This window comes from Bacillus sp. MN7755, assembly GCF_054771475.1.
Map to the genome: position 1 here is coordinate 286,430 of NZ_BTRL01000001.1, position 57,671 is coordinate 344,100.

Genomic DNA, 57,671 nt, shown 5'->3' on the forward strand with positions numbered 1-57,671 from the left:
CATCGTCAAGTTTAACAAGTCCGTTCGTTAACTTCCCAGCACCATGATTCAGCTCTATTCCGCCACTCGCAAGGTGATTTACACCTTCTTGTAATGATGTAAATCCATTTCCCCATTTCGTAAATCCATCAGCTACATTCGAAGCACCATCTGCTATCTTTTTCGTTCCAGCAGTAGCTTCATTTAACTTAACTCCGAATGTATTCATACCTTCTTCAATCTTATGCTGACCATTCGCAAGCTTCTTCGCACCTTGTGTCAATTGTTGTTGGCCACCATTTAAAGCGTTTGTTGCTTTAGCTAATCCATTAGAAGTAGCAACGAGTTTTTGAAAAGCAGGATCTTGCTGCACTTCCGGATGACTTTTCACGTACGCTTCTAATTGTTGTTTTACACTATTAGCTGCATCATCCGCTTTTACTTGCCCTTCAGCAAGCTTCTCACTTCCATTCACCCATTCATTTGTACCAGCACTTAATTCACTAACTCCTGATTGTAATGTTTTTTCACCTTGCGCTAATAACTCCATACCACTATGAAGTGATGTCGCTCCTTTACTCAGCTCGTTTGCTCCCCCAGTTAAAGCTGATTGGCTAGACGCAAGCTTGTCACTTCCTTCTTTCACTTTTGATGTCCCGTCACTTAAACGATGAATACCATCTGCAAGCTCATTTGCTCCATTTCTTGCATCTGTCGTTCCTTCGTGTAACTTCTCAGCACCATTACTTGCATCATTCAATCCTTGTGCTAAGTCTTGAAACTTTGAAAAGACACCTTCTGTATAAGATTTCGTAATACTATTTGAGATTTTTGTTTTCATATTTTCGACAGCTGTCGTTCCAATTTGCGCTGCTACAAAGTTTTTACCTGGATTTACTTTGTACTGAAGCTGCGCTGGCTCTGGTTTCTCATCCATCAGCGTACTTACCTTTTTAGAGAAATCCTCTGGAATCGTAACAACCATATAATACTTATCTTCTTTTAGCCCTTCATCAGCATTTTTTTCTGATACGAAATGAAAAGCTAGTTCCTTATTCTCTTTTAAATTTTTTACAAAATCGTCTCCTGCATGAATTGTTTTATCATCCATCGCAGCACCCTTATCTAAATTTACAATCGCAACAGGTAATTTATCTAATCGTCCGTATGGATCCCAATATCCAGCTAAGAAGAATCCTGAATAAATTAAAGGAACGATTAATAAAAAAATTAAAGCGATACGTCCATGTTTATGGTGCCACATCGCTTTCCAATCTTTAAATATAAGTTGAATTCCCTTCATGAAACATACTCCTTCTCCTAATTTAACACCATTAGAATGGTTTAACAGATTTACTATACACGTCCATTTTCATACTGTATAATACATCTTTAATTATCAATTCATTCCTTTTGGTCTATAGAAAGGAGAGTCAAAATGGAACTTCTTCAACTAAAATACTTTCAGACAGTCGCACGATTAGAGCATATGACAAAAGCTGCTGAAGAATTGCATATTGCGCAACCTTCACTCAGCAAAACAATTGCTAGATTAGAAAAGGACTTAGGCGTCCCGTTATTTGACCGCCAAGGTCGACAGATTACGTTAAACTCTTTTGGGAAAGTATTTTTAAAACGAGTAGAGCGTATTTTTCATGAATTAAGTGAAGGCGAAAGAGAAATTAAAGATTTAGCTGAATTACAACAAAGCTCTATTACACTGGCAGTTTCTATTCCGAGAATATTACCAGAACTACTCGGTTCTTTTTTACTAGAACATCCTAACGTTCGATTCCAGCAATTTCTCGCATCTACTCCTTCTATGAAACGACAACTAGATAATATAGAAATCGACTTTTGCATTTCTTCTGTGCCAATTGAAGGCGAGGAAATTATTTGGGAACCACTTATTACGGAAGAAATTTTCTTAGTCGTCCCTTCAGGTCATCGTTTATCAGGACGCGAAAGTATCCATCTACATGAAGTAAAAGACGAACCATTTATTAGTATGAACACTGGTTACGGTTTTCGGCACTTAACGGATGAATTTTGTAAAGAAGCTGGTTTCACGCCACATATCGCTTTTGAAGTAGATGAACCAACCGTGATTAGCGACCTTATTAAGCAAGGTCTCGGCATCGCCTTTGTCCCAAGTTTAACTTTATTAAAAAACTCTACTTTAGCATTAAATAAGTTACGTATTATTGAACCAAATTGTAAGCGAACCATCGGCTTAAGTTGGTCGAAGAAACGTTATTTATCGAAAACTGCTCAGCAATTTCGTAAATTTGTGATTGAATACTTCTCCAATATTAGGACGTAAATTATATCAATAAATAAAAGGTGCCATTCCCATAGGGTGGCACCTTCTATTTATTACTCTTCTCTAATTCCATTTCAGCTAAAAGTGGTAGTACGTTATCAAAAATATGCGTATTATTATTTTCGCCTGTTACATATCCACCGTAATATCTACTAAATACGTTGTCATTTCGGAATGTGGCCATATGATCATACAATTCCTTCGCAAACTTTATATCACCTGTTTGTAGTACGTACAAAATCGTTAATCCGTAAGCGGCTGGCGATTCATACTTCACAGTTTGTTTTCCCGTTTCTAAATTGTAACGACCGTATAGCTTTCCATCCTCCTGGAATTTTTTCTTTATAAATGCCAAGTAAGCATCTGATGAAAGACCACCTAAACTACGATGATATGCAACGTATGATTGGTCAATAAGATTCACTTCTTTATCGTACGTAAAAGTACCATCTTCTTTATACTCTTTCGGGAATGCCCAGCCACGCCTTGGGTAATCCGCTAAAAATTGAACCACGTCCTGATATTGCTGATCAGAAACTTTCCCGTACTTTTTCATATACGAGAATGCGTGCGGATTTATGTATGATGTAGTTGCAAAATTATTTTGTTTCCCTGCATCTGCATCATAATAATCAACGTAATAATTATCTTTCTTATTATAACGAATTACAGCGTCACTCAATTGATCTGCCAAGTTTTTATAACGCTCTTCCTTGTATATTTCATAAGCGCGATATAATTGTTCTATAATACGAAGATCATCTATAAGTGCATTTGTAGCTGACTGCATTTCTCCCTTTTCAGAGATTTTCCATAAAACAATTTGGTCCTTATGTACAAAGTTATTTTGAATAACCTTAACTTGTTCATCGAATAACGCTTGATCGTCTTTATCCAATGTATATTGTAGCCACAGTCCTGCCGATTCTGATAAAGCTTCACGGCCCTTCGCTTCACCCGTACCTGCCTTTGTATCCCCTAAACGATAAGTAGCAAGCGTCCCATTTTCATTTACCATATGTCTTAAGATAAAATGTTCCGTACGGTTTCCTTGCAAAGCTGCCCAAAATACAATTCCACCTAAAGCGATTAAGAGAATAACTCCAATCCCTATATATACACGTTTCCGCAATCTTTTCACCTCCCTAATAAGGCTAGCCTTAATTTTACCAGAACATACGTAAAATTAAAAAAGACAATCTATTAGATTGTCTCCCGTACCTCTATCCCTCACAAGCCTCTTTAGAAGGTCTATATAGCGATTCCACGAGGCGATCATACTCACGACGCGTAATCTCTTTATTATACAGCTTCAATAATAAATCTCTATGCTCTTTTGAAAATGCCATCTTTTTAATGACTTCAGGATACATAAAACATCCTCTCCATTTCACATAAACTTCTTCATCCCGAAAACAGAACTTATGTTCGCATAAAAGATTATAAAATATTCTTTACTAAAAAACAAACAAAATATTATTAAACATTAATTTCTTCCTGTTTAGAATATTCAAACATTATATTACCATATCCACTTTTTAAATACATATATATTTTTGGTAGTTTTTTTGAATAAATCTTCCAATTCAATCAGAAAATAATGGCAAAAAGAAGAGGAGTTTACATATGGATACGGTAACATTAGCAAGAGCATTTTTTGGTTCTTCACTAGCATTCCACATTATCTTTGCAACACTTGGTGTCGGGCTTTCATTGATGATTTTTATAAGTGAAATACTCTTTCACTGGAAGAAAGATTCCGACTACGCCATTATGGCGAAAAGATGGACAAAAGCATTTGCCATCCTTCTTGGTGTAGCAATTCCAACTGGAACAATTGTTGGTGTGCAAATCTCACTTCTTTGGCCTGGTTTTGCCAAAATTGTTGGGCAGGTTATTTCTGTTCCTTTTCAAATTGAGATTTTCGCCTTCTTTTTAGAGGCTTTGTTCATGTCCATTTATGTATATGCAGCTGACAAACTACCTCCATTCATGAGATTAATCTCGCTATTCTTCGTCATGATTGGTGCCACGGCATCCGCCGTGCTTATTACATCAGCAAATACATGGATGAATACACCCGCGGGCTTTTCAATGGGACCAGATGGATCAGTTTTTAACGTTGATCCGTGGAAAGCTTTCTTTAATCCGAGTTTTGGCACAAGCGCATTTCATGTTGTTATTACTGCCTATGCAACTGGAGCTGCCGTCATTGCCTCTATCGCTGGATTTAAATTATTAAAGAAGAATTTAAGTAAACGCGAAATTGCTTATCATAAAAAGGGGCTACTGTTAGGACTCGTCGTGACATTTATTACAGGCGCTACGATGTGGCTTTCGGGACACGAATCGGCAATTGCCTTACATAAGCATTCCCCTGAAAAACTTGCATCTGCTGAAGCTTTATTTGAAACGACATCGCATGCACCGTTATCAATTGGCGGAGTTGTAGATCCTAACACACTTGAACTAAACTATGCACTAGAAATTCCGAACATGCTCAGCCTACTAGTGGGACTAGACCCTAGCACTGTCGTAAAAGGTCTAAAAGAATTCCCACAAGAAACATGGCCACCATTTTACACACATACACTATTTAACTTAATGGTCGGCACCGCTGCCTTTACCTTTGCAGTTGCAGCAATCGCCCTCTTATATTGGTACTTTGTTTACCGAAAAAAAGGAGCAGAATTACCGAAGTGGCTTCTTTGGGGAGCTGCCGCATGTGGACCGGTTATGTTGCTCGGTATTGAATTCGGGTGGATTTTCAGCTGTAGCGGTCGTCAACCGTGGACCATTTATGGTATGCAACGTACAGTTGACGCTTCTACACGCGCCGATTTCGTCGGTCCTTTATTTATTCTATTCATCATTTTATATATTGGACTCGGTATTTTAACAGTTTTTGTGCTACGGACATTCTTTAAGAAACATCCGCTTACAAATGATTTACATCACGAAGGAGGCGATTCTCGTGCATGAGGAAAGTATTGCAATCATCATCTTATGGGCTCTTATTTTCGTATACAGTATATTAGGGTCCATCGATTTTGGAGCAGGTTTTTGGGGCATGGTATACGCAAAACATCCAACGCTCGCTGCCAAACTTGCCAATCGATACTTATCACCCACTTGGGAAGTAACAAATACGTTTCTCGTCTTTGTCGTTGTCGCATTTCTTGGCTTCTTTCCTAAAGCAGCCTTTACCCTTGCGACAGTAATGTTCGTACCCGTTATGTTAATTTTAGTACTCGTGGCAATTCGCAGTACATTTATGGTATTTGCTTATTCTCTGCCGAAGTACCAACACCTTCTTCGTATTATTTCAGGTATTACAGGGCTCTTAATTCCAGCTCTATTAATTACTGTTTTACCCGTTACAGAAGGTGCCTATATTACAATGTCTGAAGGAAAAGAAGTACTCCTTTACGGAAAACTTCTTTCTAGTCCTGTTATTTATTGTTATATGCTCTTCGGACTAACCTCGGAACTATTTCTATCCTCTCTCTTTCTTGCTGATTTTGCGAGAGAACAAGGTTCAGAAGATGCATATAAAATTTATAGAAGAAACGCTATCATCCTTGGCCCTGCAACACTCGTTACGGCGATTATCGCACTCGTTGTAATGGATCCGGAAACACACTGGCTTATGCAAGGGCTAATAAAGCAATTCCCATGGTTTACAGTTTCTATCGTTTTATTCGTTATCGGGTACTCTTCTCTTTGGTGGACAAACAAGAAGTACGATACACTAGGATACCCTCGCATTGCTGTCTTAGCAATCGTCGCTCAATATGCATTTGCAAGTTACGCTTACGGTGTCGCGCATTTACCATATATTATTTATCCTGATGTAACTGTATTTACAAGCTTTACAACGACAGAAACATTCTATGCATTGCTTATTCTATACGCAATTGGAATTGCAATTTTGTTACCAGGATTTATTTTCTTCTGGAATTTATTCTTGAAGGATCGAACTTTTTTGAAGGAAAAATAATGGGGAGTCTGTTCCAAAAGATATTTTGGGATGGACTCCTTTTGTCATGTTTTGTCGGTAAATCGATATATTTTAAAAATCGCTGATATATTTTGAGTTGCGCCGATATATCTCAATAATCGCTGATATATTTTGAGTTGCGCCGATATATCTCAATAATCACCCATATAAATTTCATTTACTATCTTACTGCCCAACTAATTTATAGACTCCTCTCACAATAGTTATTTCACTAGTAGTGACACTTGTCCTTTAGCTTGAAAAACACATATTCACTTCATTCCATTATATGCCTAGTTCTTCTTATTTTTTGCTGAATATACTACCAATACAGACCTTGAGACAAGCTACATTGGTTTAAGGAAAAGTAGAAAGGTAGGTAAAATATGAGCATTGAAATATGGATTACTATTATTGTATTCTTCTTAACAATGATTGTTGTCTTTTGGCGACCCCGTGGTTTAAATGAGGCGTGGCCGGCAGCAATTGGTGCTGGCATTATCCTGATTACTGGACTTGTATCAAAACCAGACGTCATGGACATTATCAGTAAAATTGGCGGTGCCTCCATAACAATATTAGCGACCATCGTTATGGCGGTTATATTAGAAAGCTTCGGCTTCTTCCATTGGTCCGCAGCGAAACTTGCAAATTTAGCAAAAGGCTCCGGTCGCCGTTTATACTGGTATATTCAATTATTATGTTTTCTTATGACTCTTTTATTTAATAACGACGGTAGTATTTTAATTACAACTCCAATTTTAATTCTTCTCCTAAAAAATCTTCAATTAAAACCTCATCAACAAATCCCTTATTTATTAAGCGGTGCTTTAATCGCTACTGCATCTAGTGCACCAATTGGTGTAAGTAATATCGTAAACTTAATCGCATTAAATATCGTAAATATGACTCTTTATATGCATACTGCTATGATGTTTGTACCTGCAACATTAGGACTATTGTTTATGTCATGGCTTATGTACACAGTTTTAAAGAAAAAACTACCAGAAAGATTACCTGTTTCTTCATATGATATCGAAGAAATGTTCTTCACAAAAAACTTCCATCCATTAAAAGGAAAAAATTCTGTTGATACGAAACAAAAACGGACAAGATTTATGTTGAAAGTATTAGGCTTCGTCTTCCTTATGCGCTGTCTTCTATTCGTCGCATCCTTCTTATCTATCCCAATTGAAATTGTTGCCGTACTCGGCTCACTCGTTCTTCTCATCTGGAGATGGTACTACTTACGAACAAATCCTGTCGACATTTTGAAAAAGACACCGTGGCACATTTTAATTTTCGCCTTCTCTATGTACGTCATTATTTACGGACTTCACAACGCAGGATTAACAACAGCACTTGTAAATTGGCTCGAACCAGTTGTAAGTCAGCATCTACTCTATGCTAGCTTTGCAATGGGCGGACTTGTTTCCCTCCTCTCTAACATCTTCAATAATCACCCTGCACTTATGATTGGTACGATTACGTTAACAGAAATGGGACTAGACCCAGTCACATTAAAAACTATCTACCTCGCAAATATTATTGGTAGTGACATCGGTTCACTATTATTACCAATCGGTACGCTAGCTTCCCTCATTTGGATGTATATACTGAAACAAAACAAAATTAAAGTAAAATGGAAAGACTATTTAAGTGTATCCCTTATCGTTATTCCTCTCACAACAGTCGTCACATTATTCCTCTTATACTACTGGGTACACCTCTTCTTCGCCTTATAAACGACAGAAGCCCCTTTTGCTACCGTCTTAGCAAAGGGGGCTTCTTCTATATTTAAGTTAGGTACTACAGTGTGATCAATCAAGTAAAGAGGTGTAACGTGTTATTGGTATAAATGACTACCAGTGTCTTTAAATTCTTTCGCTTTCTCTTTCATCCCTTTTTCAATTGCTTCTGTCGTTTCTAAATCATTTTCTTTCGCGTATTCACGAATATCATGTGAGATTCTCATACTACAAAACTTCGGTCCACACATGGAACAGAAATGAGCCGTTTTCGCGCCTTCTGCTGGCAATGTTTCATCATGGTACTCCATCGCGCGCTCAGGATCTAAAGATAAATTAAATTGATCGCGCCAACGGAACTCGAAGCGTGCTTTTGAAAGTGCATCATCACGCTGATGAGCCGTTTTGTGCCCTTTCGCAAGATCAGCCGCATGCGCAGCGATTTTGTACGTAATAACCCCCGTGCGAACATCATCTTTATTCGGTAAGCCTAAATGTTCTTTCGGCGTTACATAACAAAGCATCGCCGTTCCAAACCAACCAATCATCGCAGCTCCAATTGCCGATGTAATATGGTCATAACCTGGTGCAATATCTGTCGTTAACGGCCCAAGTGTATAGAACGGCGCGCCCTGACAAATATCAAGCTCTTTCTCCATATTCTCTTTAATTAAATGCATCGGTACATGTCCAGGCCCTTCAATCATCACTTGCACATCATGTTTCCAAGCAATTTTCGTTAATTCACCAAGTGTTTCAAGCTCAGAGAATTGTGCCTCGTCATTTGCATCTGCAATCGAACCTGGACGTAATCCATCTCCGAGAGAGAACGAAACATCATACCGCTTCATAATTTCACAAATCTCTTCAAAATGAGTGTATAGGAAGTTTTCTTTATGGTGGAATAAACACCACTGCGCCATAATTGAACCACCGCGGGAAACAATACCTGTCGTACGTTTTGCCGTAATTGGAATGTAACGAAGTAATACTCCGGCATGAATCGTAAAGTAATCCACGCCTTGCTCCGCTTGCTCAATTAACGTATCACGATACACTTCCCACGTTAAATCTTCTGCAATTCCGTTTACTTTTTCCAGCGCTTGATAGATTGGTACAGTTCCAACTGGTACAGGCGCGTTACGAATAATCCACTCACGCGTCGTATGAATATTTTTACCTGTAGATAAATCCATAATCGTATCTGCACCCCAGCGCGTTGCCCACGTCATCTTCTCTACTTCTTCTGCAATAGAAGAAGATACAGCAGAGTTTCCGATATTTGCATTGACCTTCACGTGGAAATTACGTCCAATAATCATCGGTTCTGCTTCCGGATGATTAATATTCGCTGGTAAAATGGCACGACCTTCTGCAATTTCCTTACGAACAAACTCAGGCTCTACGCCTTCACGAATCGCAACATATTCCATCTCAAACGTAATAATGCCATTACGCGCATAATGCATTTGCGTAACATTTGCACCTTGCTTCGCTCTAAGCGGCTGGCGATCCATTTGCGGGAAAATAGGTGTATGTTTCGAAGCCACTTTCACACCGTCATCCTCTGGTTTCACCTCGCGCCCTCCATATGCCTCTACATCCCCGCGCTCTAGAATCCAAGAGTGGCGCGGCGTTGGAATCCCCTTTTCCAGCTCTACTTTATACGCCGGATCCGTATAAGGACCGCTCGTATCATACACACGGATTGGCGGATTTGAGACGCCGTTCGTTTCGCTTTGTTCAATCTCACGCATCGGCACTTTCATACCTGCGCGTGGTCCATCTACATATACTTTCTTACTCCCTGGTAAACTCGATTTCAATTCAATTTGCTCAGCTGAAACAGATTGTTTCATAACCTTTGTTGCCTCCCCTGTTCGTGACAAGGACGAGATATGGCCAGCGTATGCCAAAATAAAAAGAGCCAGGTCCATAAAAAAATAAGGACCTGGCTCATAAAAGACATCATTATGTAAAGCCGTTAACTTCCCTACGCTGGTACGAGCCAGATCAGGTCCAAAGGGTTAAGAAGATCACGCGCTTCTCTCTCAGCCTACGCATACGTTAGGCACCCCTAGTTTATCACTGATTTAATTTTCAATACTTTCCCATCATACACGATAATCTGAAAAATGCAAAGTTTATTTCTTTTGTTACTTATGGAATCATCCACGTTAAATAATATGCCTGTACATACGTCATAATACCAACAATAATTACAAAGAATAAACTATGCTTCACTGTGAAGCGGAATAAATCTGATTCTTTTCCAGCAAGTCCAACTGCCGCACAAGCAATTGCAATTGATTGCGGAGAAATCATTTTTCCTGTTACACCACCCGTTGTATTTGCTGCAACGAGAAGTACTTCAGATACACCAACTTGTTGTGCTGTAATTGCTTGTAGATTTGAGAATAATGCATTCGCTGACGTATCGGAACCTGTTAAGAATACGCCAATCCAGCCTAGGAATGGTGAGAAGAACGGGAATAGTCCGCCAGTTCCTGCTAGTGCTAATGCTAGTGTAGAAGATAGACCAGAATAGTTTGCGATAAATGCAAATCCTAATACGAATCCGATAGATAGAATTGGCATTTTCAATTCGCTTAACGTTTCTTTAAATGTTACTACTGCATCTTTTACACTCATTTTCAAAATAAACATGGAAATGAGACAAGCAATTAAAATCGCTGTTCCAGTTGCTGATAATACATCGAACTTCAAGATTGCCTCGTAAGGCGTCGCTTTATTTACAATAGGCTCTGCCTTCATTACCAAATTATGCAAGCCTGTAATTTCAAACTTAAATACAAGGCTTTCTAACACGCCTCTTGGAGCAAATAATGCTTTAAAGAAACTTTGACTCCAAATGACTACCATAACCGTTAATACGATAAATGGAGACCATGCCTTTACAACTTTTCCTAACGTTAATTTCGGCATCGATGCCGCCGTTGTTGTTGCAGCTACTTCACTATTTGCTTGCCCGGATTGATAGATTTCTTTCGGTTGCCATACTTTTAAGAACAACGATAAACTAACTAAACTTACAAGTGCTGACGTAATATCCGGAAGTTCTGGTCCTAAGAATGTCGCTGTAATGAACTGCGTAATTGCAAACGAACTACCCGCTACAAGTAAAGCAGGCCAAGTCTGTCTTACCCCTTTCAATCCATCCATTAAAAATACGATAAAGAACGGAACAAATAATGATAGAAACGGTAATTGATGTCCAGCCATTTGTCCGATTTTATGTGGATCAATACCTGTTACTTGTCCAGCAACTGTAATCGGAATTCCCATCGCTCCGAACGCTACTGGTGCCGTATTTGCAATTAAACAAAGACCCGCTGCATATAAAGGATTTAACCCAAGGCCTGCAAGAAGTGCTGCCGTAATCGCTACTGGTGCACCAAATCCTGCTGCCCCTTCTAAAAATGCTCCGAATGAAAAACCGATTAAAATAACGAGTAAACGATGGTCATTCGTAATGGATAATACAGATGCACGAATCACATCGAATTGACCTGTTTTCACAGAAATTTTATATAAAAATACCGACATAATGATAATCCAAGCAATTGGCCATAATCCGTATAAAAAACCATATCCGGTCGCTGCCATCGCCATCGTGAACGGCATCTTATAAGCGAATAACGCCACTAAAATTGTAAGTACAACCGTAATAAATCCTGCCACATACCCCTTCATGCGGAAAACTGCTAAAGCTAAGAAAAAAAAGATAATCGGAATAAGTGCGACCGCTGCCGAAATCCAAATGTTTCCGAACGGATCATAAACTTGTGTCCATGTGTTCATTGTTCTCTCCCCCTAAAGAATCCCCTTTTAAATAGAATAACCTCATCAGTAGACTATCAGGTCATCATACCTTTAAGCCTAAAAATAAAAAAACGTTTAAGAAAACGTTTTCAATAACTTTCATTTATACTGTACCATAACAATTTCCATTAAAAAAGATTTTTTTGAAAATTTTATTATTTCATCAGAAAATCTTACAAAATCGTCACGTTCTTGTAATGTTCATCGATAGTAAGCTTGCCAAAACTATTGCATAATAATAGTATAACAACGGACATTATTTATGAGGTGATATATATGAACGGAAACAAAATATTAGCAGCTTTATCTTACTTTAGTGTATTATTTGCCCCTATCTTATTCCCTATTATTGTGTGGATTGTAGGCGATGCTGAAACAAAACCACATGCAAAACGTGCTCTATGGACACACATTATTCCAAGTATCGCTACATTCATTGGCGTAACTATTTTAGGATTTATGGGTCTTGGATCTGATCAACCAGACGTAACACTTGGAATCGGTACAATGATTGTCTTATGTATTTGCGGAATCATTAGCTTATACTACTTCATTTGGAACATCGTAAAAGGCATTAAAGTACTGAAAGCTTAATTTCTTTTTTAAACAAACGTTTGATTAATAAGAAAAAACCATCCCAAAATACCTTTTGGGATGGTTTTTTTATCTTCTGCGTTTCTTCTTTTTTCTCATCATCTTCTTGCGGCGCGTATTCACTTTATCCGCTATAATGTGAAGCGTACTTGCCACAACAATTCCCATTACGAACGTTACAATTTCAACCTCATGTTTCTTCGCAATTTCTATTAAATTCCCGTCAAGTGCGATTACATTTAATAGGAATAAAAACGGAGAAAACACAATTAACATGTATGCAATACGAATTACATCACCAAGTATAATTGTATGTGTAAAGAAGGAGCGATGCGGCATGACCTTCTTATACGGATACCAAAATATACGCAGGAATCCCCATTTATTATACGCATTACTATACGTATCTAAATCCGGCGTTAAAAATGAAGTCCCTACTAAAAAGCCAATTGCAAAAGTTAATAAAAAATCAAAATTTGTTAATCCATACGAAAAGAGCAGAAACAAAACAACCGGAAGGGATATTAAGTTTATTTTCGTATGCGTTCTTCCTGATGGCATAATGCACTTCCTCGCTTACGTTCGCCCTGTCACCATATGACAGTTCTCACCTATTGATCTAATTTCTGATCGATAAAGGATGTGTCTATATCCGAACCAAACCATTCTGCCAACTTCACTCGTGCCTTATCTTTCACATCTTCATTGACGTATAACGACGCCTGTAATAGTGCAGCCATTAACGCCCCTAAATCATCCGTATAACCAATTCCAGCAACAAAATCTGGAATCGCATCAATCGGTGCAATAAAATAAGCAAGCGCTCCAATTACAATAATTTTCACTCGTTTTGGAACATCCGGTTTCTGCAAAACGTAAAACAATAATAAACTTGCATAAATGACCGACTGCCCTGCTTGCTTTGCAACATGTTTTACTTTCTTCCAAAACGCTTCAACTGAAAATTTTTGTTCCATGTAAAAGCCTCCCTATTTTTTAAAAGAAATAAGCTACAATATGTTATCAGTAAAAGTTCATCAAAATTACACATAATCTATCAATGAACTTTCATTGTAACAAACAAACCAAAAAAGAACAAGTGTTCGTTAATTTTTGCATACTTCCCTTCATATAATAGGTTTCTAGATAACCACTTACCCATTGTCATTTCTTATTTCTCAACAAAGAAAATTTTCACTTTCACTTAACATTCTGCTCTACCTTTGTTATATTTTCTAGTTGACGGACATATAAACGAATGTTAAAGTTTTCTCTGGTAGTGACAAATCTCATACAAAAAATGTAAAATGTTATAGTGTTTCTCAGAAATGAATTTTGTTGTATAATACAGAAATGACGTTATGCTTATGAGCAACACAAGAAACCAAAAGGGTATGCATAGTTATAGTCGTATATGGGTGAATATAGAACCTCTAATTATGGCCAAGAAAACTATGTATTTTTTATTTTAGCATTTTTCGCTCCAAAATCGACCAAGCCTGATAGAGAAAGGGTGGAAATGAATGAAAGAAACCTTGAAATCACAATTTCAAAATGTGCGTTTCACTGTATTCGTAGCTTTAGCCTTATGGTTGAAGACATACCTTATTACACGCACAAGCTTTGATTTAAAACTTGAATCTTTCATGCAAGAATTCATTTTATTCCTTAGCCCATTAGCAGCATCATTACTGCTTGTTGGTCTTGCATTATTTGCAAAAGGGAAAAAACGTAACTATATAGCACTTGGAATTAATTTTGTTTTAACAATCGTTCTTGTTGGTAACGTAATGTTCTACGGATTCTATAATGACTTCGTTACTTTACCAGTACTAGGACAAACATCTAACTTCGGAAGTTTAGGTTCTAGTGTAAAAGAATTGTTTAACTACAAAATTATCCTTGCATTTGCTGATATTATCGTATTCTTCATTTTATTGAAGAAGATGAAGAATTTTGCACCGACAGAACGTGTAGCACGCCCAATGCGTTCCCTATACTTCGTGTCAACAATTGCTATTTTCTTCGCAAACTTAGGACTGGCAGAAGCTGAACGTCCAGAACTATTAACACGTTCATTCGACCGCGTTATGCTTGTTAAAAACTTAGGTTTATATGTACACCAAGTATATGATCTTGGCTTACAAGCAAAATCAAGTTCACAAAAAGCATTTGCTGACGGTAGTAAATTACAGGAAACAGAGAACTACGTAAAAACAACGCAAAGCAAACCAGATCCAAATATGTTTGGTACTGCAAAAGGGAAAAACGTAATTGTCGTATCTCTTGAGTCATTACAAACATTCTTAATTGGTGCAACAGTTAACGGACAAGAAGTTACACCATTCTTAAACCAATTTACGAAAGAAAGTTATTACTTTGATAACTTCTTCCATCAAACTGGTCAAGGAAAAACATCTGACGCTGAATTCTTAGTAGATACTTCAATGTATCCACTAGACCGTGGTGCTGTATTCTTCACACATGGTAATAACGAATATACAGCAACTCCAGAAATTTTACGTGAGCAAGGATATCACACATCGGTATTCCACGCGAACAACGCAACGTTCTGGAACCGTAACATTATGTATCCGGCACTTGGTTATGATCGTTACTACAACGAACTTGACTACAAGATTACACCAGAAACAAAATTAAATTGGGGATTAAAAGATATCGAATACTTCGATCAATCTATCGATATGTTAAAAGAAGTGAAGCAACCGTTCTATACTCGCTTCCTTACTTTAACAAACCATTACCCATTCACTTATGATGAAAGTACGAAATTAATCGATGAATACAATTCTGGTGATGGCGTATTTGACCGTTACATGGTAACTGCTCGCTATTTAGACGAAGCAATGAAACACTTTATTGAGCGTCTAAAAGCAGAAGGTATTTACGACAACTCAGTTATCGTATTCTACGGTGATCACTATGGTATTTCTGAAAACCATAACCGTGCAATGGCACAGTTCTTAGGAAAAGAAGAAATTACTGCATTTGACCATATGAACTTACAAAAAACACCGATGTTTATTCACGTTCCTGGTCAAAAAGAAGGTAAAACAATTTCAAAACCAACTGGTGAAATTGATATTAAACCAACAATTCTAAACTTACTTGGTGTAGATTCTACGAATCAAATTCAATTTGGTCATGATGTATTCTCACCAGAAAATAAAGGATTTGTTGTTCTTCGTGACGGTAGCTTCGTTACAGATAAGTACATGTACACGAACAGTACATTCTACGATCGTAATACTGGAGAAGTTGTACAATTACCAAAAGAAGAATCTCAACCACTCATTGATCGTGCCCAAAATGAATTAAACATGTCTGACAAAATCATTGAAGGTGACTTACTTCGCTTCTCTGAAAGCAACAAGACCAAAACTGGTGAAGTAAAGACAGCTATTAAAGAAGAAAAGAAGAGCGCTGAGTAATCTCAGCCTCTTTTTTTTATATTTCTCCATACAATCACTTATATTCATTAACTTTAACATTACATAACCTTTACCAAATATTCACATAGAGTTAACGAAACATCTCTATAATAAAATATGTAAACGAGGTTCTATATATTTCTTATCTCTCATCTGTAATAAGATCCCTTAAAGAAATATATGAATCGTTTTATTTCTACTTTCTTATAATTGTCTTTCAATATGTTTTGTTTCCATACACAAAACATTCAATAAGACGATGTCCCTATGAAAGATAGCTACCCTCCTTGTGCAGCATTCCATAAGAATGTTGCTTTTTTTTATTTAAAAGCAGGATTCTTATTTCTTATTTTCGAATTTGTATATACAAAATGCTATAAATCACCACTACTTCTCTACCATTTACAAATACATATACGTCATATGTAAAGAGTTACCCACATAAAAATTACTATAGGGATTTTTATGAATTAAAGTTTCACTTTACTTATGCACTTACGAAAGGATGGGACGAAAATTGGCATATGAAAGATTTGTACTTTGGAATGATGCAGTTATTGATACAATGAAACAAAAAACGTACATAGAACTTGAAGAAAGAGGCTTGCAGTTTGGGGATGGTGTCTACGAGGTTATTCGCCTATATAAAGGAAACTTTCACTTATTAGATCCGCATATCACAAGATTATATCGCTCCATGGAAGAAATAGAATTAACACTCCCTTTCTCAAAAGCAGAACTTATTACCCTACTTTATAAACTAATTGAAAATAATAATTTCCACGAAGATGGCACTATTTATTTACAAGTATCTCGTGGTGTACAAGCTCGTACCCATACATTCTCATATGACGTCCCTCCGACAATCTATGCCTATATTACAAAGAAAGAAAGACCAGCATTATGGATTGAATATGGTGTACGCGCTATATCAGAACCAGATACGCGCTGGCTACGCTGTGATATCAAATCATTAAATTTATTACCAAATATATTAGCTGCTACGAAAGCCGAGCGCAAAGGTTGTAAGGAAGCACTTTTCGTACGAAATGGTACTGTAACTGAGGGAAGCTGTTCTAACTTCTTTCTAATCAAAAACGGAACGCTTTACACACACCCAGCCAATCACCTTATTTTAAATGGCATTATTCGTCAATATGTCCTTTCTTTAGCGAAAACCCTTCGCATTCCTGTACAAGAAGAACTTTTCAGCGTTCGTGATGTTTATCAAGCCGATGAATGTTTCTTTACAGGAACGACGATTGAAATTTTGCCAATGACTCATCTTGATGGAACCGCAATCCAAGATGGTCAAGTTGGCCCTATCACTAAAATGCTACAAAGATCCTTTTCTCAAAGTTTGTTACAATCCAATATGTCATCTTCTTAAACACGAATAATTTCTATTCTTTCTACATTCAATATATGTATTTAAATGGAAATCAAGGTATAGATTTATGCCTTGATTTTTTTTGTAATCTTTTTGTCATATTCAGATTCCCGCATAAGTCTTGACAGTAATCGACATGCTCTTTAGAATTTTTAACAGTTGGTAAATATTTCTTCACTACATTACAGACAGAAAGGAATCGACAAATTATGAAAAAATACCTTGCCGGTCTTGCGGCAGTGTCTGTAGCAGGAGGAGCAGCACCTACACTTGATAGTGTTCAAGCTGCCCCAGAACAAAATACACAAAAAGCTGCTACAACTGTCCAAGCTTCTGCATCAAACAGCTCATCTTATACGGTAAACGCTAGCGTATTACATGTTCGTGCAGGATCAAGTACTTCTCACGACATCATCTCACGCGTTTATAACGGTCAATCCTTAAACGTGATTGGCCAAGAAAATGGTTGGTTCAAAATTAACATTAATGGACAAACCGGTTTTGTTAGCGGCGAATTTGTATCAAAAAATGGAGCAAGCAATTCTAATGTAAGTAATACAGGTGGAAACAATAAAGTTACTGCTGATGTATTACGTGTTCGTACAGCTCCTAACACTTCTAGTTCTGTTTCAGGACGTGTATATGAAGGACAAGCTTTAAACGTAATCGGTCAAGAAAATGGTTGGGTAAAAATCAACCATAATGGACAAGTTGGCTATGTAAGTGGCGAATTCGTATCTGGTGTTTCTTCTAATGCAGGTTCTTCAAACAACAATACGAATAATAACAACCAAGAATCTGTAAAACCAGCAAGCGGAAACTATACAGTAAATGTATCTTCCCTTCGTGTTCGTACAGGTCCTAGCACTTCTCACACAACTGTAGGTTCTGTTACAAAAGGACAAGTAGTACAAGTTGTTGGCGAAGTGCAAGATTGGTTCAAAATCAATTATGCAGGCCAAACAGCTTACGTAAGCAAAGACTACGTAACAAAAGGCGGTTCTAGCGATAACGCTACACAAGGAAACAACCAAAATAATAATCAAAACAATAATGTAACTGTTCAAACTGGTGGTACTTACGTTGTTAACGCAACATCTCTACGCGTTCGCACAGGCCCTGCTACTTACCATAGTGTAATTGGTGGCGTATTAAATGGTACGACATTAAACGTAATTGGCTCTGAAGGTAGCTGGTTTAAAGTTAACTACCAAGGAAAAACAGGCTACGTTAGTAGCGAATTTATGAAATTCGTTAAAGGTGGCACTACTACTCCTGAGCAACCAAAACAACCTGAACAACCTAATCAAGGTGCAATTGGTGACTACTACATTAATGCTTCTGCATTAAACGTACGTAGCGGCGAAGGTACAAATTATAGAATCATAGGCGCACTTCCACAGGGACAGAAGGTTCAAGTAATCTCTGAAAACTCTGGATGGAGTAAAATTAACTACAACGGCCAAACTGGTTATATCGGAACACGTTACCTTTCTAAAACACCAGTTGGAGGCGCAGTAGATAATAAGCCTAACAACAACCAAAATAACAATCAAAACAATAACAACAATAATACAGGTAATAATAGCGGCAACAGTTCTTCCATACTTGCATATGCAAAAGGAATGCAAGGCGTACCATACGTTTGGGGCGGAACTTCTGCTACTGGTGTTGACTGCAGTGGTTACATCTACCACGTATTTAAGAAATTTGGTCATAACATTAGCCGACAAAGTGTTGCGGGATATTGGGGTAGCCTACCACAAACTTCAAATCCACAACCAGGCGACTTAATTTATTTCCAAAACACTTATAAATCGGGTCCTTCCCACATGGGTATTTACCTTGGGGGCGGATCATTTATCCAAGCCGGAGATAAAGGTGTAGCAATCGCTTCATTAAGTAACTCTTATTGGAAGAGCCATTTCTTAGGATACACAAAAGCACCTTAAGTTATATTTTTTGAGCCTTCTAGATTACTAGAAGGCTCTTTTTAATATGTTTCACCTATATCCACGAACAAATAATGTATCTATTTCCCTATTTCATACACCATATTCTACAAAAACAATCCATAACGTTATCATAATGTATATATTTACATAAAAAACATAACCTATTTCATGTGTATTTATTTTATATGTGTTTTTTCAAAGAATTTTCTTTTTATTTAAACTTTTCGTTAGACGTTTGACCTCCGATGTCCATTATGATAAGTTACTTAAGATGTTATATTCGTAAACGTATAGACAACTGGTTTATACACTTTTTTTACTATGAGGAAGGAGCATACACTGCATGAATCTTTTATGGGGAATTGGCGGCGTGATTGGAGTATTAGCAATCGCTTTCTTACTATCTTCCAACCGCAAAGCTATTAATTGGCGCACGATTTTAATCGCGCTAGCATTACAAATGTCATTTTCATTTATCGTATTACGATGGGATGCCGGAAAAGCAGGTTTAAAATACGCTGCAGATGGCGTTCAAGGATTAATTAATTTTTCTTACGAGGGAATTAAGTTCGTTGCTGGGGATTTAGTCAACGCAAAAGGCCCTTGGGGATTTGTATTCTTTATTCAAGCACTACTTCCAATTGTATTTATTAGTTCATTAGTAGCAATCTTATATCATTTCGGTATTATGCAAAGATTTGTTAGTGTCGTTGGTGGCGCATTAAGCAAACTTCTTGGAACTTCTAAAGCAGAAAGTTTAAACTCAGTAACAACTGTATTTTTAGGACAAACTGAAGCTCCAATCTTAATCAAACCTTACTTAGCACGTTTAACAAATAGTGAATTCTTCACTATTATGGTAAGCGGTATGACAGCTGTTGCCGGATCAGTTCTTGTCGGCTATGCAGCAATGGGTATTCCGTTAGAACACTTATTAGCAGCAGCAATTATGGCAGCTCCATCAAGTTTATTAATTGCGAAACTAATTATGCCAGAAACAGAAAAAGTAGATAATAACGTTGAGCTTTCTACAGAACGTGAAGATGCAAACGTTATTGATGCAGCGGCACGTGGTGCATCTGAAGGTATGCAACTTGTTATTAACGTAGCAGCAATGTTAATGGCTTTCATCGCATTAATCGCTTTATTAAACGGTTTATTAGGATGGGTTGGTTCTTGGTTCGATATTAAACTTAGCCTTGATTTAATCTTCGGTTACTTACTATCACCATTTGCAATCTTAATCGGGGTTTCTCCTGGTGAAGCGATACAAGCAGCAAGCTTTATCGGTCAAAAACTTGCAATCAACGAATTCGTTGCATACGCAAACTTAGGACCGCACATGGCTGAGTTCTCTGACAAAACAAATCTAATTTTAACATTCGCAATCTGTGGATTCGCAAACTTCTCTTCTATCGCAATTCAATTAGGTGTAACAGGAACGCTAGCTCCTACTCGCCGTAAACAAATTGCACAATTAGGGATTAAAGCAGTTATCGCTGGTACACTAGCTAACTTCTTAAATGCCGCAGTTGCAGGTATGATGTTCCTATAAAATAAATCAAAGCCCCCTCTTTCTAAAGAAGGGGCTTTTTATTATGCTCCTTATTTTTTCGGTATATATTAAATACTTTATGTCGAAATATAAAAACATTATGATACAATAATTAGTAAGTCTGTTTATTTTTTCTTGCAAAAGAGGGATACTACTTGTTGTTGCTCTCTCCAAAAGAATCTAGTCATCTGGTCTATTTCTTAATAATTGCGCATACTACAAATATCCTTGCATGAATTATCTTTAAGGAGGAAAGTTTTGTGAAAGATAACTTCTATAAAGTCCTCTCTATGTGGATTTTACAAATCTTATTTTATTTTACAACTGTACATGTAACACAATATGAGCATGCTCTCATTTTTACAATTATATATGTAACTGTTAATGTACTATTTCTATTTTTGGCTGATAAAACTGCATTTGTTTTCTTCATATTAGGAACCATTATTTCGGTGTTCTACCTATTCTACCAAGCATGGCTTTACTTATGGAGTACATCAGAACAATGGGAATACATTATTACACACTTCCTAATGGCAGCAAACTTCTTCATTGTATATATATCAACTCATTTATTAAAGAAGGTTATTCATGAAAATAAAGAATTAACCGACCGTGTGAGAACGTTAGAACAGTACATTGGAGAATCAAAATTATTAACGAGACAAGAGTTCGAAAGAAGACAAGCATTATTAATCACTGCAATGAATCGTCGCAATGAAACAGGTGTTATTATTTCCTTCGACTTCACTTCCTTTAGTAAATATACGAAGGAAAGTGTTATGGATCGTGTAGCTTCATTATTAGTTGAAACGGTAAGAGCTGACTTTGACCTTGCTGCTGAATATGATAACAACACATTAGTCATTTTATTACAAAATACAAATGAAGCTGGTGCCGACATTGTAATGAACCGTCTACAGCCCAAAATGGAAAAATGGCTTGCAGTTGAGGCAATTCAAGACATTAAGATTAAACGAGAACAAATCGCTACAAAAGGACCGACAGTATTATGATGACACTCGTTATACTCCTTTTATTCCTCTTGTTTTGCGTACTTGTTTTTTGGATTAGCATCACCTTTTCAATTAAATATGTACTTATTTTTACAGCCTTTCTGTTCTCTGGCTTACTCGTTTACTATTCTTTCTTAACACTTGCGGGCTTAGTTCACCGAAATAGGAAACGAAAAGATCGTACGTTAGAACATTATCCAAGTGTCGACATTTTAATACCTGCCCACAATGAAGGCGTAGTTATTAAAGATACTTTAGAGGCGATGGCGAAGATTGAATATCCAGGCAAACTAACTGTTTATTTATTAAATGATAACTCTCAAGATGAAACACCTGAAATCGGTGACGATTTTGACAAAGCTTATGCTCACATTCGTCACATTCGTGTTCCGGCGGGTGAACCAAAAGGGAAATCGCGTGTACTAAACTATGGTCTGAGTATCTCAGATGGTGAATATTTCTGTGTTTATGATGCAGATAACCAGCCTGAACCAGATGCATTGCGAATGCTTGTAGAACACGCTGAAACAACTGAGGATGCCGTTGGAGCTGTTGGTCATGTTCGTACTGTAAATGAAAAAAGAAACTGGCTAACACGAATGATTTCGTTAGAATTTCAAATCTTCCAGCTCCTTATGCAATCCGGACGCTGGTTACTATTCCAAACGGGTTCACTGACAGGAACAAACATGCTTCTTCGTCGCTCTGCATTAGAAGAGCTTGGCGGCTATGACCCTTATGCAATTGCAGAAGATGCTGAATTAACATTACGAATTACACAAAAAGGCTATCTCTTACCAATCGTTCCAGAATCGGTTACATGGGAACAAGAACCTGAGCATTTAAAAATCCTTATTAAGCAACGTACACGTTGGCTTCAAGGGAACTTGTACATTTTAGAAAAAATGTTTTCTTCATTAAGTTTCTTTAAAGGAAAACTTCTCGTCCATTCCTTACAACAAGTTTTAGTATATGTTGTATTTTGGCTATTCTTAATCATTTCGAACGTTTGGTTCGTAATTGGGTTACTCGGTATATTCCAAATTCAATATAGCATTCCACTACTATTTATGTGGTATGTCGCATATATTACATATGTTTCTCAATTATTTAGTGCCCAGAGTGTAGAGCGAACCTTTACACCAACTAATATTTTTATTAGTGTTATCATGTACTTTACGTACGCACAGCTCTTTACGTACTTATTCATTCGTAGCTTAATTTTATACTTACGTGCAAAGAGCAAGAAACAAGTCATTGGCTGGGATAAAACAGTTCGATTCAAAAAAGATAAATAAAAATAAGCACAGAGCGCCGTATGCTCTGTGCTTATTTATTGCCGTATAAATTATATATATCAGACAATACCCCTTAGCTGAAAGTAATTTCACGTCCATCCCCCAACGAACGATCGACCTTCATTTATATACGAAAAAGTGATTGCTATTTTTGTAGAACCAATTGCTTCTCTTGCTGTTCTTTGCGCGTTTCAGTCTTAGGTTCCGTGCTTTCTTGGACACTACGATGTGCCACACGTTTCAAACAAATATGCTTCCACTTTCTTTCGTAACGTTTCATTATTCTAGATGTCCCCCTTGAATGCGCTTTAAAACTATTTGAAATCGCTTACAGGAAATAATATAGCACATATACATAAACGTGACAACACATTTCCGACAATTTTTTGTCAAAAATATGAATAGAGTTTGTAAAATATCGAACATTGTCGAAATTTCTCGTTTTTTCTTCGTATAAAAGGCATACTACTTATAAAGTAAAGTATTTTATTTCCCTTACTCGCAGTTCAAATCCCTTCTATATAAAAAAGAGCTGATGTATAATCAGCTCTTTTTCCTTCTATTATTTATGACGCTTCATACGTCCTTCTTTTTGTAACTCTTTAAATAACGCTGCCATCATAAAGAAAATAACGAAGACGAATGGGAATGCCGCAATGATAGCTGCCGTTTGCAAGGCTTCTAATCCGCCGATATATAATAAGGTAGAAGCTATAGCGGCTAGAACGATACCCCAAATCATTTTAATACGGTTTGGTGGATTTAAACTACCATGTGTCGTTAACATCCCTAAAACAAATGTTGCAGAATCTGCAGATGTAATAAAGAATGTTGCAATAAGTAAAATACCTAAAACCGATAAAGCTGATCCAAAGCTGCCCATCTGATCAAACATAGCGAATAATCCTACTTCTGTTCCCATTTCTTTCACTTTTTCAAAGATATGTGCATCACCAAACAGCTCCATATGAATACCAGTTCCGCCGAAAACGGAGAACCAAAGTGCACCAATTACGGTTGGTACGAGTAACACACCAATAACAAACTCACGAATGGTACGCCCTCGTGAAACACGCGCAATAAATGTACCTACGAATGGTGACCATGCAATCCACCATGCCCAATAGAAAATTGTCCATGACTGAATCCATTGATTTCCGCCTTCATCTAATGGACTTAAACGGAAGCTCATACTTGGCAATTCCTGAATATAAGAACCAATCGTTGAAGTGAAGTAATTCATAATAAAGTTTGTTGGACCTGCAAATAATACAATTATCATAAGTGCAAATGCCAAAATAATGTTCGTATTACTTAAATATTTTATTCCTTTATCAAGACCTGTCTGCGCAGATAACATGAAAAGAACGGTTACGATTGCAATAATAACTAACTGTGTCGTTAATGAATTCGGGATAGATGTTAAATAACTAACACCACCTGCAATTTGTTTCGCACCAAGACCTAATGATGTCGCAACACCAAACACCGTCGCGAAAACAGCTAACACATCAAATGAATGAGCAATACGCCCATGTTCCCCGCCCTTAAATAACGGACCTACTGTTGCACTAATCGTACTTGCTTTTCCTTTTCTAAAAGTAAAGTAAGCAATACACAACGCTACAAACGCATATAGTCCCCAAGGATGTAATCCCCAATGGAAAAATGAAAAGCGTAGTGCAAGACGCGCACTTTCCTCAGTTGCCCCTTCTCCAAACGGAGGTGCGTATAAATGGTTTAATGGTTCGGCAACGCCCCAGAAAACTAAGCCAATCCCCATACCAGCGCTAAATAGCATAGCAAACCATGTCATATAACTATAATCAGGTTCGTCATCATCTTTACCTAAACGAATAGAACCGTATTTCGAAACAATTAAAAAGATAGACACACCTAAAATAATAGAAACAGAAATAATATAAAACCATCCAAACTTACTAACTAATGCAGTTTGAATTGCGGTTGTTACATTTCCTAGGCTACCTTTTCCAATAATAGATTCGGGAATAATCCCCCAAAGTGTAAATGCAATACATAATGTTAATGAAACGATGAATGTTTTTGTCAGTTTCCTCATCAAATCCCCCTTCGTAGGTTTCACTTTTGTAAATAACATAAATTCCGATATGTAAAATCGGATAGAAAACTATAATTTTTGTGGTGATTTTCTTACCTTCACCTTCACCAATTCGAATTCTTATGGACAGCCTTACCTTCCGTATAACCTTTTCACTCTGCAAGAGCTACGAGATAGGAATACTGCTGTCAAAATGTGCGAGAAAAATGCGGATGGGAATGTGTTTTCCCAAAAAAGGATGTGTTACAGATGTAAAAAAGGGCATTTTTCTTCCTTGCAACCCTTTCTTTTTGTAACAATTATGCGGTTTTTTTGCTAGTATATAGCACGTGTTTATAGTTTCACAAACGAATTGTTTATGTTTATATAACTATATTACCCATAAAACGGTAAAATACTCAAGGAATGTAATCGTTTAGTTAACGTTTTGTAACACTCCTGCAATATTTTTATTTACGTCGAAAAAAATATGTTGCATTAAATATTTTGAATATAATTAGAAACCTACTAGTCATATAGAATGAAAAACGCTTTCCTATATTTTTGGTTATATTACAGGATGTTAACGACTTATTACGAATGGTTTGTAATTGTGTGTTTTCCCCAAATCCGAAAAAATCTGTTGCTATAATGAGGACACGAAAACAAACGCAATGGAGGCTATCATGAAAAAATTAATTGGAATAGCAACAGCAGCAGTTTTTGGTCTTGGGATTTTCACCGCATCTGCTAATGCAGAAACTGTTGTAACAACAGACGTACTAAATGTACGCGAAAACCCTACTACGGAATCAAAAGTTGTCGGTAAATTACTAAACGGTAATAAAATAGATGTACAAAATACAGAGAACGGATGGTCAAAAATCACTTTAAATGGTAAAGAATCATTCGTAAGTGCAGAGTTCACAAAAAGCATCTACTACGTAACAGCTAACGTATTAAACGTACGTGCTGAAGCGAACACAAACTCAGAAATTCTTGGGACGCTTAAGAAAGACGATATGATCGAAACAACGAACCAAGTACAAAATGAGTGGTTACAATTCGAATATAACGGGAAAACAGCTTATGTTCACGTTCCTCTCTTAACAGGTACAGCACCTGTTATCGAGAAACAAGAACAACCTGCTCCTGCTAAAACTGTAGCACCAGCTAAAGCACCTGTAGCACAAGCAAAACCAGCTGCTAAGCCTGCTGTGAAAGCTGCTGAAACTAGCACACCTTCTGGTGGTCGTGAGTTAACAGTTGTAGCTACAGCATATACAGCTCATCCGAGCGAAAACGGTGGCACATACGGTGGCCGTGTATTAACTGCAATGGGTCATGACTTAACAGCGAACCCGAACATGAAAATGATCGCTGTTGACCCGAAAGTAATCCCATTAGGATCTAAAGTATGGGTAGAAGGTTACGGAGAAGCTATCGCTGGAGATACTGGCGGTGCAATTAAAGGTAACCGTATCGATATCCTACTTGGATCAGATAGCGCTGCTCAAAAATGGGGACGCAAAACTGTTAAAGTGAAAATTTTAAAATAACCAATGACTGCTAAAGCCAGTTCTCTTTGTTGAGAGCTGGCTTTTATTTTTTTATAATAGCTATAAGGAGGTTATATTCATGAATGTACAAGCAAAAGTAGACTGGATCGGTACACCAAAACCGTATATATATAAAGATGAAGTAACATACGACGCTACTTCCATTGACTTTTCACTCGCGGGCGATGACAATCGCTATAAATTAATTGTGCTCAAGTCTGAAGAAAATACACATTACAAACTTGTCCAATATGGAATCAAACCCGGCTCACAAAAGCCATTCCCTATCGACATTCCATTCGAACAAAACATGTTACCAATTATAGAGCAAATACTACATGATCCATATGTACAAGCGATATTAAAGGAAACGCGCTTCTAATCGTAAAAAGGCTATCTCTATAATTGAGATAGCCTTTTTATATTAACGAGTCGGACCAGATACTTCCTCTGACTTAAGCGTATTATTCGCTCCAAGAGAATGGTACAATATCTTTCCATTTCCATTCACAGTAACAATATGGTCATTATTAAAGCTTTTAAACTTCACAGAGCCATCACCGTAACGAATATGATACTCTTCATATGTCGTTACTTTATATTTCGTTTCACTTTGACGCTCTACATTGCGAATTTCCATTGTTAATAAATCTTCTGTAATTCCTTTTTTGTGTAAATATTGTATATAATCACGGTCTTCCTTGTACGATTTCCCGCTCTTATCATAATTATTTTCAATTAGACTAAAATCATTTAATGAAATCGCACGCACATTATCATAAAGATGCTTTCGTACAAAGTCACCAACAGCCGAACTTGAAGTTTCTTTCGGGAATTTTAAATAATACGTGCTTTGGTCTCCAATTTTAATACTTTCAGATTTAATAACACCCAAATCAGTGTTTTTCTCTAAATGTACTTCTACCGTTTCATCTGTCGGTACAGGACCAAGTTTATAACTTCCATGACTCAATTTCCCGCGCTTCTTACCATTGACAAATACAGTTGCATCATTTTCATCTGAAGAAATGGTTACATAATTTCCTTCTAATGATAATTTAACATCCACTTTCGCCTCTTTTTCATCTGCTAAGTCCACTTCTTTTTCTGTTTCTAATTCAGTTAGTTCTGTCTTCGCTTTTGCCTTTACAACGTAAGAACCTGGGAAGTACGGACCAACTTCTTTTGAAGTTTTATCATTTGATAACTCTGTCTCTTTCTTATCATTCACATATACTTCAGCACTTTTCGCAGTTGTGCTTACATTCATATAATAAGATTTCATATTAAGTTTATACTTCGGATATAAGAACCATTCTTTTCCGTCTTCTATAATTTGACCATCTTTAAATGATGCTTTATCACTTGCTAGTTTTTGATCCACTGTCTCTCTTTGTAAATAAGATAGTAGTTCTTTATTATAAGAAGGGTTTTCTTTTAAATAACGGATGTACCCCTTAATATCTTCAGCTTTCATTTTCAAACTCGGATCATCTACTTTTACAAACTCATCAATTGCATTCGCATCTTTCTTTTGGAATGCTTCAATCATAGCATTGACCTGCTTTTCTTTTGAAAACTTGCTTGCCCCAAATTTATACGCACCAAACAATATAGCAAAGATAACAACAAAGCATATAAGTAACATTATATTTTTCTTACTTTTCACTGGCTTTATTTCTCGTTGTACTTCTGAACGAGAAGAAGCTGTTTGATCAGCAATTACTTCTACCTTACTTCCACACTCAGAACAAAAGTTCAAATGATCCGCAACTTGTTTATTACATTTCCCACAAAACTTCAAATGACTCTCCTCCTTATTTTTTTACTAACTTCATACCAGCAAATGTTAATGCGTACGAAAGAAGAAAACTACCTACTATTAAATACAGCGTGCTACTTTGAATAGAGAACAATGGTCCGGAAATCCCAGCAAACTCCTTCATAACTTCCTTACTCCCTGAAGCCTCAATATGAATTTTGGCCAATCCATTTACACAAAGCATCATCACAGTATACACCGCACTAAACACAGCAATAGTTACGTACATATTTTTCATCGGATATTGAGCCAATTTCATCCCAGCTCTAAATAGTAAAATGCATGGTAATAAAATTAATAACCCCCACCAGTGCATATAGGAATTGAAATCATCAATTTCTTTTACACGTTTAAGATTCGCTCCATTAGCAATTTCCAGATCTTTTAATGACGTACCATTTATTGATATTCCTGACGTATAAGATAAATGCAATGGACCTTTTTCAATTGAGTATCTTCTCATTTCTCTATCCATATCTCCCCACTCAATTTCTGTTGAAGCAAAGTGAGCCATATTCCACATGTATGGTGTTGCTTCTAATGAAATTAATGTTTTATATGTTTTCTCGGGAAAATCAATTGGTCCCACTGATTTTGAACTGCTAAATAAAATTGTAATAAGTATAATACCAAATGTAATAAGCAATCCTTTTAATACAGTTACCACACTATAATAAATAGACGTTGCATATGGAACACTTCGACTCATAGAAGATAATAGACGGTGTGGCCCTGCTTGAATACACATACCAATAAAGGTAAATAGTAAACCAAATATAATGCCATACAATAAACTAATAACATGAGAATAACCAATACTGATTGTCATCGTTTTATAGAATTGAGAAATTGTCGTAGAAGAACTTGCGATAAAGCTTACGATGCACAAGAAAATTCCATATACAATACCGATAACACTTGATGTTAGTAACTTCTTACGCCAAACAGCAGAAGGGTTGCTTCTCTCTACAAAGAATCCAATTCCACCTAATATAAGTGCTGGAATTGCTAACAAGATGAACAATGGGAAATGAAGGATAAATGACATCGCATATTCCCCGCTCCCACTAACTTCAAGGCCTATTAAATGATACATTAAAATTAATGGTGCTATGCCAACGAAAGATTGATTAATAGTACCCATATTCAACATACCGTTCATATTTGTAAGCATCGTTCTCACTAGGTCGTTAATCGCCGCATCGACAACTAGGCTACCAATCCAACCGGCTATAAACATACATACGATTGCAAGCCCACCACCAAGTAAACCTTTTTTCAAAGTGCTTCCAGATGGACTTACATGTAATTGTAAACCTTCGTCTGGTAATCTTGTTTTCATCTCTTTTTTCATAATACCTAATAAGGAATCCCCGCATTTCTCACAATACGTAGCAGTCCCTTTACTTTCAACTCCACAAGTTCGGCAATACTTTGAGTCTTTCGGCGCTAAGATAACTTCACTTTCTACACTACCTGTACTTGATCCATCATGTGTACAATAATTCGCTACATCCGATTGTTCTAGACCACAAGTTTTACAATACATGTTCCTCACTCCTTACTTTGCTTCATACCACAAACTGGACAGAATGTAGCCTCTGTTGCAATTTGTTCACCACATGAAGTACATGACCCATTTTCAGCATCTTTTGATTGAAGGAGTAACTCATTTTCTTTTCCACACTGTCCACAAAATTTATCATTTAATGATAATGGGCCGCCACAGCTACATTGCCCTTTCTGTCCTTGATTCTGTAAATTAGCTATTTGCTTACGCGTGTTATAAATAGCAACATCCAGCTCTTGTACTGGTTCTATAATATTTTTTAACACATCTACTCGAACTTCATCATTGCGGAGTTGCATATATGCCGTTTGACCAAGTTCCAGCAAAATTTCAGTTTTCGCCTGTAGTTTCTCTTGCGTAATTTTCTTTAATTGCGCAACCTCTTGAGCTACTTGTAATTTCATCTTCCCTTGCTCGATTCCCTCTTGCAATTTGTTCATACCGCTACCAAACTTTGATTGTAAATCTGACAAAATTTAATCCCTCCATAAATATATATTAATATACGAAATTAACATTTTATATATTACCATGATTTTCAAGTAATGTAATCCAAATTTCATTTTTTCTGTTTTGAGCATTTTTTGTTTATAATGGTAAAGGAAAGAAATATGTGTACGGAGGAATATTATGCTGCAACACTCGATTACGAAAGATGAAATTATGATGATTGCGAATGAGTTCGTTCAAGGACTAGATCCACAGCAAACAGCTGATCAGGAACATGTCGCTACAGCTCGGCACCTATATCGTAGTGGTGTTGTCTACAACGTTGACTTTGATGGTTATACGCTATCAGGAACTGTAGATGCTGAAGGCAGCGTATATAGCGTCCATATCCCGATTCGTAACGTCGCTGAAAGCTATTGCGATTGCTTCGCACCAACGCAATGTGAGCATATGCTCGCTGTGTTACTGTCTGCAGCGTCTAGTTTTGGGCAAGTAGGAGATGTATTAAATTTATTTAAAAATAATACGAAACCTTCCCTTCCTCCTATTCGAACTGCAAGACAAGTATTGCAATCATCAGCTTTTGAGGAAAGTGATTATAAAAGTTGGCAATCCTATTTTGATAACGAATATGAATCATTTAAAAAAGAACAAGCTCGGCTTACTTATAAACAAATGTATTTTCTTATGAGTATTTTTACAGACTTCTATACGAAACTCGAACGGAAAGCTCCGCGTATCATTGCGATACATGAGTTGTTCAGGCTACATGCAGCGCTTTATTGCTTTCAAAAATTATTAGAAGAAATTCAGGACTTTGAAGCAAATAAAACGTATTCTTATCATCAGCCTGTTAATGTCGTTCGCCTATTTGTAGATAAAGTGGAATCCATCGTTCGGGACTTACAATCAGAAGCGATTCCTTCAGAGTCTGAATCAATTTTGCAAGAAACAGCTCGTCTCGTTCACGAAGTATTCTTCTCCACTGACGCCTATACGCAAGAGAGATTTTTTATTTATCGTCACATATGGAGTGAACTCTTACAGAATAAAGAGCAACTGCAAGAAGAAGAAAAACGAATCGATACGAAAATCAATCCACTTTCCAAAGCATTAGCATCTTCTCATCTACTCTTTTTAAATGACGAAGATTTACTAGCGATGGACTTACTCAAAAAACAGCCTGCTTCTGTTGTAAGTTTGTACTTCTATTGGTTAGAAGAGCTATTAAATACAATGCAATGGGATCGTGCGAAAAACTGGCTTTCCTTTACGTATAAACAAGTAAAGAAAACGATACATGAGTACGAAAATACTGTTTTTATCAAAGATATCGTTCGCTTATTTGTAAACATGTATGAAACATATGCAACCCATACAAACGAACAAGCCGGATTCGAAATGATATTGCAAGAGCTATTACCGTATAGTTTCGCAAACTATGAACAATACGTACTCGCGAAAAAACAGTATCGTACATGGGCAGAACTCCATCTCTTACATGGGTTTGAAGCAATTGAAATTTTGAAAGAGCCGCTGAAAGATATTGAAAAGGAAGCGCCAGAAGCGGCACTCCCTCTTTATCACCTTGCTGCTACTGAGGCCATTGAAGAGCGAAATCGCAAATCATATAGACGTGCAGTTCGTTACTTAAAGAAATTACGTACATTATATAAACGATTAAAGCGCACCGATGAATGGGATGCTTTCATTATTCACATCGCAAACTTACATTCACGTCTACGTGCACTACAAGAGGAATTACGGAAAGGAAAATTAATCGATGATCAATCAAACTGAAGTAACAATTAGGCTCCAGCACGTTAGTCAAGGTTGGTTCCTTTGGGGAGAAGATGACAGCGGTACTCCATTATCCGTAACAAGCTGGAAACGAAATGCATTTACATGGCACTCTACTTCCTTCTACGGTACATTTCTAAAAGAAGCAACCTTTGAAGGAAAACAAGGTGTTATACTAACAAACGCACAAGCATTTGAATACATCGCGAATAAACCGATGAACTCCTTTGCCCATATTCAAATGAACGGTCCTATTACAGCACTTACGAAAGATGCAAATGAATTATGGGATGCCTTCGTCAGCGGTAGCTTCGTACCCGATATGGAGCGTTGGCCCAAACAACCATCTTGGAAAGTTCAACATACACCGATTGAAGATGACACATTAGCATCTCTTTTCTCATCCGCGGTAAATGAAAGCATATTACAAGATAACCGTTCGAACGACGGATGGGAAGATGCAAAGAGACTTTATGAACATTACGACTTTACGAAAAGACAATTGGACGCAGCACTACATGAAGAAGATTGGCTTCGAAAAATTGGTTACATTGAAGATGACCTTCCCTTTACAATTGGCCTAAGGCTACAAGAGCCGCAAGAAGAATTTGAAATGTGGAAGCTTGAAACAATTGTTACACCAAAGCGCGGGGCTCATCGCATATATGTATATGAGAGTATCGATTCTTTGCCAAAACGATGGCACGATTATGAAGAACGTATTCTTGAAACACAAGAAGGCTTCAGTAGACTTGTACCGTGGTTAAAAGACGGTGATACATTCCGAAGTGAACTCTTTGAAACAGAAGCATGGAACTTCTTAACAGAAGCAAGTAACGAATTACTTGCCGCAGGTATTACGATTTTATTACCATCGTGGTGGCAAAATTTAAAAGCGACAAAACCAAAATTACGTGTGCAGCTGAAGCAAAATGCCACACAAACGCAATCTTTCTTCGGCATGAATACACTCGTTAATTTTGACTGGCGCATTTCAACGAACGGCATTGATTTATCAGAAAGCGAATTTTTCGAACTCGTTGAACAAAACAAACGGTTATTCAATATAAATGGTCAATGGATGAGACTAGATCCAGCCTTTATTGAAGAAGTACGAAAGCTTATGAACCGTGCCGATAAGTATGGACTCGAAATGAAAGATGTCCTTCAGCAACATTTATCAAACACTGCTGAAACAGAAATTGTAGAAGAGGATAGTCCGTTTACCGATATTGAAATTGAACTAGATGGATATTATGAAGATCTATTCCAAAAATTATTGCACATTGGAGATATTCCAAAAGTAGATGTCCCTTCTTCACTACATGCAACACTCCGTCCGTATCAACAACATGGAATTGAGTGGTTATTATATTTAAGGAAGCTTGGGTTCGGCGCATTATTAGCTGACGATATGGGGCTTGGAAAAAGTATTCAAACGATCACTTACTTACTATATATAAAAGAGAACAACCTCCAAACAGGTCCTGCCTTAATCGTGGCACCGACATCTGTTCTTGGAAATTGGCAAAAAGAATTTGAACGTTTCGCACCAAATTTACGTGTTCAGTTACATTATGGAAGTAACCGAGCGAAAGGCGAATCATTTAAAGACTTCCTTCAATCAGCAGATGTTGTATTAACATCTTATGCATTGGCTCAGCTTGATGAAGAAGAACTTAGTACGTTATGCTGGGATGCTGTTATTTTGGATGAAGCGCAAAATATTAAAAACCCACATACGAAACAGTCAAAAGCAGTGCGAAACTTGCCAGCTAATCACAAAATTGCTTTAACCGGTACACCGATGGAAAACCGACTTGCCGAGCTTTGGTCTATTTTCGACTTCATTAATCACGGATATCTCGGCAGCTTAGGACAATTCCAGCGCCGCTTCGTCTCACCGATTGAAAAAGATCGTGACGAAGGAAAAATCCAACAAGTTCAACGTTTTATCTCACCATTTTTACTGCGACGAACGAAAAAGGATCAAACAGTCGCACTAAACTTACCAGATAAACAAGAACAGAAAGCTTACTGTCCACTTACCGGTGAACAAGCTTCCTTATATGAACAACTTGTTCAAGATACATTGCAAAATGTAGAAGGATTAAGCGGGATTGAACGACGCGGATTTATATTACTAATGCTGAACAAACTTAAACAAATTTGTAACCATCCCGCTCTTTATTTAAAAGAAGCAGAACCAAAAGACATCATCGAACGTTCCATGAAAACGAGCACACTAATGGAACTAATTGAAAATATAAAAGATCAAAATGAAAGTTGCTTAATCTTCACACAATACATTGGTATGGGGAACATGCTAAAAAATGTATTAGAAGAACATTTCGGTCAGCGCGTCCTCTTCTTAAACGGTAGCGTACCGAAGAAAGAACGTGACAAAATGATCGAGCAGTTCCAAAACGGAACGTATGACATTTTCATCTTATCGTTAAAAGCAGGCGGAACTGGCTTAAACTTAACAGCGGCCAACCATGTCATTCACTACGACCGTTGGTGGAATCCAGCTGTAGAAAACCAAGCAACAGACCGCGCATATCGTATTGGTCAAAAGCGCTTTGTACACGTTCATAAACTTATTACAACAGGGACACTCGAAGAGAAAATTGATGAAATGTTAGAGAGAAAACAATCATTAAACAACGCTGTCATTACAAGCGATAGTTGGATGACCGAACTATCTACAGATGAACTAAAAGAATTGCTTGGTGTATAAACAAAAGGAGCTAATCTCAAAAGATTAGCTCCTTTTTCTATTCCAAAACCAATTACTTATTATAATCCCTGTTAATCCGCCGCACGTATCCAGTAATGAATCTTGCCACATCGGTGTACGATCTCCCGTAGTCCATTGATGAATTTCATCAAATGTTGCATATCCTGCAACGAGAAGGAGAGCGTATATAAAACACCTTTTTCTCGAATAACCCAATCGATGAAAAGCATAATACGTCAATGAACCAAGCATAAAGAACACCATAAAATGAGCACCTTTACGAAGGAAAAACTCAATAAATCCGCCTACACCTTTATTTGCAATGCTAACAGGTGTACCACCGCCGTAATCGATAGATACCCATGAAAAATGCTCTTTCACAAACTCCACATTTACATATTGTTCAATATCCGAACGCATATCCTGCTTTTTATATGGTTGTGCCGAGGAATAGAAAATCAACCCCATCCATAGTAAAACAGGAATCCAAAATAACCATTTACGATTCATTCTTCCGAAACCCCTCTCTTAGTCTTTTAAGAGTACCAAAAAAAAGAATACATTTCACGCCAAAACATGACATTCACACCCTATTTATATAGTGAAAGGGGGTGATAAACATGGCAGTCGAAACAATCGTAATGGATTTAACTTTACGTCTTGTCTTAAACAATGGAGTAGATAAGAACGGAAAAACAGTTTTTAAGAACAAACAATTTAAGCGTGTAAAAACAAACGCAAACTTAGAGCAAGTACAAAACGTAGCACGTGCCCTTGCTTCCTTACAAGCATTACCACTTCACGCTGTACAACTTGTTAGCACATCAGATCTTTCTAGCCTATAAGATGAAACTTTAATTAGTGGGGGTTCATCCCCTCTGATTGTTAGCCAACACTAACAGCTGAATAACTAAAAGGGAGGAAATAAAGCATGCAAGTACTAGAATTAATTTTTGCGAAAGAAGATGGAAAAACCGTTGTTTTTTCTATCGAGAACCCCATCACACCCGTCGATGCACAAGTCGTAAATCAAGTAATGGATACCATCCTTGCCTCATCTGTATTTTCATCAATGAATGAAAATACCCGAAAAAAAGGCGCTCGTCTCGTAGAAAGGAATGTATCTGAAGTTCCCATTACGCTATAAACAAAAAGACGAATCTGCATCATTTTGCAGATTCGTTTTTTTTCTTCGGCATTTCAATTGGGATAAAGATTTTTGAAAACCCGACGCATACATATTTATAGTGTTCTCCGCCTATATCAAATTCAGTCTTATAAGTTGAGAAGAATATATAATCATCTCGCTTCGTATAATGATCGATTAATAACCCAACTTGCGGCTCAACATATTTTTTCGCCAACTTCTTACCAGCCGATGCTAAATCGCCAAGAAGCCCCTCTTCATTTTCTTTTTGAACTTCGTCTAGCTTCTTACTCACATCATTACGTTTCATAAACTGCTTCGCTGCCCAGTCCGTATATTCACCTTTACTCGGGTTACTATTTGCTAAATATACTAGAAGAACAACAACTAGAGCCATAACAATATACCTTTTCTTCATACTATCTCACCGCCTACTCTTTTCTATTTTCATATATATGTACAAGCGATGCAAATTAGAAAGACTATCATCTATTGATTGTAAACGAATAGCCAAAATTTACAATACGAAACAAAAGATTAATATTTATTTTACCTAATTCGTATATAATGATATTAATAACATTTTATAAGGGAGGACTCAGAGTTATGAAAGACGAAAATGATATTTTTATTTCTAATTCTACAATGATGTTAGAGCCTTACAAGCACCCTTATTATTGCACAAAAGTTATCGACAGTAGCGGGAACCATTTTTATTCCTGCCAAACCGCTCTTCAACTCATCAAGAAATCTTGTCTAACCAATGTTCACTCTACTTATCAAGGCAGACGTAATGCAGTTCAAACAAACTTTAATTTCAAACAAAATGTCCCGATTCCAATTAATCATAGAGAATATATTTGTGCTTTCCCAACAGAATCTCCTTCTTCTCCAAACTGTATATGGCTATTTTATAATCATATAGATGACATAGAATTTTTCAAACAGAGTAAAAAAGCTACCATTCATTTTTCAAATGGCACTACTACAACCATACATATCAGTCCCCATAAGCTAAAACAACAATTATTAAAAGCTGGATACGTATTATCACGTATGAACATGCAAGATTCACTACAATTCAAAAACCTCTTATTACATTTACTACCTTAACAAAATAAATAGAATGGAAAGCAATATCCCTTGCCTTCCATTCTTATGATACTATTTATCCTCTCAAGCTATTTCGCATTTTCTCAAGCGCCTGCCGGTATATCCACCTCACTTGATAATAGGTCATCTCTGTCTCTAAAGCGATTTCCCCCATCGTCTTTCCTACAAAGAAACGTTCAAAAATAACATACTTCTCCTTCTCATCTAATACACTCATAAATTCCTTCACTCTCATTTCAATATCTTCAAAATGAAAGGTATCTTCATATCCTCCTACATATACACACTTTTCTTGCACTGCAAACTCTTTCTTCAATCTTTCTAATATATAACCACGTACCGTTACAACTGCATATGCAGGAAAGCTCCCTTTCTCCGCATCAAACTTTTCATACGCATGCCAAAGACCGATTAACCCACATTGATAATACTCTTCATAATCTTGATAAATACCTAGCTTCTTTATTTGATTCACAATCATACCTTCATACAAAACAACTGTCTCTGTAAAAGTCGCTGGCTTCACACAGTACCCGTTTCTAAAAGGTATACCTTTCTAGTATTCCGCGGTACCTTCACAATATAAAAATAAAGAAAGGATTTCACTGTGAGTAATTTCAAATACTACCGCTGAAATTTGAAATTACATGAAGTAGAATTTGAAATTCTGCTGGTGGTATTTGAAATAAGGGTAAAAATAAAAAAGATTCCTTCTATACATTAGAAGAAATCTCATGTTTATAAATTTTCGATTTATACTATTCTGTAGTTAAACGCTTGAAAAATCTATCGATTGCATATAAACCTGTAGCTAAAATACAACTTATAACGCCAACAAATATATAAGGATTCTTATTTGGCAGATATTCTACCGTTAACAATAATACAACTAACATAAACAAAAAATTTGCTAATAATTTCTTAAACATATGTATCTTCTCCTTATATCAAAAATGCAGCAATTACTTTTATAATTGCTGCATTTCTTTCTTGTGACATGAAATATCAAGCTTATTGCACTAATCCTCTTAGCGCACCAAAGCCAATCGTTAAGATGAAGAAGATAACCATAAGAATCGTTGCTTTCTTTTTGCTTAAACCAGCTGTAATTTGAAGACCTAACCATGTAATAACAAATCCCCAAATTGTAAATACTTCAATGCTATTTGCAATACCTTTTACTGCGCCGCCACTTGAAGCGAAAATCGGACCTAAACCAGTGTAAAATTCTTTCCCTGAACCACCTAGAATAAGCGCTAAAACTGCATTTATTAATAAGCCAAGTAATGAAATAATGCTTGAATATACAGTAATTGTTAATAATTTCTTATAAGAAGTATCATTGCTCATTAACATCATTAACACTTTGTATACTGCTGCGCTAATAAAGAAACCTATTATCATACCGATAACACCAAATACAAAACCGGCGCCGAAAGTCATCACAGGTGTAACATTAACCCCTAATTCTTGATTGAACTTAATTGATTCAGGTGTTAAAGAATATACATAAGCACCAAGACCTCCAGTAATCCCTGATAATAAAGAAAGTATCCAAAACACACCCCAAACCGCATTACTGTTCTTCATTCTCTCAAACTGTTCACCTGGAGAAGTAATCATCCCTAATAATGATGGCTTTTTCGAAACTGCATCTTGCGTATTAATATTCGCTTCCATTATAACGCCTCCTTCTCTTTATATAACCCGTTCTAACGGGCGGTTCACTTCCTCATATAGAGGCTACGAACCGCCCACTAGAACGGTAATGTGCAGTAGAGAGCCCCCCTCTCTACTACACTATTACTTACTCATAACGTAATGCTTCAATTGGATCTAATTTCGCAGCTTTGTTTGCTGGAATTAATCCAAAGATAATACCTAGTGTCATAGAGAACAGTACGCCGCCAACGACAACTTCCCATGAAACAAGTGGCGGCCATTTTGCGAATGTGGAAACGATATATGCTCCGCCATATCCAAGACCAATTCCAATTAAACCACCTAGAAGCGTTAACATAACTGCTTCAATTAAAAACTGTAATAAAATTTTACTACGCGTTGCTCCAAGCGCTTTACGTATCCCAATTTCGCGCGTACGCTCCGTTACAGATACGAGCATGATATTCATAACACCAATACCACCAACGACTAATGAAATACCAGCGATACCACCAATAATCATCGTCATGATGCTAGTTACTTTAGAAACATTTTCTTGGAGTTCTTTTAAATTCACCAGTTCATATTTACCTGGAATTTCACTTGGCTTACGACTATTTAATACATCAACAGCTTGTTTCCCTGCTGTTTCTAAATTGTCTACATTTTTAGCTTGAATTGAGATATTTTGAATATCATCTGTTCCGTATAAAACAGGCCATAACGTAAGAGGGATTAACGCTTCTTCCATTTCAAATCCCATAAACTCATTATCAGATGTATACACACCAATAATTTGCATTGGCTGTCCCTTCATCTCAATAATTTGTCCAACTGGGTTTACGTCCTTAAATAACGTTTCCTCTGTTTTTGTACTAATCATCACAACGTTATTTGCATGAGAAATATCTGATTCGTTTAAAGTACGTCCCTTTACGACCTTTACTTTATTAACCGCAAAATATTCATTATCAAGACCAATAACATTCAGATTTGCTTTTTTATCATTTACATCAAGTATCTCTGTCGTTGAATTTGTCGTAATAACATGTGAAACATCTTTCACTTGTTTTACTTCCAAAATATCCTCTTCCGTTAATTTTGGTATTTCAAACCCACCTATAGCAAACTCATCATTAATATCTGGTTTAAACTGAATTGGCATAAGGTTATTACCACCAGAACCTGCGAATTTCGACTTCAGCATCGCTTCCCCGCCTTGCCCAATTGCAACGACAGTAATAATAGAACCAACGCCGATAATAATACCGAGCATCGTAAGAGCTGAACGCAGTTTATGAGCTAAAATAGAAGATAGAGCAATCTTTATACTATCTAGTAAACTCATACCGCACACCTTCTATCTTCTGTAATTTTCCCATCTCGCAATACAATACGGCGGGAAGAATACGCTGCTACTTCCTCTTCATGCGTAACCATAACAATTGTTGTACCTTCTGCATTAAGCTTCGTGAAAATATCCATAACTTGCTCACCAGACTTCGTATCAAGCGCACCAGTCGGCTCATCGGCCATAATGAACGTTGGATTATTCGCAATCGCCCTTGCAATCGCAACACGCTGCTTCTGTCCACCTGATAATTCGTTTGGCAAATGATGCACACGGTCCGCTAATCCGACTTTACCTAACGCCTCTAAAGCACGCTTGCGACGCTCTGCCTTCTTCACGCCGCCGTATACGAGCGGAAGTTCAACATTTTCGACTGCCGAAAGACGCGGAAGCAAGTTAAAATGCTGAAACACAAAACCGATATATTCATTACGAATTAAAGCAAGCTTTGACTCGTCTGCTGTTAAGATATTCACATCATTCAGCATATATTCGCCTTCTGTTGGACGATCTAAACAACCGATAATATTCATAAGCGTTGATTTACCAGAACCAGATGGTCCCATAATCGAAACGAACTCGCCGCCTTGAATCGTTAAACTAATACCGTGCAAAATCGGCACTGCCAATTTTCCTTGATAATACGTTTTAGCAATATGATTTAACGTGATCATTTCTCTTTCACTTCCATTCCGTCATACACATCGTCGGAAGGATTTTTAACCACCTTTTGCCCCACTGTTACGCCTTCTACAACCTCTGTCCAGTCTCCATCAGTAGAACCTTTTTTCACATTTTGTTTACGAAGTTTTCCTTTATCCTCAACATAAACAAATGCATCACCGTCTTTTTCTACAATGCTCTTACTTGGAACAGCAATCATCGTCTTATTCTCTAAATTTACTTGCAGAGAGACGTGATAACCTGGAGATAAACCATCTTGACTATCAAGGCTTGCTTTATATGTATATTGAGACATATTTTGAGTCGCTTCACCCATACCACCAGCTTGCGCCATCTCTGCACTCGTTGGGAATTCACTTACTTCTGTAATCTTACCTGTCCACTTCTTCTTATTATTTGCTTTCGCAGTAACAGTAAATGTTTGATCCTTTTGAATTTGTGACTTTTGAAGCTCAGTTAACGTTCCTTGAACTTGGAACGGATCTTTAGAAGCCACTTGTAAGAATGCTTTCCCTTGACCACCTAACGCTTGAGATGAACTTTGCGCCGCATCTTTATCTAACTTTTGAACAACACCAGCAAAATTACTATAAATCGTAAGCTCTTTCTGCTTTTTACTTAACTCTTCTTTCTGCAACTTCCCTTTTTCTTTCTCAAGATCCGTTGTCTTTTGTGCCATCTCTAACTCACTTACTTGCTCTTCCATCGGATCTGTTACTTCTTTCCCAGCTCCGCCATCTTTCGCCTTCTTAATTTCTTTCTTCAACGAATCAATCTTCTTCTTCCCTTGATCATAACGCATATCTGCCATCTTCTGATCAAGCTCAGCTTGCTTCATTTGTAAATTAATCTCTTCATTATCATAAGAGAATAACTTCGCACCTTTCTCTACCTCTTGCCCTTCTTTTACCTCAATATCTTTCACTTTTCCTTTAGTCGGATCCGCATAAAAACTTTCGATATTCCCGGGCTTCACCTGACCAGAAATTAACTTCGTATTATTCAGCTTACGCTCTGTCACTTTCTCAAAACTTACAGCATCAGCAGATGTTGATGCTCCCTTCTTCTTGCCTTGCATAATAAAAATATTAACTGCTGCTACAATAACAATTAGTGCAATAACCCCGATAATAATCCATTTCTTCTTCTTGTTTGGAGTACGAACCGTATTTGGTACCATATCCTCTCTCCCTTTATAACTTAATAGTTTAATATAAAAATTGTATAAAACTTTCTGAAAACAAATTACATATTATTACATTCTTTTTACAAAGTTTTACACATCCATTTATATTGTAACAAAAATTCCAATGATTAGAAATATGACATATTGTCTTTTAAGATAGATTTAAGGAAAGATTATATTATATAGAAAAAGCCATCCAAAATGATAATTGGATAGCTTTTCAAACAAAATATTACACCGCTTTAGGAGCTTTGCTCTCATGTCCACGTTGAACAATGAACAAGAAGATTGTTGATAAAATGGCACCTGTTAATAGTAAGATAAAGCAGCCATCCCATCCAGAACGATCAACAATAACACCAATTGCTGCGTTTGCTACAAGACTTCCGCCTACATAACCGAACAGACCACACATACCAACTGTCGTACCTACTGCAAATTTCGGTACTAATTCCATCGCACTTAAACCGATTAAGAACTGTGGTACATAAATTAAACAACCGATAATAGAAACTGCAATACTTACAACAAGTACGCTAGTTGCTTGCCAATATATAAACGTACCAATAACAACTCCAACCATACTAATGATACATAATGGCATACGTTTTCCTTTAAATAATTTATCACTTAAAAAACCAACGATTAATGAACTTGGAATTGCCATACCTTCAAAGATTGCGTACGCCGCGTGTGCTTCATTTTTTGAGAAACCTTTAACTGTCGTTAAATAAAGTGGAACCCAGTTAATAACACCGAAACGAATTAAATACACAAATGCATTTGCAATACATAAGAACCATACAAATTTATTTTTCACTACATATTTCATTAAAATTTCTTTTGGTGACATCTTGTTAGCATTATCTGCTTTTTCAAGGTTTTCATAATCATTACGATACTCATCAATTGGAGGAAGACCTTCTGATTCTGGTGTATCCTTCGCATTAATCCAAACAAGAACTGAAATTACCATTGCGATAATCGCTGGGAAAATAAACACGCCGCCTTGCCAATGATTTTCCCCAAAAATACCTACACCAATTCCGACTAATGGTGGCACAAGCATTCCGCCAACGTTATGTGAAATATTCCAAAGGCCTGTTTTCGTACCACGTTCTTTCTTCGAGAACCATTTCGTCATAACGATACTACAAGGTGGTGCTCCCATACCTTGTACAATACCGTTAAGAACAAGTAATGTAACAATCATCCCAAATGAAGATGCAAAACCGAAGCAAATATTTACAAGCCCTGATAAAAATAAACCGACTGCGATAAAGCGCTGGGCGAAAGCTTTATCTGATAAATTCCCCATAAAGAACTTACTAAACCCATAAACAATTGCCATTACTGAGCCTAGTAGACCAATTTCAGCTGTACTAAAACCATATTCTTGTACTAAATACGTACTTGATAACGTAAAGTTACTACGAACTAAATAATAAGCAGCGTACCCAACTGAAATCCCGATTAACACACGAATACGTAGTAATCGATATACACGGTCGATCATATCCGCTGGCAATCTCTCAATTGCAGGTGCTGGCTTGAGCCATTTAAACATATTCTTTCGTCTCCTTTTCTCACTTCTGAGAGAGACGCTGTCTATTCCATATCTCGATTATTCCGCTATTTGATATATTTTGGTTCGTTCTTCTAACCGGCTGCCCTTCTATTTCTTTCTCATTCTTCGCAAACATCGTTGGTACGCCAAACGAAACTTTTTCTAAAATGTGACCCGCTTCTTCTGATAAACAATAATCAATAAATAAATCCGCAATAATACCATTCGGTGCACGTTTTAGTTTCGAAATCGCATTAACAGATAATCCTGTTTGCTCAGGTTCGTTACTTAAAATAGGAAAGCCTTGTTTTTGAAGCATTCTCTGATCTCCCATAAAATTGATGCCTATCATATATTCACCACTCGCAACAAGTTCTGCTGGTATGTAACCATTCACCGTTACTTCTCCAACTTGTCCTGCAAGGTTCTTAACATATTCCTTCGCTTCCCCTTCACCTAAAGTATCAATAAGTGATTGAAAAAACGTATATGCTGTACCTGAAACATTTGGATCCGGCATAACAATCTTTCCCTTATATACTGGATTTAACAAGTCTTTCCACCTTGATGGATAGGGAAGTCCGAGCGGTGCTATCTCTTCATTCCACCGCTCTTTATTAAGCGCAATTGCCAGCTTCTCCACCTCATAACCGTACCAATAACCGTCTTTATCTTTAACAGTTTTTGAAATACGATTCGCATGCTGACTCGTAACAGGAATAGATAGATTTTTTTGCTTCATCATTTGATGGGCGTCTACCGTACCGCCAATAATAATATCGGCTTTCGGATTTCCAGCTTCCTCTTCTACCCTCCGAAGAAGCTCCTCTGTCGAAAGACGAATAAATTCATACGTACAGCCGCGTGGTTTACAAAATGATGAAAGCAAGGCTTCCCCAACTTCCTCACGGGCTGCTACATACGCAACGAGATGACGATCATCCAAAATAGGGAGACCACTTTTATTATATTTAATAGAGGTTGTATCTCGAGAGCAACTAGACATCGCTCCTCCAATTACTAGCAAAAAGAAGAAAAAGGCTATCTTTCTCATGACACATTCTCCTTTACAAATAAATTTGCGAGGGAGCTTTTCATATACATGACATTCCCATTATTATCACCGAGATATTGCACAACAAAATACGACGAATACACAGAAATAGTAAGAATGTCTTCACGTTCATTCTTTATACGCTTACCTGTTTTATAAGCGGTAATATAAGCAATCGGTTCATTCTGTGATTGTAATAATTTCTGTATTTCTCCGTAATCTGTAATTTGCTTTGCGTACCGAATCGAGTCAAGTATGTGCGTAAGATTCATCGCACGTTCTACATCACCTTGGCGTACTATGACATCCTGTGCTGACGCAAAAAAGTCACTAATACGATCTGGTGTGTAATACAGGCTTAACAAATACGTTTGAAATGCTGAAATCATTGGATCCGTACCATTCTTTCCGTACATGTCAGCCCCGTACTGGAACAAGTCACCTACTGCAAAAGTACGTTTATGTCCGTTCAAGTACGTTACTTCTCCAGTAAATACTTGTTCTTGAATCTTAGCCTCTCTCGGGTTTATTTGAATTTGGTCAAAGAATGAAACAATCGTATGCAAACGAACTTCATCCGTTATAACAATTTCTCCCCACTTTTCATGCCTAACTTTCATTTCAGTAGGCAGGGATTCATTCACTCTTTGTAAAACAGTTTGTTTGTCATTCACTATTGTGATTCGATTATATATTTGCTTCTCCATCACATAAAACAAAATAAGAGAAACGATTATACAAAGGACAAACATAAGGATTTGAAATGATAGCCTTTTCATTTCTGCCTACCTCCAAGATAAAAAAACGTTGTTTCGAAAATACCGCATAATTGTTTCATAAATGTATCATTTAACCGCTTTCAAGTTTTTTATATCTTCCATCCGTCTCGGAAGCAAGAATGTAATAAATATTGTAGTGCCTATTTCTTCACTACTCTCAATCCGCATACTTCCGCCCTGCTTATCCATAATCTCCTGACAAATATACAAACCGTAACCATTCCCGTAACTAGAAGGAAGTACCTTCCCTTCTGGCGATTCATTCCACTCTGCAAGCACACCTTCATCTATACCAATGCCATCATCATGAACAAAAACCTTCGCCTCACGTTCATTTATAATTACATTCATACGAATTTGCGTAGCATCGCTATATTTTATCGCATTATCCAACACGTTTAAGAAGATTTGTTTCGTCTTATCGAAATCCGCAACAACATGTACATCTGTTAACTCATTGATAACTTCAATCTCAAATTTCTGCAGGCGAGGTTTCACAATTGAAACTGCTTCTTCGGCTAATTCTTTTATATTCACAACTGTAGGTGACACTTCAAACGTACTCGTTCCGTACTTTGAAGACTTAAGTAATTCCTCTACAAGTGATAATAAACGCTCACTTTCTACAGCCACATAACGCAAGCTCTCCTGTACATCTTCCTTCGCCTTTAACTTCGGAATTAAATCCACATAGCCAATAATCGCCGTTAGCGGTGTTTTCAGCTCATGCGTAATGCGGTCTAAGAAATCTTTCTGTTTCTCTTTCTCCTCTTTCAATTGCTTAATATGCAGCTCAATTCCATCAGCCATCGCATTAAAAGATGCGGAAAGCTGAGCAATTTCCACATATTCATTTAACTCAATCTTACTTTTATAATCACCATTCGCAAGCCGATGCGCCATTTGTCTTAACTGATCAATCGGCTTATGGAGAGACTTCGCCAAACGAATTGCAAAGAAAATACCCGCAGCTACGAGACAAAGAGACGTCATTAAGAACGTCCAACCGACATTTGTTAAAACTTCCTTCTCTCCCGTTAACTCATTTATAAAACGAACACTTCCAATGACATCGTTCCCATAATAAACTGGGCTTGAAAACAAAAGAATTGGAGCTGGGTCTCCCTCTTCAAAAACATAAGATTTCTTCCCCTTCAAAGAGCTCTCAATATCAATATTCCGATGAAGAAGTGCTCCTTTTTGCGTATCCGCAACAACATCTCCATTCTTCCCAATCATCTGTACACGGACATCCATGCGCTTTGCTAAATACGAAGCAATTAAAAGTGAATTCGGACCGAGCGTCTCCACCTCTGCTTCCTTCTCTAAATAATTCATCGTATAAATTTGTGCTTCTACACTTAACTTTTCTAAAGAATTTGCCGCGTTATGATACATATTCTTTTCTAACGTAATATAAACAACTCCGTACAAAAGAACAAAAATTGGGATTAACAGTCCAACTATTCCAAACACCATATTTCTTTTTAAAGACATACCATCACCACTTAACAATCTAGTTTATAGCCAACGCCATAAATTGTCTTAATATATTCCCCACTATTCCCTAGCTTCTTCCGCAGTCGTTGCACCATAATATCAACCGCTCTCGTATTTCCGATATACTCAAAACCCCATACTTTCTCAAGCAACTCATCTCTCATAAATACACGCTGCGGATTGGAAACAAACAACTGACATAAATTAAACTCTCGGTACGTTAACTGAATTTCCTGTCCACTAACATGCACTTTTCTTTCCTTAGGACAGATCGTTATCTCTCCCGCCTCGATTACCTCATGACTTACCGTTACCTCTTTCTTCTTCACACGTCGCGCCATATTCTTGACCCGAAGAATAAGCTCCGCATAATTGAAGGGCTTCGTCACATAATCATCCGCCCCAAGCTGCAAGCCAAGCAATTTATCATTCATCTGACTCTTCGCAGTTAACATGAGTACTGGAATATCCCTATCCTTCTCACGGAACAGACGAAGTAACTCATACCCATCTGTATCTGGAAGCATAACATCCAAAATCAATACATCCGGCCCTTCCTTCCATCTCTCTAAAGCTTCTCTCCCGTCAGCCGCAGTCAACACCTCGTATCCTTCCATCTCAAGCTGCATCCGAATCAAATTACGAATACTCGATTCATCATCCACTACAAGTATTTTCATTATTTCCCTCCTTCCATCCTGTATTATAGTACAGTTTAGTATAGCAAAAATCTTATAAAAAAAGAGAGGGTATTGTCGAACATATGTTGAACGACAATACCCTCTCTTTCAATTATTATATCTATTTATCATACCCATTAGGTTTCTTCTGATGCCAATTCCAAGCATGCTCAATGATTGTCTTCACATTTACATACTGAGGATCCCATCCTAACTTCTCTTTCGCTTTCTGAGAAGAAGCAACTAAACGTGCTGGATCTCCCGCACGGCGTGGTGCTACCTCAGCTGGGATTTCATGATTTGTAACTTCACGAACTGCATCAACGATTTCTTTTACACTGAAACCATTACCATTTCCTAAGTTATAGAAATCACTCTCTCCGCCGTTCTGTAGGTCCTTAAGTCCTAAGAAGTGAGCTGCCACTAAATCTTCAACATGAATATAATCACGGATACAAGTACCATCTGGTGTATTATAATCATCACCAAACATCATAATCTTCTCACGTTGACCTAACGCCACTTGCAATACAAGAGGAATTAAATGCGTCTCTGGACGGTGGTCTTCCCCAATAATACCATTTGGAGTTGCACCAGCCACGTTAAAGTATCTGAAAATCTTATAACGTAAATTAGAAGCTTGGCTATACCAATGAAGCATCTTCTCGATTGCTAACTTCGTTTCTCCGTACGTATTCGTTGGATTTGTCATCGTTTCCTCAGTAATAAGGTCTACATCTACCTCACCATACGTCGCCGCAGTAGAAGAGAAAATAAACTTATCTACCTTAAACTCATCCATTACCTCTAATAAGCAAAGTGCACCGTACACATTGTTATTATAATATTGAAGAGGCTTCTCCATACTAACTCCAACTAAAGAATCAGCTGCGAAATGCATAACCGCCTCAATATTTTCTTGTGTAAAAACATCTCTTAAAAATGCTTTATCACGAAGGTCGCCATTATAAAACTTCGCACCTTCCGTAATTGCATCCTCATGACCCGTTTGTAAGTTATCTACTACTACTACAGATAAGCCTTCGTCTACTAATTTTTTCACAGCATGAGAACCGATATAACCAGCTCCGCCGCAGATTAGAATTGAATTCATAGTCTTCCTCCTACATATATTAGGATTTCTTATTCACTTACTTATTATAAAAGGTATACGATTGCTCGTATACCTTTTGTGTACCTTTATTACTTAGCAACGAAATAATCCGTTACATATTGTGCCCAAACTTCGTGGCCTTTAGCACTTTGTCTAAAGAAGTTGAATCATTACTTATTACTTAGTCACTTCAAGATGCGTTTTTAATTTATTCGTTAAATCTTGTTTTGCTGCATCTGGAACATAGTAATACCAAATGCCATCAGCAGCCTTGTGACCGTCACCTGGGATTTGGATATCCTCACTATTTTTCAAGCAATCTTTATAGTTCTTTTGCATATCAAACATTTGATCTTGCGTTAAGTTTGTCTTCACATTCTTTTGAATTGCTGTTAATACATCTCCATAACCTGTTAAAGAAGAGAAGCTTGCACCCTTCTTAATAACAGCCTGCATTACTTGACGCTGACGCATTTGACGTCCAAAGTCGCCACGTGGGTCTTCTTTACGCATACGTGTGTATGCTAGGGCTTGGTCACCTGTTAAATGAATATTCCCTTTTTGGAAGTGCTTCCCTTCTAGAGAGAACTCCAAATCATTATTTACATCTACCCCACCGACTGCATCAACGATATCTTTAAAGCCTTCCATGTTCACTTCAATATAATAATTAATAGGAACATTCAAGAAGTTTTCTACGGTCGCTACAGACATATCTACTCCGCCGAATGCATAAGCATGATTGATTTTATCGCTTTTGCCTTTTCCAACAATTTCTGTATAAGTATCACGAGGAATACTTACTGTTTTCATAGAGTTATTTTTAGGATTTAATGTAATCACCATTAAAGAGTCTGAACGCCCTTTATCATCACCGCGCTCATCTGCTCCTAGTAGTAAAATTGAAACTGGTTCACTCTTGCTAACTTTTTCTCCAACATTACTGTTGTTTTGATCACGTTTTAAAGGTTGATGAACTTCCTTTAATGTATTAGATACAGAAGAATATACATTATAAGCATAAACTCCCCCGCCTATGATTAATACCCCGATAATACCGAGTACCCAAAATAAAATTTTCTTTTTCATTATTGCAACCCTCTTTCCTAAGCCTAACTTACAATACGTGTAAATCCTATTATACAAACCACAAAAAATAGACAAACAACAATTATGTATTGTTATTTGTCTATCACATATCTTAATATATTTATTCTTTCTTGTCACCAAGCGCAAACGTGATTTCTGTCTCACAAGCAATTTCACCATCTACAGTAGCAATTGCTTTTCCTTTTCCAATTGCTCCACGTACACGCGTCATTTCAACTTCTAAACGAAGTTGGTCACCTGGACGGACTTGTCTTTTAAAACGGCAATTATCGATGCCTGCGAAGAATGCTAAGCGACCACGATTCTCTTCTTTCTTCAACATAGCAACAGCGCCAACTTGTGCTAAAGCCTCCACAATTAAAACACCCGGCATTACAGGATAATCCGGAAAATGTCCATTAAAAAATTCTTCATTAGCTGTAACGTTCTTTATCCCAATAGCACGCTTTCCTTCTTCTACTTCTAAAACTTTATCCACTAGTAGGAATGGATAGCGATGAGGAATTATTTCTTTAATTTGTTGAATATCTAGCATACACTTCTCTCCTTAAACAAGATTGGTCATACCACCAGAAGTTATACTATCATTATCCCATTTTAAATCTCATTTGTCATTATAAAAAAGGATTTCAAGATTTCTCTTCTAAATAAAAAAATGTATACACTCTTTTCAATATGTATTATCACTGACACGGAGGTTGAAAAGAGTGTATACCCAAGTTAGGGAAAGGCAAATTATATCAAATATATTAAGCCTTAATGTCGTATTCAAGATTCATTATATATGACAAAAATAAGAAATTAAAACCTAATTTTCGACCTTTTTCGTATTAATTCCCTAATATTACTCATGATTTCTCTATTTTCCTTACATTCTCTTAAATGTGATATTTAGAAATATGAATTTTAATAAAAAATTATTAAAATTAAAGCAAAAAACGCTTGTAATAGAATTCACATACTAATATTATAATAAAATGAATGCAGGATATTAACCTAATTATTCAAATACCTTTATTTTTAGAAAGGGATCAAAAAATGGCAAAAGGTATACATACTATAGAATTAAATACTTCACCAGATCAAATTTGGAAATTTATTAGTGATATAAACAATTGGGCTCCACTAGTTACAGGCTATGTTAAACATAAAGTTATTGATGACAAACATTCGACTTGGCGTTTACACGGTGATTTAGGATTTATTAAACGAGACGTTAGTCTCAATGTTGAAATTATTGAATGGCAAATGCCTAATAAAATTAGCTTTACGATGACTTCTCCAACAAAAAAATTAATTGGTAGCGGCTTTTTTCACGCTGAATCAATCTCTCCTTCTACCACAAAAGTAACAAGTCAGTTAGAATTGCGAACAACTGGCAAAGTATCTTTTGTTTTTAACAGTGCAATAAAACCCTTTGTTCCTAAAATGACAAAGCAACTTTCTAAAAAAGTGGCAGATAAATTAATGAAACAGTTATAAAAAACCATCTCAGAAATTTATTTTGCAATAAATTTCCGAGATGTTTTTTTTGAAAGTTAATTATTAACCATTTCTTTTTGTAATAACTTCTCCATATAGCTTAATAATTCATTCTTTAATCCATCATGCTGTAATGCCATTTCAATTGTTGTTTGAATGAATCCAAGCTTCTCTCCAACGTCGTATCGCTTTCCTTCGAAATCATAGGCAAATACTCTTTGTATCTCATTTAAACGCTGAATAGCATCCGTCAACTGAATCTCGCCGCCTGCTCCTGTTTGTTGATTCTCTAAGAACGTGAAGATCTCAGGTGTTAATACATAGCGCCCCATAATTGCTAAGTTAGATGGTGCTGTTCCTTGATCTGGTTTTTCTACAAACTGACTAACTTGATAACTACGACCTTTTTGTGCTAGTGGATCAATAATACCATAGCGATGCGTTTCCGTCTCTGGAACAGTTTGAACACCAATTACCGATGATTGTGTTGCCTCATATTGATCCATTAATTGACGTAAGCATGGTGTTTCAGCTTGTACAATATCATCACCAAGTAAAACAGCGAATGGCTCATTACCAATAAATTTACGAGCACACCATACAGCATGACCTAAACCTTTCGGTTCTTTTTGACGAATATAGTGGATATTAATTTTAGAAGACTCTTGCACCTTCTTAAGGATTTCATGCTTACCCTTTTCTAGTAAGTTCTGTTCCAACTCAAAAGAATGATCAAAGTGATCTTCGATAGCACGCTTTCCTTTTCCAGTTACAATAATAATATCTTCAATTCCAGATTGAATCGCTTCTTCTACAATGTATTGAATTGTTGGTTTATCAACAATTGGTAACATTTCCTTTGGCATTGCTTTAGTTGCTGGTAGGAAACGAGTTCCTAATCCAGCTGCTGGAATAATAGCTTTTTTTACTGTTTTCAATGATAATCCTCCTAAAAATATCTAATAAATATTACACATTTAATTATAGTAATAAAATTTAATACTTTGAAATATCCAAGATTGATATTGAATTAATTGTAGAACCCATTAAAGAAAAGTTAAAATCAAATTTATTTGATCGGTAAATAAACAGTGAATCGTCCTCAGCTTTTAATTGTGCTTCACCTAATTTTTCAAATAAACTTTCTTTTGATATTTTCATATTTTTAATATTTATTTTCTGAGCAATCGATTGATTGTTATATACTATATCAATATCTTTATATTGAACTAATGTTCCAGCTGCTAATTGTTTCTCATTTTGTGAATTACCTAATGTATTGATTAGTTCTTCTTTAGTCTTTCCTAAAAAAGCAAGGTACTCTTCTAAATTTGGGGTAATTCCCTCTATTTGTTTTAATTCCCCTAAAAACTTGTTATAAGATATCGCTTGATTATACGGGATTGATTTAACTATGGATTCACTAATCCATCCCTCTTCCCCGTTTTCTAATGTGAGTTTTAACCAATTAATATCTGACTCTATCTCTTTTTGTTGCTCTTTTACAATAAACGGCGTTCCAAATAATATCGTCCCTACTACCTGTCCATCTAAATTCGGCTTATTTCTAACACGACCTTTTGCAGAATTCACATAACGGACGTCTAAAGTTGCAAGCGGGTTCTCCTCTTTTTTAGGAACCTCCACCTTATCTATTGATTCTTTTTTCTGTTCTTTCGCCTGTAGAGAATGTAAAATATTATCCTTTTGCCAGTAAGTTATCCCACCAAGCATCATTAATAATATAAAAACGCTTAAGAACTTTCGACCCTTTTTCTTTTTTATATGATGTGAGCTTTGTTTTCTTAATAATGATACATAATCTACAGCTTGAGCTTCATTCTCACTTTTTGCAGCTTCTTTTTTTATTAAGGTTTTACCAGCCTGTTTCTCCATTGATTCCTTTTTAAACTTCTGCTGCTCTTCTTTGCTCATAGCCTTGTACTCTTTTAAGAAGTTCTCATATTTCGGCATAATTTCTTGAATTGGACCATAATCTTTAATTTCTCCATATTCTAACCATAAAGCCTTTGTACAGAACTTTTTCACTTGTCCCAAAGAGTGACTTACAAAAAAGATAGTTTTCCCTTGTTCTTTAAACTCATTCATACGTGTCAAACATTTATCGGCAAATGTTTGATCACCTACTGAAAGTGCTTCATCAATTACAAGGACATCTGGATTAATACTTACAGAAATAGCAAAACCTAAACGAGATTTCATTCCACTCGAGTACTTCTTGACTGGCATATCAATAAATTTTCCAATATCTGCAAATTCAATAATTTCCGGTGTCAACTTCTCAATTTTTTCTTTACTTAATCCCATCATCAAGCATTTTAATTCAATATTCTCCCTACCAGAAAGTTGATTGTTCAGCCCAGCTGCAATAGCAATAAGTGCAACTTTTCCTTTAATATCAATTTTTCCGCTTGTAGGAGGTGTAATTCCAGCAATTAAATTTGACATCGTCGACTTTCCTGATCCATTTACCCCGACAATACCAATTACATCACCTTTTTGAGCTACAAACTCTAAATTTCTTAATGCATAAAAATCTTCACCAAATCCTCGAGGATACATGATATCCTTTAATTTTTCAGAGTTTTTACTATGCATTTTGTATTTTTTTGTTACATTATGAAACCTGACTGATTCATTCATTTTTTTACAACCCTCATTATAGATAATCTGCAAAATGCTTTCTAAATTTCACATGTAATGTTGAGCCAATTAAAAAAGTAATAAAAACAAATCCCCAAAAATACAATGTATAATTTATATCTTGAAAGAACCAATTTGTCCCTAATAAAGACGCTCGGTACCCATCAACAATATAACAAAAAGGATTTAATTTCATAATCTTTTGGAATATAGTTGGTAATCTTTCAGGAGTCCATAATATAGGAGTCAAATATAATAACATTCTCATAATTGATTGCACAATCATTTGAGTATCCCTTACTATTGTCGCTAAAGTGGATGTAATTAGAGACAATGAGAATACTAGCATTAGCGTCGCAAACATATAATAAATGAGCTGAATGTAGTGAATAGAAATTCCTTGTCCTGTTACTAAAAATAAAATTGTTATAACTCCTACGAGAATTACATGTGAATAGAAATTAGACATGATTACAAAGCTTGGAATAACACTCATGGGGAAATTCATTTTTGAAACCATGTTTAGCCTTGTATAAATTGATTTAGAAGCTTGCATCATTGCAGGATTTATAAAAAACCATACAGCTAACCCTGCAGATAACCAATAAACGAAAGGGACTCCATTAACACCTTGTCCCCCTCTAATACCTAAACCAAAAACAAACCAATAAATACTCATCTGTATTATTGGATTCAAAAATTCCCAAAAGAGTCCTAAATAATTATTATTGTTTGTACTTTTCACTTGATAAATAGATAAGCGTTTAATTAAATATAAACTGCTTATCTGTTCTTTCAATATCATGACCATTGAGTTCATCTTTACTATGCCTCTCCGAAAAATATTTTCCTTACAGCTCGTTTAGAAGCACCACCATCTTCTAAATAACAATACTTATTATAGAAACTATCGTATTTCCCTGCAAATTCTCCTAATCCATTCAATTCACAATTTACTATTTCCCCCAATAATTCTCTTGTATTCTTTACAATTGGACCAGGAGCTTCTTCTTCTAAATTAAAGTAAAATCCTCTTAATTTATCTCGGTAAGAATCAATATCATACGTATAGAAAATAATTGGGCGTTTTAAATTTGCATAATCAAAAAAGACTGAAGAATAATCTGTAATTAACATATCAGATATTACATATAGTTCATTAATATCGACATGCTTAGAAAAATCATAAACAAATCCTTTATATTTAACTAAATCAAATTTTTCTGCTATTAAATAATGCATACGTAATAAAATAACATAATCCGACCCTAATTTACTTTGTAAAAGATCCAAATCTAATTGTAAATCCAATTTATATTGTCCCTTACTATAAAATTGATCATCTCTCCATGTTGGTGCATATAAAATAATTTTTTTATCTATCGGTAAGTTATTCTTTTGTTTTAAGTGCTCTACTGCTGAAGAATTATTACTCTGATATAAAAAATCATTACGTGGATAACCAACTTCTACGACTTCCTTTTCAAATTGGAATGCTCTTCTAAAGATGTCCGTAGAATATTTATTAGGCGAAAGTAGATAATCCCAATTTTTCGCTTCCAAATGAAAATTATTCTTATATTTTTCTGTTGTTGTACCTGGCATATGTACTTCTTTCATATCACCAGCTAATTTCTTTAATGGCGTACCATGCCAAGTTTGGATATATACCGTATGTTTTGGTTTAGGTAACCATAAAGGCATCCTACTATTTGTAACCCAATACTTTGAACGCGCCAACAAAATAAACCAACGAATCGAGAATCTTTTTACATATGGAACTCCATCTTTTTTAAATTGTTCCTGATATGCTTTATTTACACTCCATACCATTTCAAAATCCATTTCATTTTTTAACATATATTCATATATAGCCCTTGGATTACAACTATATTGTTTTCCAGAATAACTTTCAAACAAAATCATTTTTTTTCTTGGCGGTAAATAACTACAAAATAAAAAGATTGCTTTACATAGCCTTTTAACTATCGGATGATTTTTTATTTTTCGTATAAAACCCATCTTTTTTGCACACCTTCTAATTCATTTATCTCACATATCTATAATGTATTATTATAAAACTTCACCCTTACCATTTCTCCCCATTAGTAAATCTACTTCCTCTTTTGCACTCTTCCCATTAAAAAGAACATTATATATAGCATTAGTAATTGGCATTTCAACATTAACTTTTTTAGCTAAGTGGTATGCTGCCTCCGCTGTACGTACCCCTTCAACAACCATGCCCATATTTTCTAAAACTTCTTCTAAATTATGACCTTTTCCAAGTAAATTGCCGGCTCTCCAATTTCGACTATGAACACTCGTACAAGTTACAATCAAATCACCAACACCTGTTAAACCTGCAAAAGTAAGCGGATTCGCTCCCATTTCACATCCCAAACGTGTAATCTCTGTTAAACCACGTGAAATTAAAGCTGCCTTTGCGTTATCTCCGTAATCAAGTCCATCTGAAATACCTGCTCCCAGAGCAATAATATTTTTCAATGCTCCACCTAATTCAACACCAATTACATCTCGATTTGTATACACTCGGAAATTATTATTCATAAACAATCTTTGTGTATCCTCTGCAGCTTGTGAATGGTAAGATGCAGCAGTTACTGTCGTAGGATGACGAAGACTTACTTCTTCTGCATGACTTGGCCCAGAAAGAACAACGATGCTCTCAACTAACTCTTTTGGCATCTCTTCTTCAATCATTTCTGAAATTCGCTTAAATGATCCAGGCTCAATTCCCTTACTTGCATGGATAACTGTGATTGGCTGTTTTACAATAGATTTCAAGTTTCTCATAACATCACGAATCGCCTTTGTTGGTACAACTAGTAACACTGTATTGACTCCATCCATCGCCTCTTCTAAAGACTCGTATCCTATTATTCCTTTGGATAACTGAATTCCTGGTAAGTAAGTTTCATTTGTATGTTTCTCATTAATCTCTTGAATCTGTTTCTTATTATTCCCAAAAATCCGTACTTCATGTCCGTTATCTGTAAGAACCATAGAGAGAGCAGTTCCCCAACTTCCGGCTCCTATAACTGTGATTTCCTCCATTTTTCCCGTCCTCTACAAATTATTCACTATATTTTATATAAAAGGCTAAATTCGCAATAAAAATATATCCCCCTAAAAATTAACTCTTAGAGGGATATATTTGGCTTAATCTCTTTCCAATGAATTATGAATTTTGTTTTGTAAATCTTGCATAATAGATTTATTCAACCTATTCATAAATTCCTTGTAATAACCTGGTTGGTAATGCGAAAAAGTATTTCCAAATGGATGGTTATAATGCCCTATATAATTAGTATCCTTTAAATCAAGAACCTTGCAATTTGGGATACAATTTACGAACCACCCGTTAAGTATATCCCAAAAATAATTATTTCTTTTTATTATTT

General features: G+C 36.5%; 53 protein-coding genes and 1 riboswitch (2 of these 54 running past the window's edge). Of the genes, 19 read left to right on the forward strand and 34 right to left on the reverse strand.

The window, feature by feature from the left end; translation table 11 throughout:
- Positions 1-1,282: the 5' portion of a YhgE/Pip family protein gene (locus ACYVEC_RS01540; RefSeq protein WP_063221824.1), read on the reverse strand. 719 nt of this gene lie to the left of the window's left edge; 1,282 of the gene's 2,001 nt are visible here — the first part of the coding sequence; it begins with the start codon at positions 1,280-1,282; its stop codon lies beyond the left edge, outside the window.
- Positions 1,283-1,417: 135 nt separating this feature from the next.
- Here ACYVEC_RS01540 and ACYVEC_RS01545 point away from each other — a divergent pair, with 135 nt between their 5' ends.
- Complete coding sequence (locus tag ACYVEC_RS01545) at positions 1,418-2,302, forward strand: LysR family transcriptional regulator (RefSeq protein ID WP_063221825.1); 885 nt, start codon at positions 1,418-1,420, stop codon at positions 2,300-2,302.
- 46 nt (positions 2,303-2,348) lie between these two features.
- Here ACYVEC_RS01545 and ACYVEC_RS01550 read toward each other — a convergent pair whose 3' ends face one another.
- Positions 2,349-3,434, reverse strand: coding sequence for a hypothetical protein (locus ACYVEC_RS01550; RefSeq protein ID WP_063221826.1), 1,086 nt, complete (start codon positions 3,432-3,434; stop codon positions 2,349-2,351).
- 91 nt (positions 3,435-3,525) lie between these two features.
- Complete coding sequence (locus ACYVEC_RS01555; RefSeq protein WP_002174240.1) at positions 3,526-3,675, reverse strand: hypothetical protein; 150 nt, start codon at positions 3,673-3,675, stop codon at positions 3,526-3,528.
- A gap of 253 nt (positions 3,676-3,928) precedes the next feature.
- On the opposite strand from ACYVEC_RS01555, the gene cydA reads away from it, so the two are divergent.
- The 3 genes from cydA (at position 3,929) to ACYVEC_RS01570 (ending at position 8,047) form a co-directional block, all read left to right on the forward strand.
- Positions 3,929-5,284, forward strand: a complete 1,356-nt coding sequence (gene cydA / locus ACYVEC_RS01560; protein WP_063221827.1) for a cytochrome ubiquinol oxidase subunit I — start codon at positions 3,929-3,931, stop codon at positions 5,282-5,284.
- Positions 5,277-6,302, forward strand: coding sequence for a cytochrome d ubiquinol oxidase subunit II (locus ACYVEC_RS01565; RefSeq protein ID WP_063221828.1), 1,026 nt, complete (start codon positions 5,277-5,279; stop codon positions 6,300-6,302). Before cydA ends, ACYVEC_RS01565 begins: the two co-directional genes overlap by 8 nt.
- 386 nt (positions 6,303-6,688) lie before the next feature.
- On the forward strand, positions 6,689-8,047 hold the full coding sequence (locus ACYVEC_RS01570) for an arsenic transporter (RefSeq protein WP_063221829.1): 1,359 nt from the start codon (positions 6,689-6,691) through the stop codon (positions 8,045-8,047).
- A gap of 101 nt (positions 8,048-8,148) precedes the next feature.
- On the opposite strand, the gene thiC is transcribed toward ACYVEC_RS01570, so the two are convergent.
- Complete coding sequence (gene thiC, locus ACYVEC_RS01575) at positions 8,149-9,909, reverse strand: phosphomethylpyrimidine synthase ThiC (protein ID WP_460505433.1); 1,761 nt, start codon at positions 9,907-9,909, stop codon at positions 8,149-8,151.
- A 114-nt stretch (positions 9,910-10,023) separates the two neighbouring features.
- Positions 10,024-10,139, reverse strand: a riboswitch (TPP riboswitch).
- A 71-nt stretch (positions 10,140-10,210) separates the two neighbouring features.
- Positions 10,211-11,872, reverse strand: coding sequence for an L-lactate permease (gene lldP, locus ACYVEC_RS01580; RefSeq protein WP_098557033.1), 1,662 nt, complete (start codon positions 11,870-11,872; stop codon positions 10,211-10,213).
- Between the two features lie 297 nt (positions 11,873-12,169).
- Here lldP and ACYVEC_RS01585 point away from each other — a divergent pair, with 297 nt between their 5' ends.
- A complete protein-coding gene (locus tag ACYVEC_RS01585; protein WP_460505436.1) occupies positions 12,170-12,487 on the forward strand; it encodes a DUF4870 domain-containing protein in 318 nt (105 codons plus the stop codon).
- 69 nt (positions 12,488-12,556) lie between these two features.
- On the opposite strand, the gene ACYVEC_RS01590 is transcribed toward ACYVEC_RS01585, so the two are convergent.
- Entirely contained in the window at positions 12,557-13,048 is a 492-nt protein-coding gene (locus tag ACYVEC_RS01590) for a metal-binding protein (RefSeq protein WP_048528112.1), read from the reverse strand.
- A 50-nt stretch (positions 13,049-13,098) separates the two neighbouring features.
- Positions 13,099-13,464 (reverse strand): YkvA family protein, encoded by a 366-nt coding sequence (locus tag ACYVEC_RS01595; RefSeq protein ID WP_000435504.1) that lies wholly within the window; start codon positions 13,462-13,464, stop codon positions 13,099-13,101.
- A gap of 546 nt (positions 13,465-14,010) precedes the next feature.
- Here ACYVEC_RS01595 and ACYVEC_RS01600 point away from each other — a divergent pair.
- The 6 genes from ACYVEC_RS01600 to ACYVEC_RS01625 all read left to right on the forward strand — a co-directional run bounded on the left by ACYVEC_RS01600 (position 14,011) and on the right by ACYVEC_RS01625 (position 23,153).
- Positions 14,011-15,939, forward strand: coding sequence for an LTA synthase family protein (locus tag ACYVEC_RS01600; RefSeq protein ID WP_063221831.1), 1,929 nt, complete (start codon positions 14,011-14,013; stop codon positions 15,937-15,939).
- A 505-nt stretch (positions 15,940-16,444) separates the two neighbouring features.
- A complete protein-coding gene (locus tag ACYVEC_RS01605; RefSeq protein ID WP_098557035.1) occupies positions 16,445-17,329 on the forward strand; it encodes a D-amino-acid transaminase in 885 nt (294 codons plus the stop codon).
- A 209-nt stretch (positions 17,330-17,538) separates the two neighbouring features.
- On the forward strand, positions 17,539-19,281 hold the full coding sequence (locus tag ACYVEC_RS01610; protein ID WP_063221833.1) for a C40 family peptidase: 1,743 nt from the start codon (positions 17,539-17,541) through the stop codon (positions 19,279-19,281).
- 346 nt (positions 19,282-19,627) lie between these two features.
- Positions 19,628-20,839, forward strand: a complete 1,212-nt coding sequence (locus tag ACYVEC_RS01615) for a NupC/NupG family nucleoside CNT transporter (protein WP_063221834.1) — start codon at positions 19,628-19,630, stop codon at positions 20,837-20,839.
- Positions 20,840-21,099: 260 nt separating this feature from the next.
- Complete coding sequence (locus ACYVEC_RS01620; RefSeq protein ID WP_063221835.1) at positions 21,100-21,855, forward strand: diguanylate cyclase; 756 nt, start codon at positions 21,100-21,102, stop codon at positions 21,853-21,855.
- Complete coding sequence (locus ACYVEC_RS01625) at positions 21,852-23,153, forward strand: glycosyltransferase family 2 protein (RefSeq protein ID WP_063221836.1); 1,302 nt, start codon at positions 21,852-21,854, stop codon at positions 23,151-23,153. Before ACYVEC_RS01620 ends, ACYVEC_RS01625 begins: the two co-directional genes overlap by 4 nt.
- A 145-nt stretch (positions 23,154-23,298) precedes the next feature.
- Here the strand turns inward: ACYVEC_RS01625 and ACYVEC_RS01630 are convergent, their stop codons facing one another.
- Together ACYVEC_RS01630 and opuD are read right to left on the reverse strand one after the other, a co-directional pair.
- The gene (locus ACYVEC_RS01630) at positions 23,299-23,433 is read right to left on the reverse strand and encodes a hypothetical protein (RefSeq protein ID WP_000833067.1); all 135 of its coding nucleotides are present in this window, start codon (positions 23,431-23,433) and stop codon (positions 23,299-23,301) included.
- Between the two features lie 282 nt (positions 23,434-23,715).
- Positions 23,716-25,233 (reverse strand): glycine betaine transporter OpuD, encoded by a 1,518-nt coding sequence (opuD, locus tag ACYVEC_RS01635; protein WP_063221837.1) that lies wholly within the window; start codon positions 25,231-25,233, stop codon positions 23,716-23,718.
- A 665-nt stretch (positions 25,234-25,898) separates the two neighbouring features.
- On the opposite strand from opuD, the gene ACYVEC_RS01640 reads away from it, so the two are divergent.
- Entirely contained in the window at positions 25,899-26,771 is an 873-nt protein-coding gene (locus ACYVEC_RS01640; protein ID WP_063221838.1) for a cell wall-binding protein EntA, read from the forward strand.
- 79 nt (positions 26,772-26,850) lie between these two features.
- Positions 26,851-27,153, forward strand: coding sequence for a DUF3910 family protein (locus tag ACYVEC_RS01645; protein WP_063221839.1), 303 nt, complete (start codon positions 26,851-26,853; stop codon positions 27,151-27,153).
- Positions 27,154-27,195: 42 nt separating this feature from the next.
- On the opposite strand, the gene ACYVEC_RS01650 is transcribed toward ACYVEC_RS01645, so the two are convergent.
- From ACYVEC_RS01650 to ACYVEC_RS01660, 3 genes are read right to left on the reverse strand one after another with little or no spacing between them, the layout of a single operon-like run.
- Positions 27,196-28,575 carry a zinc ribbon domain-containing protein gene (locus ACYVEC_RS01650; protein WP_275719150.1) on the reverse strand — a complete coding sequence of 460 codons (1,380 nt, stop codon included), beginning with the start codon at positions 28,573-28,575 and terminating at the stop codon, positions 27,196-27,198.
- A gap of 13 nt (positions 28,576-28,588) precedes the next feature.
- Positions 28,589-30,142, reverse strand: coding sequence for a hypothetical protein (locus ACYVEC_RS01655; protein ID WP_460505443.1), 1,554 nt, complete (start codon positions 30,140-30,142; stop codon positions 28,589-28,591).
- A 5-nt stretch (positions 30,143-30,147) separates the two neighbouring features.
- Entirely contained in the window at positions 30,148-30,636 is a 489-nt protein-coding gene (locus ACYVEC_RS01660) for a zinc ribbon domain-containing protein (RefSeq protein ID WP_063221842.1), read from the reverse strand.
- 157 nt (positions 30,637-30,793) lie between these two features.
- Between ACYVEC_RS01660 and ACYVEC_RS01665 the strand changes: the two genes are divergently transcribed.
- Both ACYVEC_RS01665 and ACYVEC_RS01670 read left to right on the forward strand, forming a co-directional pair.
- Entirely contained in the window at positions 30,794-32,413 is a 1,620-nt protein-coding gene (locus ACYVEC_RS01665; protein WP_063221843.1) for an SWIM zinc finger family protein, read from the forward strand.
- Positions 32,397-35,153, forward strand: a complete 2,757-nt coding sequence (locus tag ACYVEC_RS01670) for a DEAD/DEAH box helicase (RefSeq protein ID WP_063221844.1) — start codon at positions 32,397-32,399, stop codon at positions 35,151-35,153. The genes ACYVEC_RS01665 and ACYVEC_RS01670 overlap by 17 nt, the downstream gene beginning before the upstream one ends.
- 24 nt (positions 35,154-35,177) lie before the next feature.
- Here the strand turns inward: ACYVEC_RS01670 and ACYVEC_RS01675 are convergent, their stop codons facing one another.
- On the reverse strand, positions 35,178-35,663 hold the full coding sequence (locus ACYVEC_RS01675; protein WP_063221845.1) for a VanZ family protein: 486 nt from the start codon (positions 35,661-35,663) through the stop codon (positions 35,178-35,180).
- A 110-nt stretch (positions 35,664-35,773) separates the two neighbouring features.
- Between ACYVEC_RS01675 and ACYVEC_RS01680 the strand changes: the two genes are divergently transcribed.
- The gene (locus tag ACYVEC_RS01680; RefSeq protein WP_063221846.1) at positions 35,774-35,998 is read left to right on the forward strand and encodes a DUF1659 domain-containing protein; all 225 of its coding nucleotides are present in this window, start codon (positions 35,774-35,776) and stop codon (positions 35,996-35,998) included.
- Between the two features lie 86 nt (positions 35,999-36,084).
- Positions 36,085-36,300, forward strand: coding sequence for a DUF2922 domain-containing protein (locus tag ACYVEC_RS01685; RefSeq protein WP_063221847.1), 216 nt, complete (start codon positions 36,085-36,087; stop codon positions 36,298-36,300).
- A gap of 19 nt (positions 36,301-36,319) precedes the next feature.
- Here ACYVEC_RS01685 and ACYVEC_RS01690 read toward each other — a convergent pair whose 3' ends face one another.
- Positions 36,320-36,718 carry a DUF4359 domain-containing protein gene (locus ACYVEC_RS01690; protein ID WP_063221848.1) on the reverse strand — a complete coding sequence of 133 codons (399 nt, stop codon included), beginning with the start codon at positions 36,716-36,718 and terminating at the stop codon, positions 36,320-36,322.
- 188 nt (positions 36,719-36,906) lie between these two features.
- Here ACYVEC_RS01690 and ACYVEC_RS01695 point away from each other — a divergent pair, with 188 nt between their 5' ends.
- A complete protein-coding gene (locus tag ACYVEC_RS01695; protein WP_063221849.1) occupies positions 36,907-37,413 on the forward strand; it encodes a competence protein ComK in 507 nt (168 codons plus the stop codon).
- Positions 37,414-37,468: 55 nt separating this feature from the next.
- Here the strand turns inward: ACYVEC_RS01695 and ACYVEC_RS01700 are convergent, their stop codons facing one another.
- The 14 genes from ACYVEC_RS01700 to fabZ all read right to left on the reverse strand — a co-directional run bounded on the left by ACYVEC_RS01700 (position 37,469) and on the right by fabZ (position 50,635).
- Positions 37,469-37,939, reverse strand: a complete 471-nt coding sequence (locus ACYVEC_RS01700) for a sigma-70 family RNA polymerase sigma factor (protein WP_063221850.1) — start codon at positions 37,937-37,939, stop codon at positions 37,469-37,471.
- Positions 37,940-38,171: 232 nt separating this feature from the next.
- Complete coding sequence (locus tag ACYVEC_RS01705; RefSeq protein ID WP_162840199.1) at positions 38,172-38,342, reverse strand: hypothetical protein; 171 nt, start codon at positions 38,340-38,342, stop codon at positions 38,172-38,174.
- Positions 38,343-38,424: 82 nt separating this feature from the next.
- Positions 38,425-39,093, reverse strand: a complete 669-nt coding sequence (gene yknW / locus ACYVEC_RS01710) for a YknW family membrane protein (RefSeq protein ID WP_063221851.1) — start codon at positions 39,091-39,093, stop codon at positions 38,425-38,427.
- Between the two features lie 127 nt (positions 39,094-39,220).
- Entirely contained in the window at positions 39,221-40,423 is a 1,203-nt protein-coding gene (locus ACYVEC_RS01715) for an ABC transporter permease (protein WP_063221852.1), read from the reverse strand.
- Positions 40,420-41,100: an ABC transporter ATP-binding protein gene (locus tag ACYVEC_RS01720; RefSeq protein ID WP_063221853.1), complete on the reverse strand. Its 681-nt coding sequence runs from the start codon at positions 41,098-41,100 to the stop codon at positions 40,420-40,422. The genes ACYVEC_RS01715 and ACYVEC_RS01720 overlap by 4 nt, the downstream gene beginning before the upstream one ends.
- Positions 41,097-42,290 (reverse strand): efflux RND transporter periplasmic adaptor subunit, encoded by a 1,194-nt coding sequence (locus ACYVEC_RS01725; RefSeq protein ID WP_063221854.1) that lies wholly within the window; start codon positions 42,288-42,290, stop codon positions 41,097-41,099. Before ACYVEC_RS01725 ends, ACYVEC_RS01720 begins: the two co-directional genes overlap by 4 nt.
- A 238-nt stretch (positions 42,291-42,528) precedes the next feature.
- The gene (pgtP, locus tag ACYVEC_RS01730) at positions 42,529-43,863 is read right to left on the reverse strand and encodes an MFS transporter (protein ID WP_275719153.1); all 1,335 of its coding nucleotides are present in this window, start codon (positions 43,861-43,863) and stop codon (positions 42,529-42,531) included.
- Positions 43,864-43,882: 19 nt separating this feature from the next.
- On the reverse strand, positions 43,883-44,917 hold the full coding sequence (locus ACYVEC_RS01735; RefSeq protein WP_098557143.1) for an ABC transporter substrate-binding protein: 1,035 nt from the start codon (positions 44,915-44,917) through the stop codon (positions 43,883-43,885).
- Complete coding sequence (locus tag ACYVEC_RS01740) at positions 44,914-45,696, reverse strand: DUF3919 family protein (protein WP_460505450.1); 783 nt, start codon at positions 45,694-45,696, stop codon at positions 44,914-44,916. Before ACYVEC_RS01740 ends, ACYVEC_RS01735 begins: the two co-directional genes overlap by 4 nt.
- Positions 45,697-45,762: 66 nt before the next feature.
- Positions 45,763-47,193 carry a HAMP domain-containing sensor histidine kinase gene (locus ACYVEC_RS01745; protein ID WP_098557144.1) on the reverse strand — a complete coding sequence of 477 codons (1,431 nt, stop codon included), beginning with the start codon at positions 47,191-47,193 and terminating at the stop codon, positions 45,763-45,765.
- An 11-nt stretch (positions 47,194-47,204) separates the two neighbouring features.
- Positions 47,205-47,876, reverse strand: coding sequence for a response regulator transcription factor (locus ACYVEC_RS01750; protein ID WP_063221859.1), 672 nt, complete (start codon positions 47,874-47,876; stop codon positions 47,205-47,207).
- Positions 47,877-47,997: 121 nt separating this feature from the next.
- On the reverse strand, positions 47,998-48,990 hold the full coding sequence (gene galE / locus ACYVEC_RS01755) for a UDP-glucose 4-epimerase GalE (protein WP_001084646.1): 993 nt from the start codon (positions 48,988-48,990) through the stop codon (positions 47,998-48,000).
- 177 nt (positions 48,991-49,167) lie between these two features.
- A complete protein-coding gene (tagU, locus tag ACYVEC_RS01760) occupies positions 49,168-50,079 on the reverse strand; it encodes a polyisoprenyl-teichoic acid--peptidoglycan teichoic acid transferase TagU (RefSeq protein ID WP_460505453.1) in 912 nt (303 codons plus the stop codon).
- Between the two features lie 121 nt (positions 50,080-50,200).
- A complete protein-coding gene (gene fabZ / locus ACYVEC_RS01765; protein WP_000884318.1) occupies positions 50,201-50,635 on the reverse strand; it encodes a 3-hydroxyacyl-ACP dehydratase FabZ in 435 nt (144 codons plus the stop codon).
- A gap of 503 nt (positions 50,636-51,138) precedes the next feature.
- On the opposite strand from fabZ, the gene ACYVEC_RS01770 reads away from it, so the two are divergent.
- Positions 51,139-51,582, forward strand: a complete 444-nt coding sequence (locus ACYVEC_RS01770; RefSeq protein ID WP_064449580.1) for a CoxG family protein — start codon at positions 51,139-51,141, stop codon at positions 51,580-51,582.
- Between the two features lie 56 nt (positions 51,583-51,638).
- On the opposite strand, the gene galU is transcribed toward ACYVEC_RS01770, so the two are convergent.
- The 6 genes from galU to ACYVEC_RS01800 all read right to left on the reverse strand — a co-directional run.
- Positions 51,639-52,520, reverse strand: a complete 882-nt coding sequence (galU, locus tag ACYVEC_RS01775; protein WP_064460111.1) for a UTP--glucose-1-phosphate uridylyltransferase GalU — start codon at positions 52,518-52,520, stop codon at positions 51,639-51,641.
- Positions 52,521-52,578: 58 nt separating this feature from the next.
- The gene (gene tagH, locus ACYVEC_RS01780) at positions 52,579-54,246 is read right to left on the reverse strand and encodes a teichoic acids export ABC transporter ATP-binding subunit TagH (protein ID WP_460505456.1); all 1,668 of its coding nucleotides are present in this window, start codon (positions 54,244-54,246) and stop codon (positions 52,579-52,581) included.
- Between the two features lie 16 nt (positions 54,247-54,262).
- The gene (locus tag ACYVEC_RS01785; RefSeq protein ID WP_460505458.1) at positions 54,263-55,066 is read right to left on the reverse strand and encodes an ABC transporter permease; all 804 of its coding nucleotides are present in this window, start codon (positions 55,064-55,066) and stop codon (positions 54,263-54,265) included.
- A 5-nt stretch (positions 55,067-55,071) separates the two neighbouring features.
- Positions 55,072-56,268, reverse strand: coding sequence for a CDP-glycerol glycerophosphotransferase family protein (locus ACYVEC_RS01790; RefSeq protein WP_460505460.1), 1,197 nt, complete (start codon positions 56,266-56,268; stop codon positions 55,072-55,074).
- A gap of 51 nt (positions 56,269-56,319) precedes the next feature.
- Entirely contained in the window at positions 56,320-57,324 is a 1,005-nt protein-coding gene (locus ACYVEC_RS01795) for an NAD(P)H-dependent glycerol-3-phosphate dehydrogenase (RefSeq protein ID WP_460505462.1), read from the reverse strand.
- A gap of 105 nt (positions 57,325-57,429) precedes the next feature.
- Positions 57,430-57,671: the 3' portion of a DUF6270 domain-containing protein gene (locus ACYVEC_RS01800; RefSeq protein ID WP_460505465.1), read on the reverse strand. The gene runs 1,852 nt beyond the window's last position; only the last 242 of its 2,094 coding nucleotides appear in the window; the start codon falls outside the window, past its right edge — the gene reads right to left on this strand; it ends in the stop codon at positions 57,430-57,432.

Excerpts from the sequence above, each read along its gene's own strand:
- thiC (WP_460505433.1), bottom strand. The coding sequence starts at position 9,909 with ATGAAACAATCTGTTTCAGCTGAGCAAATTGAATTGAAATCGAGTTTA.
- ACYVEC_RS01595 (WP_000435504.1), bottom strand. The coding sequence starts at position 13,464 with ATGGAACAAAAATTTTCAGTTGAAGCGTTTTGGAAGAAAGTAAAACAT.
- ACYVEC_RS01570 (WP_063221829.1), top strand. The coding sequence starts at position 6,689 with ATGAGCATTGAAATATGGATTACTATTATTGTATTCTTCTTAACAATG.
- ACYVEC_RS01790 (WP_460505460.1), bottom strand. The coding sequence starts at position 56,268 with ATGGGTTTTATACGAAAAATAAAAAATCATCCGATAGTTAAAAGGCTA.
- opuD (WP_063221837.1), bottom strand. The coding sequence starts at position 25,233 with ATGAGGAAACTGACAAAAACATTCATCGTTTCATTAACATTATGTATT.
- ACYVEC_RS01615 (WP_063221834.1), top strand. The coding sequence starts at position 19,628 with ATGAATCTTTTATGGGGAATTGGCGGCGTGATTGGAGTATTAGCAATC.
- ACYVEC_RS01600 (WP_063221831.1), top strand. The coding sequence starts at position 14,011 with ATGAAAGAAACCTTGAAATCACAATTTCAAAATGTGCGTTTCACTGTA.
- ACYVEC_RS01670 (WP_063221844.1), top strand. The coding sequence starts at position 32,397 with ATGATCAATCAAACTGAAGTAACAATTAGGCTCCAGCACGTTAGTCAA.
- ACYVEC_RS01585 (WP_460505436.1), top strand. The coding sequence starts at position 12,170 with ATGAACGGAAACAAAATATTAGCAGCTTTATCTTACTTTAGTGTATTA.
- ACYVEC_RS01590 (WP_048528112.1), bottom strand. The coding sequence starts at position 13,048 with ATGCCATCAGGAAGAACGCATACGAAAATAAACTTAATATCCCTTCCG.
- cydA (WP_063221827.1), top strand. The coding sequence starts at position 3,929 with ATGGATACGGTAACATTAGCAAGAGCATTTTTTGGTTCTTCACTAGCA.
- tagU (WP_460505453.1), bottom strand. The coding sequence starts at position 50,079 with ATGAAAAAGAAAATTTTATTTTGGGTACTCGGTATTATCGGGGTATTA.
- ACYVEC_RS01715 (WP_063221852.1), bottom strand. The coding sequence starts at position 40,423 with ATGAGTTTACTAGATAGTATAAAGATTGCTCTATCTTCTATTTTAGCT.
- ACYVEC_RS01655 (WP_460505443.1), bottom strand. The coding sequence starts at position 30,142 with ATGTATTGTAAAACTTGTGGTCTAGAACAATCGGATGTAGCGAATTAT.
- ACYVEC_RS01720 (WP_063221853.1), bottom strand. The coding sequence starts at position 41,100 with ATGATCACGTTAAATCATATTGCTAAAACGTATTATCAAGGAAAATTG.
- ACYVEC_RS01795 (WP_460505462.1), bottom strand. The coding sequence starts at position 57,324 with ATGGAGGAAATCACAGTTATAGGAGCCGGAAGTTGGGGAACTGCTCTC.
- ACYVEC_RS01545 (WP_063221825.1), top strand. The coding sequence starts at position 1,418 with ATGGAACTTCTTCAACTAAAATACTTTCAGACAGTCGCACGATTAGAG.
- pgtP (WP_275719153.1), bottom strand. The coding sequence starts at position 43,863 with ATGTTTAAATGGCTCAAGCCAGCACCTGCAATTGAGAGATTGCCAGCG.
- ACYVEC_RS01770 (WP_064449580.1), top strand. The coding sequence starts at position 51,139 with ATGGCAAAAGGTATACATACTATAGAATTAAATACTTCACCAGATCAA.
- ACYVEC_RS01750 (WP_063221859.1), bottom strand. The coding sequence starts at position 47,876 with ATGAAAATACTTGTAGTGGATGATGAATCGAGTATTCGTAATTTGATT.
- tagH (WP_460505456.1), bottom strand. The coding sequence starts at position 54,246 with ATGAATGAATCAGTCAGGTTTCATAATGTAACAAAAAAATACAAAATG.
- ACYVEC_RS01705 (WP_162840199.1), bottom strand. The coding sequence starts at position 38,342 with ATGTTTAAGAAATTATTAGCAAATTTTTTGTTTATGTTAGTTGTATTA.
- fabZ (WP_000884318.1), bottom strand. The coding sequence starts at position 50,635 with ATGCTAGATATTCAACAAATTAAAGAAATAATTCCTCATCGCTATCCA.
- ACYVEC_RS01630 (WP_000833067.1), bottom strand. The coding sequence starts at position 23,433 with ATGAAACGTTACGAAAGAAAGTGGAAGCATATTTGTTTGAAACGTGTG.
- ACYVEC_RS01605 (WP_098557035.1), top strand. The coding sequence starts at position 16,445 with ATGGGACGAAAATTGGCATATGAAAGATTTGTACTTTGGAATGATGCA.
- ACYVEC_RS01745 (WP_098557144.1), bottom strand. The coding sequence starts at position 47,193 with ATGTCTTTAAAAAGAAATATGGTGTTTGGAATAGTTGGACTGTTAATC.
- ACYVEC_RS01625 (WP_063221836.1), top strand. The coding sequence starts at position 21,852 with ATGATGACACTCGTTATACTCCTTTTATTCCTCTTGTTTTGCGTACTT.
- yknW (WP_063221851.1), bottom strand. The coding sequence starts at position 39,093 with ATGGAAGCGAATATTAATACGCAAGATGCAGTTTCGAAAAAGCCATCA.
- ACYVEC_RS01675 (WP_063221845.1), bottom strand. The coding sequence starts at position 35,663 with ATGAATCGTAAATGGTTATTTTGGATTCCTGTTTTACTATGGATGGGG.
- ACYVEC_RS01685 (WP_063221847.1), top strand. The coding sequence starts at position 36,085 with ATGCAAGTACTAGAATTAATTTTTGCGAAAGAAGATGGAAAAACCGTT.
- ACYVEC_RS01695 (WP_063221849.1), top strand. The coding sequence starts at position 36,907 with ATGAAAGACGAAAATGATATTTTTATTTCTAATTCTACAATGATGTTA.
- ACYVEC_RS01725 (WP_063221854.1), bottom strand. The coding sequence starts at position 42,290 with ATGGTACCAAATACGGTTCGTACTCCAAACAAGAAGAAGAAATGGATT.
- ACYVEC_RS01680 (WP_063221846.1), top strand. The coding sequence starts at position 35,774 with ATGGCAGTCGAAACAATCGTAATGGATTTAACTTTACGTCTTGTCTTA.
- ACYVEC_RS01665 (WP_063221843.1), top strand. The coding sequence starts at position 30,794 with ATGCTGCAACACTCGATTACGAAAGATGAAATTATGATGATTGCGAAT.
- ACYVEC_RS01740 (WP_460505450.1), bottom strand. The coding sequence starts at position 45,696 with ATGAAAAGGCTATCATTTCAAATCCTTATGTTTGTCCTTTGTATAATC.
- ACYVEC_RS01555 (WP_002174240.1), bottom strand. The coding sequence starts at position 3,675 with ATGTATCCTGAAGTCATTAAAAAGATGGCATTTTCAAAAGAGCATAGA.
- ACYVEC_RS01640 (WP_063221838.1), top strand. The coding sequence starts at position 25,899 with ATGAAAAAATTAATTGGAATAGCAACAGCAGCAGTTTTTGGTCTTGGG.
- ACYVEC_RS01610 (WP_063221833.1), top strand. The coding sequence starts at position 17,539 with ATGAAAAAATACCTTGCCGGTCTTGCGGCAGTGTCTGTAGCAGGAGGA.
- ACYVEC_RS01735 (WP_098557143.1), bottom strand. The coding sequence starts at position 44,917 with ATGAGAAAGATAGCCTTTTTCTTCTTTTTGCTAGTAATTGGAGGAGCG.
- ACYVEC_RS01785 (WP_460505458.1), bottom strand. The coding sequence starts at position 55,066 with ATGAACTCAATGGTCATGATATTGAAAGAACAGATAAGCAGTTTATAT.
- lldP (WP_098557033.1), bottom strand. The coding sequence starts at position 11,872 with ATGAACACATGGACACAAGTTTATGATCCGTTCGGAAACATTTGGATT.
- ACYVEC_RS01690 (WP_063221848.1), bottom strand. The coding sequence starts at position 36,718 with ATGAAGAAAAGGTATATTGTTATGGCTCTAGTTGTTGTTCTTCTAGTA.
- galE (WP_001084646.1), bottom strand. The coding sequence starts at position 48,990 with ATGAATTCAATTCTAATCTGCGGCGGAGCTGGTTATATCGGTTCTCAT.
- ACYVEC_RS01645 (WP_063221839.1), top strand. The coding sequence starts at position 26,851 with ATGAATGTACAAGCAAAAGTAGACTGGATCGGTACACCAAAACCGTAT.